Here is a 49991-nt window from a genome sequence, read left to right on the forward strand (position 1 = left end):
TGGAAAATTTCTCGCCCAAAGGGTTCGAGGCGCTGTGGCCCACCATGCCCAAAGAGGTCATGGAAATGTTGTTCGGCAACACCGTCAACAAGGACGGTCTGGATGCCAAAACCCGCCTGCTTTTGACGCTGGCAGGGCTGACCATGCAGGGCGCACAGGCCGATACTGCCGTGCGCCAGACCGTCCGCCACGCGCTGGAAGCCGGGGCCAGAAAACAAGAGATCGTGGAAACGATCGGTCAGATGTCGGTCTTTGCCGGCATCCCGGCCATGACCCGTGCGCTGGATCTGGCGCAGGAGGTCATGGGCGATAACGAGGATGAGGATCAATGACCGTCTTTGCCTTCTACCTGTTTGCCATCAGCGCCATCACCGGCGGGCTGTTCACGGTGATCAGCCGCCAGCCGGTGCACTCGGTGCTGTGGCTGATCCTGTCCTTCCTGTCGGCGGCGGGGCTGTTCGTGCTGCTGGGGGCCGAGTTTGTGGCGATGTTGCTGATCATCGTCTATGTCGGCGCGGTTGCGGTGCTGTTCCTGTTCGTGGTGATGATGCTGGATGTGGATTTTGCCGAGCTGAAGGCCGAGATGGCGCGCTATATGCCGCTGGCCCTGCTGATCGGTCTGGTCATCCTGATGCAGTTCGTCATGGCCTTTGGGGCGTGGGACAGCGCACAAGGTGCAGCGGCCAATCTGGCCCAACCGGTTCCGGCAGACCGCCACAACACCGAAGCGCTGGGTGTCATTCTTTACGATCAATATTTCCTTTTGTTCCAACTGGCGGGCCTGATCCTGCTGGTGGCCATGATCGGTGCCATCGTGCTGACCCTGCGCCACCGCAAGGACATCAAGCGTCAGGACATCGTCGGCCAGATGATGCGCGATCCGGCCAAGGCGATGGAGTTGAAGGACGTAAAACCGGGGCAGGGGTTGTGAGATTTAGAGCGGCCATATCAGTTTTGGCAATGGTGGGCTTACCCTTGTCCGCAGCTGCGTTTCCAATGTCAGAGTGCGACGGCTTCCCGTTATTGTCCCATCATTGGATTGAAACACAGCATGAGGTCGTCGGCGAAGGAGTTGTTGCTTACTACGAAATCGGCAGCTTTTGCGATGATAAGATTGGATGCACAAGCTCCACGTTTCTCAAAATTTCAGGCTGTGAAACTGGGCTAACTCTTAAAGTTGTCGCTGAACTTAATAGAGAATTCGATGCCACTCAGTTGGACCGAAGAAGCGAAGCAGCAGAAACTTTGGAAAAACTGGTCGATACTGGTGCCAGCTATTCTTGGGCTTCGGTCAAAAAGACCTTTGAGCGGAAAGCCTACAAGGTCACAGAGTACACCGTGACGAAAGAGAACTGCGCTTGTGCAGCAGCGTTCCCAGAGCTTCGCAATGGGAAAGAGAAATTCGAGGGACTATGACCCAATGATCGGACTTGAACACTATCTCACGGTCGCGGCGACGTTGTTCGTCATCGGCATCTTCGGTCTCTTCCTGAACCGCAAGAACGTCATCATCCTGCTGATGAGCATCGAGTTGATGCTGCTGGCGGTGAATATCAACCTCGTGGCGTTCTCCAGCTTTCTGGGCGATCTGGTCGGGCAGGTGTTCACGTTGTTCGTGCTGACCGTTGCGGCGGCTGAGGCGGCGATTGGTCTGGCCATTCTGGTCTGCTTCTTCCGTAACCGCGGCACCATCGCGGTTGAAGACGTCAATATGATGAAGGGGTAAGGGAACATGGAAACCACCATCCTCTTTGCCCCACTGGTGGGCGCGCTGATCTGCGGATTTGGCTGGCGATTTATCGGCGAGAAAGCCGCCATGTGGACCGCTACGGGCCTGCTGTTCCTGGCCTGTCTCCTGTCGTGGATCGTGTTCTTCACCTTCGATGGGGTGACGCAACAGGTCGAGATCATGCGCTGGATCGAGAGCGGCTCGCTGTCGACAAGCTGGGCCGTACGTCTCGACCGGCTGACTGCGATCATGCTGATTGTGGTGACGACCGTCTCGGCGCTCGTACACCTCTATTCTTTCGGGTACATGGATCACGACCCGCAGTGGCGCGAAGGCGAAAGCTATAAGCCGCGCTTCTTTGCCTATCTGTCCTTCTTCACTTTCGCCATGCTGATGCTGGTGACGGCTGATAACCTGGTGCAGATGTTCTTTGGCTGGGAAGGCGTGGGCGTCGCGTCCTATCTGCTGATCGGGTTCTACTATCGCAAGCCATCGGCCAACGCCGCTGCCATCAAGGCCTTCGTAGTAAACCGGGTCGGGGACTTTGGGTTTGCGCTTGGGATTTTCGCGCTGTTCTTCCTGACGGACAGCATTAACTTCTCAGATATCTTTGCTTCGGCGCCCGAGCTGGCGGAAACGCAGCTGCACTTCCTGTGGGGTGAGTGGACCGCAATCGAGGTGATCTGTGTGCTGCTGTTCATCGGCGCGATGGGTAAATCGGCGCAGTTGATCCTGCACACATGGTTGCCAGACGCGATGGAAGGCCCGACGCCTGTTTCGGCTCTGATCCACGCCGCGACCATGGTGACTGCGGGTGTGTTCCTAGTCTGCCGCATGTCGCCGCTGATGGAGTTCGCGCCGGGTGCGACTGGGTTCATCACCGTGCTGGGTGCCTCGACCGCTTTCTTTGCCGCGACCGTGGGTCTGGTGCAGACCGACATCAAGCGCGTCATCGCGTATTCGACCTGTTCGCAGTTGGGCTATATGTTCGTGGCCGCGGGTGTTGGCATGTACTCGGCCGCGATGTTCCACCTGTTCACGCACGCCTTCTTCAAGGCGCTGTTGTTCCTTGGGGCGGGTTCGGTGATCCACGCCATGCATCATGAGCAGGAGATGACTGAATACGGCGGGCTTCGGAAGAAGATCCCCTACACTTTCTGGGCGATGATGATTGGTACGCTGGCTATTACCGGTGTGGGCATTCCGCTAACCACTATCGGGTTTGCAGGCTTCCTGTCCAAGGATGCCATTATCGAGAGCGCCTATGCTGGCGGCTCGGCCTATGGCTTCTGGCTGCTGGTGGTCGCTGCTGCGTTCACCTCGTTCTACAGCTGGCGTCTGATCTTCCTGACCTTCTACGGCAAGCCGCGCGGCGATCAGCATACGCATGATCACGCACATGAAAGCCCGATGGTCATGCTGGTGCCTTTGGGCGTGCTGTCGCTGGGCGCGGTGTTTGCAGGCATGATCTGGTACGGCAACTTCTTTGGTCACGCGGATAAGGTCGGCAAGTTCTACGGCATTCCTGTCGCCGAAGCGTCGGAGCATGCTGAGGCCGGTGATCACGGTACGGCGGACGCCCATGCGGATGACACCCATGCGGACGATGGCCACGGCGACACGCATGCCGATGAAGCCCATGCAGATGAGGGCCATGATGGGCACGGAGACAAAGACGCGCATGGTGGCGATCATCACTATGCCTTCGTAGGCGAGCCGGGCGAGGGTGCCCTGTATATCGCACCGGACAACCACATTCTGGATGACGCGCATGCGGCTCCGAAATGGGTCAAGGTATCCCCGTTTGTTGCGATGCTGCTGGGCTTTGTTGTGGCCTACTGGTTCTACATCGTGAACCCGTCTCTGCCGGGACGTCTGGCGCAGAACCAGCGACCACTTTACCTGTTCTTGCTGAACAAGTGGTACTTTGACGAGATCTATGACGCGATTTTCGTCAAACCCACCGTGGCGCTTGGCCGGTTCCTTTGGAAACGCGGTGACGGCAACACCATCGACGGCTTCCTGAACGGTGTTGCAATGGGCGTTGTTCCCTTCTTCACCCGCCTCGCAGGCAAGGCGCAGACGGGTTACATCTTTACTTACGCCTTCTGGATGGTTCTGGGCATCGCGGCCCTTGTCACCTGGATGTCGATCGGCGGAGGCGCACACTAATGGATAATATCCTCTCCATCGTCACCTTCATCCCCGCTGTGGCGGCAGGCATTTTGGCCCTGTTCCTGCATGGCGAGGACGCGGCGGCCCAGCGAAATGCGAAATGGGTTGCGCTGGTGGCGACCACGGTGACCTTCCTGGTCTCGATCGGCATCTATACAGGCTTTGATCCCTCGAACACTGGCTTCCAAATGGTCGAAGAGGGCGAGTGGCTGCTGGGCCTGAAATACAAGATGGGTGTGGACGGGATCAGCGTTCTGTTCGTGCTGCTGACCACTTTCATCATGCCGCTGACCATTCTGGCCAGTTGGCAGGTCACCGACCGCGTCAAGGAATACATGATCGCCTTCCTGCTGCTGGAAACGCTGATGCTGGGCGTGTTCATGGCGCTGGATTTGGTGCTGTTCTACCTGTTCTTTGAGGCAGGCCTTATCCCGATGTTCCTGATCATCGGTATCTGGGGCGGTAAGGATCGCATCTACGCAAGCTTCAAGTTCTTCCTCTACACCTTCCTCGGCTCGGTGCTGATGCTGGTGGCGATGGTTGCGATGTACGCGGATGCGGGTACCACGGATATCGAGGCGCTGATGAGCCATCAGTTCTCGTCCGAAGGGTTCAGCGTGCTGGGCATTTATGTCGTCGGCGGGATGCAGACGCTGATGTTTCTGGCGTTCTTCGCCTCGTTTGCGGTGAAGATGCCGATGTGGCCGGTCCATACTTGGTTGCCGGATGCGCACGTGCAGGCCCCGACTGCGGGTTCGGTCGTGCTGGCGGCGATCCTGCTGAAGATGGGCGGCTATGGCTTCCTGCGGTTCAGCCTGCCGATGTTCCCTGTGGGCTCGGCGGTGATGACCGATCTGGTGCTGTGGATGTCGGCGATTGCGGTCGTCTACACCTCGCTCGTGGCGCTGGTTCAGGAAGATATGAAAAAGCTGATCGCTTATTCCTCGGTCGCGCATATGGGCTTTGTGACCATGGGCATCTTTGCGGCGAACCAGCAGGGTATCGACGGCGCGATCTTCCAGATGCTGAGCCACGGGTTCATCTCGGCCGCGCTGTTCCTGTGTGTGGGCGTGATCTATGACCGGATGCACACGCGTGAAATCGACGCCTATGGCGGTTTGGTCATTCGTATGCCCGCCTATGCGCTGGTCTTCATGCTGTTCACCATGGCCAACGTGGGCTTGCCGGGTACGTCTGGTTTCATCGGAGAGTTCCTGACTCTGATGGGCGCATTCCAGGTCAACACTTGGGTGACGGCAGTGGCTGCGACCGGCGTGATCTTTTCGGCGGCCTATGCGCTGTGGCTGTACCGCCGTGTTGTCTTTGGCGACCTGATCAAAGAAAGCCTGAAGGCGATGACCGATATGAGCTCGCGCGAGCGTCTGATTTTCGCACCGCTGATCATCATGACCATCCTGTTGGGCGTCTACCCGTCGCTGGTGACCGATGTGATCGGCAACTCGACCGCCGCGCTGATTTCGAACTATGACACGGCTCTGGCCGCGGCTGAGGCTGCGACCCAGACGGCCGCTTCGCATTAAGGGAGCTTTGGAGACATGATCCAGGCTGATCTGACTATAATCCTGCCGGAAATTGTTCTGGCCGTGTATGCGATGGCCGCTTTGATCGGTGCTGTCTATACAACGAAAGACGCGTTGGCGCCGGTTCTGGTGTGGGCGACGGCTGGTCTGATGGCGCTGCTGGCGATTTGGATTGCCACCAATGGTGACGGTGTGAATGTCGCGTTCAACGGGATGTTTGTGGACGACGGTTTTTCGCGATTTGCCAAAGTTGCAATTTTGCTGTCCGCCGCCGCTGTGCTGGTGATGAGCCAGGAATACATGGCACGTCGCGATCTGCTCCGTTTCGAATACCCGTTGCTGGTAGCACTGGCCGCCGTGGGTATGATGATGATGGTCAGCGCGGGTGACCTGATGTCCTTGTATATGGGCTTGGAGCTTCAGTCGCTGTCGCTATATGTCGTGGCTGCCCTGCGCCGGGACAGCGCGAAATCGACCGAAGCTGGTTTGAAGTACTTCGTGCTGGGTGCGCTCAGTTCGGGTCTGCTGCTGTACGGCGCGTCTTTGGTCTATGGCTTTACCGGGACCACGCTGTTTTCAGGCATAATCCAGACAGTGCATCATGGCGACGTCTCGGTTGGCCTGCTATTCGGTCTGATCTTCCTGATCTCGGGTCTGGCTTTCAAGGTCTCGGCTGTGCCCTTCCACATGTGGACCCCCGACGTGTACGAGGGCTCGCCCACGCCAATCACCGCCTTCTTTGCCACGGCGCCGAAAGTGGCAGCTATGGCCCTATTCGCCCGTCTTCTGCATGATGCGTTTGGCGGCGTGATCAAGGACTGGCAGCAGGTGATCGTTCTGCTTTCGGTTCTGTCGATGCTGCTGGGTGCCGTCGCCGCGATCGGCCAGCGTGACATCAAGCGACTGATGGCGTTTTCGTCGATTGCCCATATGGGCTATGCATTGATTGGTCTGGCGGCGGGTACGGAAATGGGCATCAAGGCGATGCTGATGTATCTGGCAATTTACGTGACCATGAATATCGGCACTTTTGCTTTCATCCTAATGATGGAGCGCGACGGCAAGCCCGTCACCGATATCGACGCGCTGCGCCAGTATTCCAAGCGTGACCCCGGCAAGGCGCTGGCGGTTCTGATCCTGATGTTCTCGCTTGCGGGCGTGCCACCGATGCTGGGCTTTTTTGCCAAGTTCGGCGTCTGGCAGGCAGGTATTGGTGCCGGGTTGACAGGTCTGGTGATCGTTTCGGCCATCGCCTCGGTGATCGGTGCGTTCTACTATCTGCGGATCGTGTTCTACATGTATTTCGGAGCTGAAAACGAGGACCCGATCGAGACCCATTCCACTCCAGTTCTGTGGGTCGCCTTGATGGGATCTGCCGCACTGATGTTGGTCGGCGTGTTCTATCAGTTCGGCATCGAGGGCGCGGCGGCAGCTGCGGCGGCAACGCTTGTTAACTGACGTGTCTGACATTCAATCGCAGGAGGCTCGGTTGGCAGACCGGGCCTTTTTGCCATGACCGACTGGCCCCAGGGATATGGTCTGCACATTGTGCAGGAGGTTGACAGCACCTTGAACGAGGCCGCGCGCCTTGCTCCGACTGCGCCGGGTCCGGTTTGGATCATGGCGCATCACCAGACAGCTGCTCGAGGACGGCGGGGACGTACCTGGGCCAACCCCAAGGGCAATCTGGCCGCGACATTGTTGATGCGGCCACAGGGCAATCCGGAACAGGCCGCCCTGCGCAGCTTCGTGGCGGCATTGGCACTGTTCGATGCCTGCGTCGCGGTGACTGGACGTGCGGCTGGGCTATCGCTGAAATGGCCGAATGACGTGCTGCTGAACGGAGGCAAGTTGGCGGGCATCCTTTTGGAAAGCACCGGACAGGGGCAGGGGCTGTCTCACTTGGCTATTGGTATCGGAGTAAACCTGTCCGAAGCGCCACCTACCTATGCAGTTGAGCAAAGCGCAGTGCGGCCGGTCTCGTTGCTGTCGGAGACCGGCTCTGCTGTCCTGCCCGAAGATTTTTTGACCGAGCTGGCCGCTTCCTATGCGCGATATGAGACCCAGTTTGTGACCTATGGGTTCGAACCGATCCGAACGGCTTGGCTGGCCCGTGCGGCAAGGTTGGGCGAGGTTATTACCGCCCGAACCTCAACGTCCGAAACTGTGGGAACATTTGAAACAGTGGACGCAAATGGCAACCTTGTCCTAAAGACTTCCAAGGGCCGCGTCAGCATTCCCGCGGCCGATGTGTATTTCTGAAGGAGGCTCAGATGCTTCTGGCTATCGACTGCGGCAACACCAACACCGTTTTCTCGATTTGGGATGGTGAGCAGTTTCTGTGCACCTTGCGAACCTCGACCCACCATTCCCGTACTGCGGACGCGTATTTCACATGGTATTCGACTCTGGTGAAACATTACGGGATCGAGGCGGATATCACTGATGTTGTGATCGCTTCGACCGTGCCGCGCGTCGTGTTCAATCTGCGCATCTTTGCTGACCGGTTCTTTGGATGTCGTCCACTGGTGGTTGGCAAACCGGAATGCCTCTTGCCCGTGGCGCCGCGTGTCGACGAAGGCACCGTTCCCGGTCCCGATCGCCTGGCAAACGCGGTGGGCGCGTTTGACCGTCACGGCGGAGACGTTGTTGTCGTTGATTTCGGGACAGCCACGAATTTCGACGTGGTGGCCTCGGACGGGGCATATGTCGGCGGCATCATTGCACCCGGCGTGAACCTGAGCCTTGAGGCGTTGCATCAGGGGGCGGCAGCTTTGCCGCATATCGACATCACCCGACCGGAAAAAGTGATTGGCACAAATACGGTTGGCTGCATTCAATCCGGCGTGTATTGGGGCTATTCCGGCTTGATCGAGGGGCTGATTGCCCGGATCAAATCGGAATACGGAATGCCGATGAAAGTCGTTGGAACCGGTGGGCTCGCACCCTTGTTCGATCAGGCCGACGTGGGGTTCGATGCAATCGAAGACGATCTGACGATGCACGGCCTGACCGTGATCCATCGCTATAACAAGGATAATGGCTCAACATGAGCAGTGAACGACTGATCTATCTGCCGCTGGGTGGTGCCGGCGAAATTGGGATGAACGCATATGTCTATGGCTACGGAAAACCGGGGCAGGAGCGTCTGATCCTTGTCGATCTGGGTGTGACCTTTCCAGATATGGACACAACGCCCGGCGTTGATTTGATCCATGCCGATATTTCTTGGTTGCAAGAGCGGGCTGACCGTTTGGACGCCATCTTCGTAACCCACGCCCATGAAGACCACGTGGGTGCCGTGGCGCATTGTTTTGAAGCGCTGGGTGCGCCGATCTACGCGCGGGCCTTCACCGCCAATATCGCGCGCCGCAAGATGGAAGAGCATGGGCACCCCGAGGACGCAGTTCGAACGGTTTCAGCCTGGCCCGAGCAGGTCCAGGTTGGTCCCTTCGCGATTGGGTTTCTACCGGTCTCGCACTCAATCCCGGAAAGCGCAGGGCTGGTGATTGATACGCCCGCGGGACGTACCGTACACACCGGCGATTTTAAACTCGACGCTGACCCCATAGTGGGGGAACCCTTTGATCCCGATCTGTGGGCTGAGGTTGCCAAACCCGGCGTCAAGGCTTTGGTCTGTGACAGCACCAACGTGTTTTCACCCCATGCCGGTCGTTCGGAATCAGAGCTGGGGCCCGAAATCACTAAGCTGGTCCAAAATGCCCAAGGCATGGTCGTGGCGACCACCTTTGCGTCAAATGTGGCACGGGTGAAGACGCTGGCCGAAGCCGGCCAACGTGCTGGGCGCTCGGTCGTGCTGTTGGGACGTGCCATGCGGCGGATGATCGAGGCCGCGACCGAAACGGGTATTCTCGCGGAATTTCCCAAAGTCATCAGCGCAGAAGAGGCTGTGGACCTGCCGCGCCAGAACCTGATGCTGATCGTGACTGGCAGTCAGGGCGAGCGCCGCGCCGCCAGTGCGCAACTCGCGCGAGGTAAGTATCGCGGGATCGAACTGAAAGAGGGCGATCTGTTCCTGTTTTCCTCAAAAACCATCCCCGGAAATGAGCGTGGCGTGATTTTCATCATGAACCAGCTCAGCGAAAAGGGCGTGGATGTGGTGGACGACAGTTCGGGCCTGTACCATGTGTCCGGGCATGCCAACCGCCCTGATCTTGAGAAAGTACATGCCCTGATCAACCCTCAGTCGATCGTTCCGATGCATGGTGAACACCGGCACTTGCGGGAACACGTCAAACTGGCCGAGGCAGGTGGGCGTACAGGTATTCTGGCAGTTAACGGTACGATGCTGGACCTGACGGGTGATACGCCGCAGGTCGTGGATTACATCGAAACCGGCCGTACTTATCTTGACGGCACCGTCAAGGTTGGTGCCCTGGACGGAATTGTGCGCGACCGCATTCGCATGGCGCTGAATGGGCACGTGACGGTCACGGTGATTCTGGACGAAAAAGACGAGCCGTTGGGTGAGCCGTGGTGTGATACGATGGGCTTGCCCGAGATCGGAACCTCAAAGGCGGCGCTGGTTGAGGTGTTGGAAGAGGACCTGAACCAGTTCCTGATGCGGGCCGAGGCCAAGACCCTGCGCGACGATGACAAGCTTGAAGAAGCCATGCGCCGCATCGTACGTCAGACGGCTAAGGCCGAGATCGGCAAAAAACCTGAGGTGACCACGGTAATCAGCCGGATGAAGTGAGGCCTAGTCCGCGTCAGGCATCGGATACCCCTTGATTTGCAGGAACAGGCTTTGCTCCTCAGTATGCAGGTAGAGGGGTACATTCTCAGGCGGTTCAGGATCAGATACCCGGGCCGCCACTTCGGCCAGAACGACTTCTGTGATGAATGGCAGGTCCAACTCTCGGGCGCGGTCCAGCGGCACCCATTGCAAGTGGGACAACTCATCCGATGCGCGGCTGAAATCGTCCAGATCACCTGCTATCGCGCTGGCATCGACCAGAAAAAACCTCGCATCAAACCGTCGCGGGCGACCTGGTGGTGTCACTGCGCGGAACACGAACTGCAGCGCATTTGCAGCAGGACGGAAGCCTGAATTTGCGTAGTCTTGCCAATCCTCTGGGATTTCTCCGCTCCAGCGGCCCGGTTCGCCCAGTATCAGCCCAGTCTCTTCCCACAGCTCTCGGATCGCAGCTGCGGCCAGCGCGTTTTGCAAGCCCGGTTCGGACTTTTCGTTCAGTCGGGTGCTGCATAATTCGGGCAGAGACGACGCAAGAGGTATCGCACTGTCCCCCGAGTCCACAGCGCCTCCGGGAAACACAAATTTGTTGGGCATGAAAACGGCTTTTGCGCCCCGCTGACCCATTAGGATCGACGGCTCGGTCAACCGGTTCCGTAGAACGATGACCGTCGCCGCATCCCGAATTGCCGTTTTGTCTTCGCTCATGTGCGATGTGATCCCTTGACCCGGATCACTGCGCTTTTTCAAACCCGTGCATTCGACGCGCCCATTGATAGGCGACAACAGCCCCTTTCAGACGAGGCAGCAAGAACAGCGACAGCGCCGTGCAGCCGATTGCAAAGATCAGGAACATGGTCAGCGGCTCGGGCCGGAACTCCACATAGGTTACGTGCAGGGCAGGGGCCAAAAGGTGGCCGACGAGCAGGATGGTCAGGTAGGCCGGGCCGTCATCTGCCCGATGGTGAAACAACTCTTGCCCACAACTGTCACAGCTGTCTTTGACCTTCAGATAGCCCTGCAGAACCTTGCCCTCGCCACATTTTGGGCAGCGGCAACGGAAGCCTTTGACCAAAGCGGGCCACGTTGGGCGGTCATTCTCGGACGTTGTGTCGATCGTCTGATCTGTCATTTTGAAACTCGCGCGTTCGTTTGGACGGGATAATGCGCTTGTTTGACCGTCCAGAAAAGGGGGGTGCGTCTCTTTGTGGCGACGGATGTTAGTTAGGGGCGCAAAACTTTTTTGCAATATTTGCGACGGAACCCGCGCGGCCTTTCGTTTGAACCAATGTGAGCAGCGGCGATGAGGCCGCAAAACAAAGGGAAAACGATATGAAAAGCGCCAAATTCATTCCGGTCATTCTTGTTTCGGCCGTTGCAATCACGGGAACGTCTGTTCTGGCAGCCGGGCCAAAAGATCGCGAACCAGTGAGCTTTCAGGAACTGGACGCCAACGGCGACGGTCAGTTGACCCAGGAAGAAATGGAGGCCCATCGCGCACAGCGATTCTTGAAGGCCGACACCGATGGCGACGGAAAGTTGAGCGTTGAGGAAATGCAGGCCGCCGCGCAGCAAAAGGCCAATGACCGCATCACCAAGATGTTCGACAAGCACGACGCAAATCAGGACGGCTATCTAAGCGACGACGAGTTGCCCAAGCCGCGCCGCGCTGGCAAGATGTTTAACCGTATCGACGCGGACAACAGCGGGACGATCTCGGAGCAGGAATATAGCGATGCGAAAGAGCGGATGGGCCGGAAGCATAAAAGGCACGGTAAGGCGGACTCTGACGACAGCTGATGAAGGATGGAGGATCTGACCTCCCCATTACAGGACGTTCGCGGCGCAGATTGTGCCGCGAGCGAGTCGGATGACGCGTTGTTGCGCAAGTTCGCGGCAGGTGACGCTTCGGCGGCGCGTGTTCTGACAGATCGGTTGGGTCCACGGTGCTTCTCGGTCGCTTTGCGGATGCTGGGAAACCGGGCCGAAGCCGAGGACGTGACCCAGGACGCCATGATGCGGCTGTGGCAGATGGCGCCGAAATGGGTGCCGGGGCAGGCCAAAGTGTCCACTTGGCTGTATCGCGTTACGTTGAACCTGTGCGTGGATGTGCAGCGCAAAAAGCGGCCCGACCGTCTGGATGATGTGCCTGAGCCTGAGGACGGAGACCTCAGCGCGGCAGATCGGCTGCAGGAGGCTGCGCGCCAGGACGCCTTACAGGTGGCGTTGTCGCAATTGCCAGATCGCCAGAGGCAGGCGGTTGTCTTGCGGCATGTCGAGGAATTGCCCAACCCCGAGATTGCCGGGATCATGGGCGTTTCAACAGAAGCGGTGGAAAGCCTAACGGCGCGCGGTAAACGCGCCTTGGCGGCGATATTGGCCGGTCGGAAAGAGGAACTGGGGTACGATGATGTCTGAAGATGATAAGGAACTGGATCAGTTGTTTGCGCAAGCCCGGCAAACCCGACCTGTGCTGCCCGATGATCTGGCCGTGCGTATTCTGACGGATGCCGAGACCGTGCGCCTTGAAGGTTTGCAACCTTCGGCGCCGAAGCGGTCCATCTGGGGGCGCGTATTGGAGGGCATTGGAGGGTGGCAGAGCATGGGCGGGTTGGTCGCAGCCAGCGCCGCAGGTGTTTGGATCGGGTTTGCGGCCCCTGACTTTCTGCCTGACCCGGCGACGATACTTTATCCGCAGGACACCAGCTTTGCAGTTGCTGACCTTGGCCTGGACACGACATTTCTGGAGGACACTGAATGAGCGATAATGCCAAGCCCAAAAGACGTTGGGTGACGGTGCTTCTGGCCGTCTCACTCGGGCTGAACCTGCTAGTCGCCGGGGTCGCCTTGGGCACGGTCTACCGGGTCAAAGGTGGGGATCATGGCAAGGCACCGCCGGGATTCGGGCCGGCGTTGTATCGCGCCCTGCCTAAAGAAGATCGCAAAGCTCTGCGCGGGGAACTGTCCGAACGGCATGTCAGGGGGGCTAAATTGCGGTCTCGGGACTTTGCGGACCTAGAGGCAGCCTTGCGCGCCGACCCTTTTGATCCGGTCGCTGTTCAGGTTTTGTTGCAGCAACAGGCGCAGTCGATGGCCGAACTGCAGAGCGCGCTGCAGGAAAGATGGCTCGCGCGGATTTCCGCGATGACAGATGCTGAGCGCCACACCTATGCCGACCGGCTACAAGAGGTAGTAAAACGCAAGTCACATGGGCGCAAACACAAAGAATAGTTCATTCAGGCCGCGCTTTGATGGACCTGATCCCGCCCGGCAGTTTTTGCGGCATACAGTGCAGTGTCGGCCGATTTGATCAGCCTTTCGATGTGCGCGGGCTGAATTAATTGCGATTGCTCTTCGGGTTGGGTGGCTATCAACCCGATGCTGACGGTGACTGCGATCGAATCTAAAGTGTCTGGAAAGTTGAACGGGTTTTTTCGGATACAGTCGCACAGACCCCGGGCCAGTTTCATTGCTTTGGCTTGGGTCGTGTTGGAAAGCCCGATCATGAATTCCTCGCCCCCGATCCGAGCGACAAAGCCAGCCGAACCTACAATTTGCGCCATACGCCTAGCAGCTTCGATCAGCACACAATCCCCGGCCGAGTGGCCAAACGTGTCATTGATCGATTTGAAGTGGTCTAGGTCCGCCAGCATCACGGCCATTCCTTGCCCTGACTGTGCTGATTGGTGAGCCATTTGATCCATGGCCCTCATCGCATAACGACGATTGTGCAGCCCAGTCAGCGGGTCGACGCAGGAATCGACCACCCCGCGCCGCAGTGAGGCACGCATTTGGTCCTTCCGGGTCTTGTGTGCAATTTGGTTTTCCAAGCGGAGAAGCGTTTCTTCGGGACAAAATCCTTCCATACAAACTGCGTCCGCGCCACGATCCAGTGCTTCTGACGCCAATTTGGGATCGCCGTTCTCCAGAACTCCGATCAACACCGTGTGCCGCGTAATCCCGCGTGATTTCAGATCCGCCAACAGATTCAGCGCTGACGGACAAGAGCCGATCTCAAACAGGATGGCATCCGGCGCCGGTCCTGACAGTATCCCCTGTAGGTTCGACGGAGTATGTGTCGACAGGTTGTGCCGGGTGCGTTTCGATAAAGCGGCTTGCCACAAAGCCCCGGTGCGAGGCGATTGCGTCAGAATGGCTATGCAGGCGGGCTTGAGTGGTCTTATCAGCGCGACCGCTGGTTCTGCAAAGCCCATGGGATGGGATGCACTGCCAACTTGCAGGTCCTGCGTCTCGACCCGTGCGCGCAACAGGCTTCGTACCCGAGCCAGTAGGAAAGTATCCTTGAACGGGTATGTCAGAACATCATCCAGCCCTTCGGACAACGCCTTTAATCGTGCCGCCTTGTCGTTTTGCGCAGCGATGGCAACAACGGGAACGTCGACTAGGTCCGGGTCGGCCATGACCAATCGTTTAACATCCGCTGCAGTGCCATCTGGCAAAGTCTGAGAGGTCAGTACCAGATCAGGTTTACTGCGTCGCAAAAGCCCGGCTAAACCCTGAAGCCGTTCGCCTTGTACGACGTGATACCACGCCGCGGTCAGTTGAACCTTCAGCATGATGCGATTGGTTGAGGTCCCGTCGAGGACAAGGATGGTTCCTTGCGCGGACATATCATTCACCATTGATTGCATGCGTTGCCAAAGTGTTTATGAGTCTGGTTAACAAACCCTTTCCAAGATCTGATCCGGGGTCACTTTATGTCAATCTCTGCCCAATCTGCCGAAACACTGGCATTGAATGTTCTGGGTTGGCTGGTCGGCAACGAGGAGTTGCTACCAGTTTTTCTTGGCTCTACCGGCGCGTCGGCGCAGGATCTGCGGGACCGGGCGGCCGAGCCTGAATTCCTTGGCTCTGTGTTGGAATTTCTGATGCTTGACGATTCGTGGGTGATGGCATTCTGCGACGCGAGTTCTGTGCCCTATGATCTTCCCGCTCAGGCCCGTGCGATGTTGTCCGGCGGCGCTGACGTTCACTGGACCTGAATAGAAACCTTGCAGGAGCATACAATGCCCATCGACGCGATCCTTTTTGACAAGGACGGAACCCTGTTTGACTTCGCAAACACCTGGGGCGCTTTCGGGCGCAACATGGTGCTGCGGCTTGCCGATGGCGATCATGCTCGCGCGGCTGAGTTGGGCCGGATTATCGGGTTTGACCTTAAATCGGCCACATATTCCGAGGACAGCATCGTCGTTGCGGCAACGGTCGAGGAAATAGCCGAACTGCTTGCCCGGCACATTGCCGATATGACGAAAGAAGAGCTGGTCGAAGTTCTGAATGCAGAAGCGGCCGCAGCGCCGCAGGCTCAGGCCATTCCGTTGGTGCCATTTCTTGAAGGGTTGCGGCAGGCGGGGTTCAAGCTGGGTGTGGCAACCAATGACAGCGAGGCACCGGCGCTGCAACACCTTGCTTCGGTCGGCATTCACGAACATTTCGATTTTGTCGCCGGGTATGACAGTGGTCACGGGTTTAAACCAGGGCCCGGTCAGTTGCTGGCATTTGCCACTCATGTCGGGGTTGCGCCAGAGAACGTGGCTATGGTCGGGGACAGCCTGCACGATCTGCAGGCCGGGCGCGCCGCCGGGATGACCACCATTGGCGTCCTTACGGGGATCGCCGGGGCCGAAGCACTTGCACCGATGGCGGATGTTGTGCTGCCGGATATCGGACACATACCCGGCTGGTTGGCAAAAAACTGATCCAGCCCGGACCAATTTCGGCGCTTCGGGATAAAAAACCGACAAAACCTGTCGCAGACAGAGCGGCCAGACATCCACCTTCGGGGCTTGCTTAGATTAAAGCAAGCTCTGGAGGATCACATGGCTGACACAAAAACGCGCAGACGTCGTGGGGGTGGACGGGCTGGGGCCGCCGAACGCCGAGGCACCGCGGTGATCGACCAGATGCCCTTTAACCCTCCGATCAACATCGACCGCCCGACCGAGCCACTGGATCAGGAGGGGATTGAGGCAATCCACGAAGGGGCTATGCGCATCCTCGAAGAGATCGGGATCGAATTCTACAATGAAGAAGCCAAGGGCATTCTGCGCGAAGCAGGATGCACAGTCGACGGCGACAACGTCCGCATGGGCCGGGACTTTGTCATGGAGATGATCGGCAAGGCACCGTCCAAATTTACCATCACGCCGCGAAATCCTGACCACACAATTGAGATCGGCGGCAAAACCTTGGTTTTCGGCAACGTGTCTTCTCCGCCGAATTATTGGGATATGGAGATCGGTACCAAGGTTCCGGGAAACCGGGACATGTGCCGCAACCTGTTGAAACTGACGCAGTATTTCAACTGCATCCACTTCGCAGGAGGCTATCCTGTCGAGCCGGTGGACATCCATGCCAGCGTCCGACATCTGGATGTGCTCTATGACAAGCTGACCCTGACGGACAAAGCGATGCACGCGTATTGCCTCGGCAAGGAGCGGGTTGAAGATGTGATGGAGATGGTTCGTATCGCCGGCGGTCTGACTCATGAAGAATTTGAGGCTACGCCGCGGATGTATTCCAACATCAACTCGACCTCACCGTTGAAACACGACCACCCGATGATTGACGGGTGTTTGCGTCTGGCGCGACGGGGGCAGGCGATCGTGGTAACACCGTTCACGTTGGCCGGTGCAATGGCGCCCGTGACGATGGCCGGGGCAGTCGCGCAATCTCTGGCCGAGGCTTTGTGTGCCATTGCCCTGTTCCAATACGTGCGTCCGGGGATTCCTTGTGTGATCGGCACGTTCACTTCGAATGTGGACATGAAATCCGGGGCACCTGCTTTTGGGACACCAGAGTATATGCGTTCAACGCAGATGACCGGACAGATGGCGCGGTTTTACAACCTGCCCATGCGCTCTTCTGGTGTGTGCGCCGCGAATGTGCCCGATGGGCAATCGGTTTGGGAGACATCAAACTCGCTCTGGGCAGCCGTCCAGTCGGGGACTAACATGGTCTATCACGCGGCTGGCTGGCTGGAAGGCGGCCTGATCGCAAGCCCCGAAAAGTTCATTATGGACTGTGAGATATTGCAGCAAATTCAGCGCTATATGCAGCCCGAGATTACGGCGACCGGTCCCGATGAAATCGCGTTGGATGCAATCCGCGCGGTGGGCAACGATGGCCATTTCTTTGGCATTCAGCACACGCAGGACCGATATACGACAGCGTTTTATCAACCCTTCCTCAGTGACTGGAAGAATTTTGAAGGTTGGAATGTGGCAGGTGGCATTTGGACAGCGGAACGTGCGCACCACATGTTCAAAGAGATCATCACCAGCTTTGAGGCCCCATCGATGGATGAAGGAATTCGGGAAGAACTGGCCGACTTTGTCGCCCGTCGTAAGGCCGAAGGTGGGGCGCCAACGGATTTTTAGTTTGTCGCCAAGGGTTTCCAATCTGAAACTTGTTCGGATTGACCGCATATCACAGGATATCTTGGGGTTTTGTTAAGGAATCTCAGGGCAGATTGAGGATAAATCAATCTGGGGTATCTGATGCATGGTCTGATCAATCGGGCGGTACAGTCATTTGTATGCGCGACTTACGGGCAGGCATGCTGGATGCGTGTGACCGAGGCGGCAGAACTCGGCTTTGCCGAGTTTGAAGCGATGCTTGTCTACGACGACGACATGACAACGCGGGTATTGGATGCGCTGTGCGTCGACCTTGAGCGTCCGCGCGCAGAAATTCTTGAAGATTTGGGAACATATCTGGTCTCACACCCCAATATGGAAGACTTACGCCGATTGTTGCGGTTCGGTGGCGTAACTTATGTGGAGTTTCTGCATTCCTTGGATGACTTGTCCGACAGGGTAAGGCTGGCCGTTTCTGATCTATGTTTGCCGACCTTGGAACTTATCGAGGTTACCCCAACTGAGTATCAGTTGATTTGCCATCCGGGTCTGCCCGGTTATTCCAGCGTGATGGTCGGAGTATTGCGTGCCATGGCCGATGATTATGGTGCGTTGGCAATGCTTTCCCATGACGGGCAGGACGGCGAGGCCGAAGTGATTTCTGTGACGCTCGTAGAAAGCGCCTTTGCCGAAGGGCGTCATTTCGATCTTGGGGCACGGAAATCATGATGGATACCTGTGATCTGGCGCGACTGCTGGAAACGCTTTGCCCGATGTACGTTTTGGTGGATGAAGCTGGCCGAATAATGCGTGTGGGCCCGACCTTGCAGAAACTGCGTCCTGATCAACCGATGGCAGGCAAAGAATTTCTGGAGGTGTTTGATCTGGTCCGTCCACGCGCTGTTACGACCCTGTCGGCGCTGATGTCATTGGCCGGAGCCAAATTGCATCTGAAGCTGCGGGACACACCGCGCACAGCGCTTAAGGGGCTGATTGCTCCGCTGCCGCAGGGAAAAGGGGCGGTCATCAACCTGTCATTTGGCATCTCGATTCTGGATGCGGTGCGTGACTATGCTTTGACTAGCGCGGATTTCTCGGGCACCGATCTGGCTATTGAATTGTTATATCTGGTCGAGGCCAAGTCCGCAGCGATGGAAGCATCGCGGTCGCTGAACCTGCGGCTGCAAGGTGCGATGCTTGCGGCTGAGAAGCAAGCCTTTACCGATATGCTCACCGGGTTGAAAAACCGGCGGGCGATGGACGTACTTCTGGGGCACTTGATTGCGGGAAGTTCGCCCTTTGCGCTGATGCACCTGGACTTGGATTTCTTTAAGTCGGTCAATGATCAATACGGGCACGCGGCCGGGGATTTCGTGTTGCAACAGGCCGCCAATATTATGGTTGAGGAGACTCGAAATGACGACACGGTGGCACGCATTGGCGGGGATGAGTTCGTAATTATTTTCAAAGGCCTTTCGGATGAAGGCGTTCTGACGGCAATTGCTGAACGCCTCATTGAGCGGCTGCAGCAGCCGATGGATTTCGAAGGCAACACCTGCCAGATTTCGGCCAGTATCGGAACCGCATTGTCCACACAGTTTACGTCTCCAAAAGCCGCCGAAATACTGAATGCCGCTGATCTGGCGCTGTATGAGGCGAAAAGGAAGGGCCGATCTCGGCACTTTTTTTATTCGACGCTTGCGGGCCTTGGCCAGGGTGGTGCGGCTTCCGGTGTGACTTTGGATTAGCTCTGCGCCAAAGTCTCGACAGCGCAGTCAAAACGTACTGGCCAGGATCGCAGCTATATGTTGTTTGATCCGGGGCAACTCTCCGACAACAGGCATGACCTGCCCCTTGAAGGCAGCCGCACCCAGCTCTTGTGGAACGTCCTCCAATACATGACCGCCCGTGCAGGCAAAGTAGGGAAGACACAGCGCCTGAGGCGACACACCCGACGCGGCCTCGGCGATGGAGGGAGGTTCTTCGACAAAGCCGGGGCGGATAGATTGGAAAGTGATCTGTTGTTCCAATTCAGCGGCAAAGGCCCGTGCAACCGCAGACGGATTGCGACTGCGGCCAGAGCCGTGTGCGGCCAAAACCAGATCCGTCTCTTCCGGAGCCCATTGGTTTTCGCGCAACCTGTCGCGCAGCGCTTTGGCGACTAAAACGGGCAATTCAGGGTCAACGCCCAGCGGATCGAGAATTCGTAGGTCTCGTCCGGCAAGACGTTTGGGTAGGGCACTGGTTACAAACCACCCCTTGGCCATGAAAAGCGGGTAAATTACGTCAGAATCCGACAGCTGGGATATACGCTGTTCGAACATACCCGGCGCCGCAAGCGTAGCCGATAGTACTGTCACGCCATCGCACAACGCGTCCACCTGCGCGGCATAAGCGGTGAGGGTCTGTTCGGCTGGCTCAGGATCCGACGGTTGACCATGGGCAACGATGAGGGCGTGGGGCATTTGAATAGTCCTGTCTGGCTCTCCGATAGGTGTTTCCCACAGCGTTAATGTCAATCCACACTGTACTGATTTCAGCCCAAAAGATTCAGCCAGAACCAGACCGATAGAATCGAAGCTGCTGTGCCAATCAGAACTGATGATGCTGCGACGCGTTTGGCACGGCCATATATGCTGGCAAAGATATAAGCGTTGAAACCGGGTGCCATCGCGGCTGTCAGTACGCCCGAGCGGAGCAAATCCTGCGGTAGCCCTGCCGATGAGCCGAACAACCACATGAGGCCGGGGTGTAGCAACAATGAGATGCTGCAAACATAGGTAATTGCGCGCAGGTCGCCCTCGGGTTTGTATTTGAGCAATACGCCGCCCAGGGCGAATAAAGCGCCGGGAAGGGCGGCCTGGGTTATTAATCCAAGTGCGTCGTCCACGACCATCGGCACCCTGATGCCAGACAAATTGACGATAAACCCAAGTGCGATGCCAAGGATCAGCGCGTTGCGGAACATTGCGGTCAGTACCGCGCGGGCCATATGCCTGCCGCCATTGCTGCGGTGCCGTACCACCTCCATCACGGTGATACCGATGCAATAGCAAAACGGGGCGTGGAAAGCGATGATCGCGTAATTGCCGGCTAGGTTCGCGGGGCCATACGCTCGTTCGGTAATCGGCAAGCCCAGCAGAACCGAGTTTGAAAACAGGCAACAAAATCCAATGGCTATACAATCTTCCCACTCGCGTCGAAAGATTAAGCGGGCACCGAAAAGACCGGCTGTAAAACACAACGACGCGGCGCCGTAAAAGCTGAACAGCAGTCGGGGGTCGAAGCTGGTGGTCAGGTCCAGATGGGCAATGGCCAGAAACAGCAGGCAAGGGATTGCAAAGCCTTGGGTGAACTTCATCAATCCGTCGATGTGGATTTCCTTGAAATACCCAAAATATGTGGCGGCGTAACCAGCTCCGATCACGAGGAAAACAGGCAGGATGACGTCGATCAGGCTTTGCAGCATCTTGCCACCCGCGGTGATCGCGCAGCTCGCATCACCCGCGCCCTAAAGAGCTTGATGGATCACCATACCATCGTAGGCAGGTGTGATATGATCAGCGGTCTCGGCCTCGACCGTGGCATAGTCGAGGTCAATATGCATGTTGGTCAGCACCGCGCGTTTAGGCTTTAGTTGATCGATCCAGCCCAGCGTTTTTTCCAAGTGCGCGTGGGTAGGGTGCGGGGACCGCCGCAGCGCGTCGATGACCAGACAGTCCAGCCCTTCCATCATCTTCCAGGCGTCGTCGTAGAATTCTGCCACATCTGGAAGGTAGACCAAATTGCCCATCCGGAATCCAAGAGAGTCGATCGAGCCGTGATTGACCTTAAAGGGGTGCAGCGGGATCGGTCCACCAGGGCCGTTGACCTCAAACGGGCCATCGATGGACTTCAGGTCCAAAATCGGCGGGTAGGGCGAACCTTCGGGCTGGATAAAGGCATAACCGAACCGACCAAGCAGCGCGTTCTGGGTATCGCCGTCGGCCCAAACCGGTACGCGCTCTTTCATGTTGAACACGATCATGCGCAGGTCGTCGATGCCATGGACATGGTCGGCGTGCGAATGGGTATAGACGACGCCATCCAGCCGTCCGGTTCCGGTGCTCAGCAGTTGGCTTCGCATATCCGGGGTGGTGTCGATCAAGACAGAGGTGGTGCCTTCGGGTCCGTCACGCTCAATCAGCATCGAGCAACGACGGCGGATGTTGCGCGGGTTTTGCGGATCGCAGTCGCCCCAATGTCCGCCCAACCGGGGGACGCCGCCGGACGAGCCGCAGCCAAGGATGGTGCAGCGCAATTCAGTCATGCAGCCGCCTTATAAATCGCCGCCTTGGTGAACAGCCGATCGAAATTGGCCTGTGTCTGGGCTGCGAAATCAGCGTACTCCATGCCGAAAACCTCGGCCCCTTTGCGGGCGGTGTGGGCGGTATAAGCCGGTTCGTTACGTTTGCCGCGATAGGGCGGTGGGGCAAGGTACGGCGCGTCAGTTTCCACCAGAACGCGATCAACTGGCGCGGCAGCGAAGATATCACGCAATTCCTGGCTTTTGGGGAAAGCGGCGATGCCGGACATGGACAGGTAGAACCCCAGCTCCAGCGCCGCTTTGGCCAGTTTCGCTGAGGACGAAAAGCAGTGCATGACACAGGAATAGGGCGCGTTGCGATGTTCCTCGGACAGAACACGGGCCATATCTTCATCCGCGGCGCGGGCGTGGATGATCAGCGGCAGGCCAGTGCGTTGCGCGGCCTCGATGTGGATGCGCAGCGATTGCTTCTGCACGTCGGCGCTGTTGGCGGTGTAGTGATAGTCCAGACCGCTTTCGCCAATACCTACGAACTTGGGGTGCTGCGCCAGCTTGACCAGCTCGTCGACGCTTGCCATCGGTTCATCTGCCGCGCTCATCGGATGCGTGCCTGCGGCGTAGAAGACGGGCGCGTGAGCTTCGGCAATGGCGCGAACGCTGGGTTCGTTGCGCAGCCGCGTACAGATCGTGACCATGCGGGTCACGCCAGCCTCGGCGGCGTTGGCGATGATCTGGTCCAGCTGCCCTTCAAAATCGGGGAAGTCCAGATGGCAATGGCTGTCGGTGATCTGGGGGGTGTTGCTCATCTGCTCTGACCGGCGGTTTCCTGTATCTTGAACACCGTATCTAGGACCAGAGCGGCAGGGTCAAGGTTCACGGCCTGACCATGACGCGCCCGCGCCGTGATTGTCGCAGCGATCTCAGCCCATTGGCGCGCCTGTTGTGGTGACGCGGACAAGCGGGCTAGCGTTTCCGCCTCATTCGGGGCGGCCTCGGGAATAGGTGACGCGCCCGTCGCGCCAGTTAGCGCAAGGCGGGATAGGGCGACGTCAATCAAAGTGAGCAGCAATTCGAACCGCTCGGCTGCTCCGCGCTGTGCGGCGGCCTCGGCCAGAGCAAGTGCGCGTTGCCGATCCATTCGAGGCAGGGTGCCCAGAATAGCGATCAGTTCGGCATAAATCTCTAACCCGCCGAGATTTATCAGCCGCACCGCGTCGCCAACGGACCCGGCGGCCAGTGCGGCAAGGTGGTCGGTCTGCGCGGGCAATTCCGCGCCCGTTTGCGTCAGAGCCGCCTGCATATCCTTGGCCCCCAAGGGCGACAGGCGCAGGGTCCGGCAGCGGGACCGTATCGTCGGCAAAAGCCGTGAAGGTTGGTGCGAGACCAGCAGTAGCGTTGTGCGCGCAGGCGGTTCCTCGAGCATTTTTAGCAGGGCATTGGCCGCGCTGACATTCATTTCATCAGCCGAGTCCACGATCACAACTCGCCGCCCGCCATCGGCCGAGGACAGGCCGAAGAATTTCCCAAGCTTGCGGATGTCGTCGACCACGATTTCGTTGCGCAACCGTCCCTGATCGTTCACGGATCTTGTGATTGCGGCAAGGCCGGGTTCCGCACCCGCCAGAATACGGTGGGCGACGGGATGGTCGGGGTCGATCTCTAACGCCTCAGGCGGTGGAGGTGCGCCGAACAGCCCATCCTCCTCGACCGGAGGAGTTGCCAACAGAAACCGCGCGATCCGCCACGCCAGCGTTGCTTTGCCCACCCCACGCGGGCCGGTCAAAAGCCAGCCGTGATGCAGTCGGTCCGAGGTGTAGGCGCTTAGGAACGCCTGCTCGGCCTCTGCCTGCCCAAACAGGTTCTGGGTTTCGCGCGGGTGTGGCGCTCCGGAGGCCTGATCCGGGGATGGGGTGTCGTCGGTCATCAATCGCCTGTCACAAGGTTTGCAGAACGATTTCTGTCACATCCTGTGCAACACTGTCCATGTCCCGGTTGCCGTCAATCACACGGAACCGGTCCGAGAATTCATCAGCCAATGCCAGAAACCCGGCCCGCATCTTTTGCTGCAGGTCGATGCCGAAATCTTCAAAGCGTTCCTCGGTGCCTTGCCGCCCCTTGGCGCGGGTCAGTCCGGTTTGAGGGTCCATGTCTATCAGCAGGGTCAGGTCCGGCTCGCGCCCGATCATGAGCGTGTGCAACTGATCGACCACACCGCGAAGGTTGCCGCGCGACAGACCTTGATACATGCGCGTGCTGTCGGCGAAGCGGTCGCAGATCACCACTTTGCCTGCGGCTAGGGCCGGTTCGATGGTGCGTTCCAGATGATCCCGGCGCGCGGCGGTGAAGAGTAACAGTTCTGTCTCAGCCGACCAGCGATCGGGGTCGCCTTCCAGAACCAGACGGCGGATTTCCTCGGCCCCGGGAGAACCGCCAGGTTCGCGGGTCAGAACGACATCATGCCCAAGTCTGCGCAAATGACCCGCCAGCATGCGTGCTTGCGAAGATTTGCCCGATCCGTCAATGCCTTCGAAGGTCAGAAACAACCCAGTTTTCGTCACAGTGCATCCAATGGGTTGCCGATTACATCGGTGAGAATAATACCACCCACGGTCATCATCCGCACCACGAAGCCGCCGGCAGCAACGCTTTCAGCTGCCACTAGTGGGCGCCGGATTTCCGGTAGTCCCTCGGGCTTGATCACCAGTTCAGCCAATTGCTGGCCTTTTTCGATAGGTGCATTGATGGGGCCGTCATAAACCACCTCGGCTTCGATATTCTTGTCTCCCAATACCGGGAACAACAGCGACAGATCCTCTTCCGGCACCAGACCTACGGTTTTTTGGGCACCCATCCAAACCTTGGCATCGGCTATCGGCGTTTCCGCCTTGGCAACTGTCCTCTCGACAAAATTTCGAAACGACCAGTTAACCACGGACTCAGCCTCCTCTGCCCGTGTGCCTGTGCTATCGAGGCCGGTGAGCACAAATATCACGCGGCGGTCGCCCTGTTTGGCCGAGCCGACAAGGCCATAGCCAGCCTCTTGCGTGTGCCCGGTCTTTAGGCCATCAGCGCCGATCCCGAGCTTGAGCAAGGGGTTGCGGTTGCGTTTGTTAGAGGGCGCGCGACCGTCGAATTCAAACTCTTCCTCGGCGAACAGCGGGTAATACTCCGGGAAATCCGAGATCAACCGGTTCGCCAAGACAGCAAGATCGTGGACAGACATCATGTGCCCGGCCGCAGGCCAGCCGTTCGAATTGGCAAAGTTTGAGTTATCCATACCCATCTGCTTTGCGCGCTGGGTCATGTAGCGAGCAAAACCGGCCTCTGTCCCATCGGGGCTGAGCGCTTCGGCGATGACTACGCAGGCGTCGTTGCCTGACAGTACAATGATGCCCCGCAGCAAGTCTTCGACGGTGACACGATCCTGGGTGTTCAGGAACATGGTCGAACCGCCATAGCTCATCGCGTGTTCGGATACGGGCAGTGTTTCACCCAAGGTCAGACGACCATCGCGCAACGCCTCAAACGCTACATAAAGCGTCATCAATTTGGACATCGATGCGGGCGGCAGGGGCTGATCGGCCTCTTTGGACAGCAGAACCGTGCCGGTCGTCTGGTCGATTACATAAGCCGCGCGGGCGGTTGTATCGAAAGCATGAGCGGGCATTGCTAGAAATGCCAGCCCGAGGGTCAAAACAGATGATCGCAGTGAGGATAGCACTGGGGCCTCCTTTGTTTCAGTTTTTGACGGTGAACGCGTCGGTAAAGCCAAGGTCCTTTACGTCGCTCTGCATCGCGTTGCGTTCCGCGCGATTGGCTGCCGGGCCAACAAGAACGCGCCAGACCGTTTTGTCGCCGGTCTTCAGTTCGCGAACACGTGCGGGTATGCCGTTTCGTTCGATTTTCGAGGCCGCACTCTTGGCGTTTTTTTCAACTTTGAAAGTTCCAACCTGCACAAACGGCTTTTTCAAAGAGCGAGATGCCGTTTCTGCAGCGGCTGTGTTTGCACTGACCAAAGTCGGTGCCGAGGCTTCGATGGCTGCTGCGGCGCCTTCAATGGGATCCAGAGGCGTTTCCGTGATCGCGTCAGGGTCTTTCTTCTGCCACCACTTGCGTTTCTTTGGCTGTGCCTCCGGCGCTATGACCTCAGGGTCCGACAGGTTTGCTGTCGGCGTGGGCTCTGCAGTCGCTTCCACAATTTCTTCATTTGCCGAGGTCGCCTCGGTTGCGTCCTCGGCAGTCGCTGCGGTGGTGGCTTCTGCAACGCCTGCCGCCGCAACAGTTTCTTTCTTTTGCCACCACTTACGTTTCTTGGGCTGTGCCTCAGATGGTGTGACCCCGGGGTCTGAATGGTTCGCAGTTGGGGCGGCGTCAGCAGTTGCTTCGATAACTTCTTCAGCGGCGGTCGAGGTCACTTCGGTTGCGTTATCGGCGGTCGCTGCTGCAGCGGCTCCAGCTACGCCTGCCGCCGCAACGGTTTCTTTCTTTTGCCACCACTTGCGCTTGGCTGGTTTTTCCTTGTCAGCAGATGCCGTTTCGATCGCGTCGTCCTGCGTCTTGGGTTCTAGTTCCGCTGGTGCCTCGTCTGCGGTCTGGGCCGCCGGTGCCTCTTCTTTCTCAACTGGTTTACGCCGAAGGGCGATGACTTCGACTTTGGTCGGAGATCCAGCAAGAATACCTAGCTTTTCTGCCGCTGCGGATGACAATTGCAAAGTCGGCCCGGGCAGGTTTCTCTCGCGCCGGAACAGAGCGCCGTTAATGGACTTATTGTTCGTTGTGTTCTTGATGACGACACGTTCGGGCTGGGTCACATCCGGGTGGGCCACCCATATACCACCCAGAGAGGGCCGACCGTCCCACAAACCGGCCTCTGTCACTTGGAAGGCTTCCGGCGCTTCAACGGTTGGCCCAGATCCAGCCAACGCAGATGGAAACAGTTCAATAGGGTTGCCTTTCTGCGTGTCTTCAGTCGCTGCCTCGGACGATTCCCCATCTGGTGACAACGTTTCTTCACAACCGGCCAGAACTGCCAATGCTACGACCAATGCCGCCAAAGATCGCGGTTGTGCGCGTGTCTCAGTCGCTCGTTTCATTTTGTCATCCCTTGCCTGAAGGGGGCTTGCTTCCAAGACCCCGCCGCTGCTTGCCGGTTCTATTCTGCCGGTCTGTTACGGTCCTCAATGAAATCATAACGCGGGCAGGGGTTCATGGAAAGGCCGCTGCGCTTGCTTCGGCGAGATTTCCTTATTTGCTCTTGCCACCGTTTCAAGTTCGCCGTAGACCCAGCCTCACGCGGGGAGGTGGCAGAGTGGTCGAATGCGGCGGTCTTGAAAACCGTTGGGCGTGAGAGCGTCCCCAGGGTTCGAATCCCTGTCTCCCCGCCACTCATACCTGTCTCACTTCAGTTGTATTTTCTGATCCGGAATTGTTACGCAATTCCCGCGCGTTGGCGCATGCGCTTTTAATCAGAGACGAAGCAAACCGTACATTCAGAGGACAATTCAGGCGCCAGTCTCAGTGTCGCATTTTAGCGGGGTCGCTTTGGGCTGGATTTCCCTGATAACCTGCAATTTACAGGGAATTTTCGCAAACCGGGACTGACTTCCGTCATTTCTTCTATCAGAACTGTATGTTTCTCAGAGGTTTATGTTGCAAATTCCCTAAAAGGTGGAACAGGGAATTTCCTCGTGCGAACAGGGAATTGTTCCGCCGGATCAGGGAGGGCGAAGTCTGTATCAGGGACGCAGGAGCTGGAGATGTCAGAAGCCGAACAGGCGTTCCTGTTCGGACCATTCAAGTGGGTGGGTCACGCTGACCAGACGCTTGAGTGTGAGTTCGGGCGGCTGGGTCCCGTCGAGAATCGCCGTTTGAATTTTTGGTGAGAGAAAGGCGAGCTGAGCACGGGTGCGGATGAAGGCGTCAGGGACGCTTTCGCGGCGGGCAATCTCCATCAGTTGAACTCCGGCCTTCAGATCACGGGCCCAGCCATGTGCGCGGATCAGCATGGACCGGAGGTGGGGATCAGGTTGGGGTGCCACGTCCCCGGCAATGACCTTAGCCTCGACGCCGCGGCGGCGCAGATCGAAAGATGCGGTGACGTGGGTGAGATCCGGGTGCAGATGATCGGCGGCGATGCCAAGTGCGCTTGCCAGAGTTTTGGGGTTAAATTCGAGGTCGATCTGTCCTCGTGCAAGTTTGCCTTTGGCCAGAAGAGCAGCGCCGATCTGACAGCCATGGCCTAGAAGCCGGGTTACTAAATCCGCAACTGAAGTCTGAACTGCCTCGGCTGACCCGGCCTCCGGCTGCGCCAGTACTTGGTGCGCCGCGGCGGCGTCTTGCAAATGTCTGACGATGACATCAATGACCGCGTTTTCCAGCGCAGGGCCGGGCAGTCGCCAGCCAGAGATATCCTTGCCGCCTGAGATCAGTCGATTGGAGATATAGTAGCGCAACCGTCGGCCTTTGCGCGTGGTGTGGGTCGGCGTCAACCGATCACCAGTTTCGTCATACAGCAGACCGGTGAGCCAGGCCCCGGGGTCAGTGGAGTGTTGGCGCGCATCGGAGTCGCCGCGTGCCCGCGAGCGGTTGGAGGCCTGTCGCATTTTTTCCTGCACCCGGTCCCAGATGTCCTGATCGATGATCGCCGGATGTTGTCCGTCCCAGATCTTATCCTTGTGGCGGATTTTTCCGAGATAGACCGGATTGCGCAGCAGGTAATAGATTTGACCCCGTGACAGCGGACAATCCCCCTTCACACTGCCATCTGTCCGAACAACCCGTTTTGACCGCAGGTCTTCTGCCTTTGCCCGTTCTTCTACTTTGCGCAGGCAACCAAGCTCGTCATAAAGCCCAAAGAGATGCCGGACCGTTCTGGCCTCCTCTTCATTCACCACCAGCGTTCTTGCCTTCGGATCGGGGTGGCGATCATAGCCCAGAGGCAGGTTGCCACCCATCCAAAGCCCCTTCTTCTTCGACGCTGCAATCTTGTCGCGAATACGTTCGGCGGTGACTTCCCGTTCAAACTGAGCAAAGGACAACAGCACATTCAGCGTTAACCGGCCCATGGAAGATGAGGTATTGAAGGCCTGCGTGACGGACACAAAAGAACAGTTTGCCTGTTCCAGCCGGTCGACCAGCTTAGAGAAGTCGGCAAGCGACCGGGTCAGCCGGTCAATCTTGTAGACCACCACCATGTCAATACGCCCGGCATCGATCTCTTCAAGAAGGCGCTGAAGGGCGGGTCGCTCTAGGGTGCCGCCCGACAGGCCACCGTCATCGTAGCGCCCGGACAACAGGGTCCAGCCTTCATGTCGCTGGCTTGCGACATAGGCCGCGCAGGCCTCATATTGCGCATCCAGCGAATTGAAGTCCTGATCCAGACCATCTTCTGAGGACTTGCGCGTGTAGATGGCGCATCGGATTTTACGGCGCGGGCTCATTTGGCCGCCTTGCCGGTGAGCCCAAAGAAACGCGGCCCTGACCAATGCGCGCCGGTAATCTCTCGGGCGATGGCCGAGAGTGAGCGATAGGACCGACCGTTCCAAGTGAAGCCGTCTTCTGTAACGTCGACTACATGGGTCACACTATTCCACTCGCGTAGCAGGCGCCCGCCGGGTTTTAGGGCAGGGCATGTAGGCCGGGGTTTCTTCCCAGAGCCCTTTTCCAGCGTGGCTTTGACCTGCCGGGGTAGCCCGCCGTGACGGCGGGACTGCATCTCAAAGGCGATAAAGCGGCGCAGAAAGGGTTGGCTGAGCATGGCGGGGGCGGGTTGATCAAACAGTTGCTGCCAAAGCGTGACCAGATCCGATCGTCCCATGACGGCCAGATCGGCAACATCGCTAGTCTTGGTCATGACTCTTCTCCTGTTCCCACCGTCAGGTGATAGGTGGAAGAACCATCTGGTTTGTCGGATGTCCGCCTTTCAATTGTGACGCCTTTTTTCCGCAGGCCGCTTAGAGCCGCTCGGACCGAATGAAGCTGCCACCCCGTTGCTTTGCAGAGCGCCTCAAGGCTGGCGCCGCTCGGGCGACGCAACAAAGCTTGAACCTTGTCAATTTTGGTTTGCTTCCGTTTGGACATGAACTGTCTCCTCTGATCTTGGGTCAGCGAGATGCCGAACCCCGGTACCGAGGAGCGCCCGAATGGCTCGGGCGTAGGTTCAGTGATGCGTGGTTTACGGCAACAGTCCAGCTCTTTCTGAAACGATTACTGGAGGCGTGTGTTTTGAAGTGCGACGCTGCCGTACCCCCGATTATTCGTCAACAATCTTAATTGGTTACTTTTAGTTTGGGGGGTTGCGTCTCGTATTGATGGCACCTACATTCGACCTAATCGCCCGGACTATCGGGGCGGGAAACTGCTCCCGCAGGCAGCACTCATTGGAAACACAGGTTTCCGCAGAGAGCATTCAAAGGAGCAACGTCTCGGATCGATTGGTCCGGGGAGTTGCGATTTGTGCTCTCTCCGATTTTCCAACGCGATCCCTCCATCTCGACGTCCGCGCGGCGTCACGCAAAAGGAGGCGGTTATGCCTGCTAAAAACACACACAGCGACGTCCAGGCGTCCAATACGCCTATCTGGATGGCCGAAAAAGTTATCCAATCCCAGATCAGCCAGATCAAGCCCTACGCCAACAACAACCGCGTGCACGCGGCCAAGAATGTCGACAAACTGAAGGCATCGGTGGCCCAGTTTGGCTTTGTCACTCCGATCCTGTTGGATGGTTCGGGCACAATCATCGCGGGTCATGGCCGCTATGAAGCCGCCAAGGCCCTGGGGTTGAATTCCGTACCGACTGTTGTCGCGGATCACTTGTCAGAAGCGGAAGTGCGCGCTCTGCGCATTGCGGACAACAAGCTGGCGGAATTGTCCGACTGGAACGAAGCTGCTCTGCAGATTGAGTTTGCCGAGCTGATGGATCTCAGCCTTGATGGCGAGCTGGATTTTGATCTGGAAATCATGGGGTTCGAGGCACCGGAGATCGACATCATCATCGATAGTGCGGGCGAGGCCACGGAGACGGAAGCGGAAAGTGTAGAGGCCCCGGACCCTGCGGCACCCGTAATCACGGAGCCGGGCGACCTCTGGGTTCTCGGAGATCATCGCATCTTCTGCGGGGATGCCCTTCAAGCCCAGAGCTACGACACCTTGCTGGAAGGCGAGCGCCCGCAGATGGTCTTCACCGATCCTCCTTATAACGTGCCGGTCAATGGGCATGTGCGGTCCGGCAATAGCGCCGAACACCGCGAGTTTGCCATGGCGTCGGGGGAAATGTCGGATAGCGAGTTCCGCGGCTTTCTTTCAGGCGTGATCACCCAGTTGTTTGGCCGTCTGCCAGACGGGCGTATTGCAATGATCTGCATGGACTGGCGTCATATCGAAGAACTGATTGCGGCGGGCAAGGCAGGTGGCTTTGATCTCATCAATCTCTGCGTCTGGAACAAGACCAACGGGGGAATGGGCAGCCTTTATCGCTCCAAGCATGAGTTGATTTGCATTTTCAAGAAGCCTGGTGCGCCGCACATCAACAACGTCGAGCTGGGCAAACACGGGCGCAACCGGACCAACGTCTGGGATTACGCCGGTGTGACCAGCTTTGGGGCGGGGCGCGAAGCTGACCTCTCAGATCATCCCACGGTGAAACCGACAGCTTTGGTGGCGGATGGCATCATGGATGTGAGCCATCGCGGCGATGTTGTTTTAGACGCCTTTGGCGGGTCCGGGGCGACCTTGCTGGCAGCAGAGAAAACCGGGCGGCGGGCGCGGCTCATTGAGCTCGACCCGGCCTATGTCGATGTCGCCATCCGCCGTTGGCAGGAGATGACTGGTGAGAACGCCGTGCACGCGGTGACCGGCCAGACGTTCGATGCGCATTCTGCGGCAACCGATGCCACTTCAGAGCTGGAGGCGGATCATGTCTGACGATACGAAAGACTACGAGGTGGGTTTCGGCAAGCCGCCCAAAGCGACCCGGTTCAAGAAAGGCCGCTCTGGCAATCCGAAAGGGCGGCCGAAAGGTGCCAAAGGGGTGAATGCCAGCTTGAAACGCGAATTGGAAACCAAGATTACGGTTCGCGAAGGCAGCCACGAAATCCGGATTTCCAAGGCTGAGGCAATTGCCAAGCGGTTCACAGCAGGCGCGTTGAAGGGCGACACGAAATTGTTGATGGCGCTGCTTAAGCTGGACACAGATCTGTTCAACGCAAGTGAATTGGACGCGCAAGAAAGCGTCCGTGCGGTTGAGCCGGACGCTGTCGACTACGACATCCTCCGGGATTTCTTTTCCAGCCAACTGGACGGTGACGGTGATCTGGAAAACGAGGAGGCGGAAGATGACGACTCCTGATCCAAAAATCGTCGTGCAAGCCGCTCGCGAGGTTTGCCGGGACAATTTCTTTCCCTTCGTGTGGCGTGTGTTTGGCACGCTGCATCAGGGGACAGACCGCAGCTTTGATCCGGCCTGGCATGTGCGTGCTATGTGCCATGAGTTGGACAACGTACGCATCGGCGAGAACAAGCGGTTGATCATCAACATTCCGCCCCGGTGCCTGAAATCGGTCACCGTGGCTGTTGCATATGTCGCTTATCTTCTCGGTCATAACCCCAGCGCCAAGATCATCGTTGCCAGCTATGGGTTGGATCTGGCGCGCAAACATTCCGAAGATTGTCGTCGGATCATGTCTGCGCGCTGGTACCGGGAAATGTTCCCTGAAACGGTCTTGGCTAGAAAGGGCAATACCTCAGAAGAAATCCGCACCACAAAGGGAGGCAGCCGTAAGGCTGTCTCCATTGGAAGTTTTGTCACCGGTCATGGCGCCGACTACATCATCATCGATGACCTGCTGAAAGCCGGAGATGCCGGCTCCGAAGCCGAGCTGATCAAGGCACAGGAGTTCATTGAGGGGACCTTGTTGTCGCGCTTCGACAATCCGGCCGAAGGGCGCGTGGTTATGGTTGCGCAACGGTTGCACGAGATGGATCCGCCGGGCTATCTGCTCGAACGCGGGACCTATCGGCATCTGAATCTGCCTGCCATCGCCGAAGACCATGAAGGGGTTCCTCTTGGGCGTGGAAGGGTCATTCACCGCAAACCGGGTGATCTCCTGTGCCCGTCCCGTTTGGATCAGCAAACGCTGGATACCAAGCGTCGCGAAATGGGCGCGGCCGTGTTCAATTGCCAGTATCAGCAGAACCCCATTGCTCCCGACGGGTCGCCCTTGCGCTGGGAGTGGTTTGGCACCTACGAGACCATCGAAGATCGCCGCTGGTTCCAACTGGTGGTTCAGAGCTGGGATACGGGCATGTCGGCAGACCCCCGGTCTGATTTCTCTGTCTGTACAACCTGGGGGTTCCGCGAAAATGCGTGGTATCTTATCGACGTCTGGCGCGGGCAGGTAGACTACCCAGACCTGAAAGCCAAGGCACTGCAACTGGTCGGCCGTTGGGATCCCGATCGTGTCCTGATCGAAGATGCGGCCTCCGGCAAACCTCTTTTGGACGAATTGTTTCGTGATGACCGTCGGCGCTACGAACGCATTAAACCCGACAAGGACAAGGAAACCCGGTTCCAGTCCGCTTGCGGTCCTGTCGAAGAGGGCAAGGTTTATCTGCCTGCAGATGCATCCTGGCTGCCGGTATTCAAACGGGAGCTTCAGTCCTTTCCACGCGGACGCAACGACGATCAGGTCGACAGCTTTGCCCACTTTCTGAACTGGTCCAAGGGACCGGGCTTCTACCGGGCATTGGGCCGCGACCACCGGATCAACATCGAACGTCGGGAGCGTAATCGAGAGAGGGTCAGGCGACGGTAGGATCTCGGAGTTGAGCTTGAAAACTCGTTGAATAGTACTGGGAGGGCCGATGTCGGACCAATCCTGAGAGCGGCCCCAATGACCGCTCGCAGCCACAAACCGGTCTAATCGCTAATGCCGTCGGATGACGGCTTTGAGCCCAAGGGAGACACCCTGCTTCTGTCAAGTTCGCAACTGCGGCATCCCGCAGTGTCTCTTGGCCAGCCGCAGGGCAGCATTAGAACCGGACGTTCGTTTGGTCCGCAGCGAAGACTGAAGGGGCCGTGTCTGCAACGCGGACGTTTCTGCCGGTCGCTGATGCAGCGAAATCACCTTGATTGCTCAGCAGGATTGCCGGGTCAGAGATCGAAACCGCCAGCATCAAAGCCGCCGTCAAACCCTCCGAAATTGCCGCCACCAAAATCGGGTTCCGGGAGCGGAACCGCAATTGGCGGGCTGGGTTCGATCGGCAAGCCGGGCTCAGGTGGCAAGACATCGGGCGGCAGAACGCCGGGCGGGCGCGGATAGTAACCACCCCAGCGCCACCAGGGGCCACGACCATAGCCGACATGGACGGAAACGCCGGTCCGCACGTTGGGCTGGCCAGTGGTAGGCCCGCAGGCGGTCAGTGCGAAGGTCGCAGCGACAAGAGCCACGGGCAAGGTCAGGCGCAGTATGGGCACCATCATGCCGCACCTCCGATCAGCGACACCCCAACCGCCGCGCCGGTGGGATCGAGCAGCACGGCTGCATCTTCGGCGACGGTCAGCGGGCCTCCGCCCAGTTCCTGAGACCGGGCAATGGCCCGACCGATATCCGAGACACCAACGTAGGGCAGCCATGTCGGTTCCGCTTTGCGTCGGGATATCCGCACCAACCCGCCACGGACGGCGCCACCGCTGGAAAAGACGGTTTGACCATTCTTCTGCGCGGTCTCCCATCCGGCGAGCGCGTGATAGAAAGACCGGGCCCGACTGGGGTTGTCAGTCAGAAGATCGGCCCAGTACCATGTGTTCTCCCGCAGTGAACCGTTCAGCGGGAACCCGCCCGGCCCGTCATACAGCACCAGCAACGCCCCGCTTGCGTCGCGAATGGTAGAGAACGTCCCGGCAGATGTGGCGAAGGGAGACCTGACCTGCTTGCCACCCCTGCCCAGGGCAATCTTCGTTGCCGCGATGGTATCGACGACGGTCAGCACGGGGACCCATTGCGACGGAAACTCGACATCAGAGCCCGCATCGTCAGAAGCAATCACACCGCCTAGCGCCTCTCCACCTCCGCTGACAGGAATATACCCGTCACTGGCCGGGGATCCGAATTGCCAGCCGAACATGCCGCCATAAAAGGACTTCGCCGCATCAGGGTCGCTGGTGATCAGATCAAACCAAGCAAAACTGCCGGGCACGATACTTTGACGCGTAGCGACGCATCCGGCGATTAGCAGTGCCGACGCAGCCAGGGAAGTTCCCAGCATCATTCTGCGGTTCATCATCAAATCAAATCCCAACAATTCACTTTGGTCGAACTCGGTGAGTTAATCAGGCCGGCTCCGCCAAATCAACCGTCACTTGACGGTCAGTCGGTGTTCGGTTTTCAAGGAAATCTACCCGAGCGGCATTTCAGCAAACGGCGATTACGGCCGCATGTGAAACATCCGACGGCCGTGCAGTGAATGGCGGGATTGGTTTTGGACCTTTTACACGATTCGAATGTCCGGTTTTTAGAAATGATGCCGCGCCGCCGCTGACAACACAGTGAATCGGTCGAGCAATCAAGGTGCTTTTCGCTGCGGACGCATCAGGCAGCTCCGTCCGCACAGCGGTCGCTCGCGACATTTCGGCGAATGACCGCACCGAGCCCAATGTGCAAAATTCTGCGCGATGAATGAACGTCTGCAACTCTGTGCTTCACGCCGGTTGTGCGATCCGGGCAATTCGTTGGAACTTCTTACGGTAAGCAGCGGGTGTCATGCCAGTACCGCGCTTGAAGACTCGTCGAAAGGACGCCGGATCGTCATAGCCGATGGCGGCGCCCACTTCGTCATTGCTGATCTGATCCGTCTCCAGCATCTGCTTGGCTTCTTCAACCCGCAGCGCCTGCACGTATTCGATTGGGGCAAAGCCCGTGGCCGTTCGGAACCGGCGTGAAAAGGTACGCGGATTGAGGCCGGATCGCTCAACCATCTTCTCCACCGGGTTGGCGGTGGCATAATGCTCGGCAATCCATTCCTGACTGTCGGTGATCGGGCCGTCGTTAGACTCCATAGGCCGGGTCATAACCGCATAGGGCGACTGGCCCTCGGCATGCCCCCCGATCAGAAATACCTTGGCGGTTTCAATCGCAACCTGATAGCCACAGAAGCGTGCAATCAGGTAGACCACCAAATCATGCCAGGCACTGACGCCCCCGGCGGTAACGATCCGATCTTCCTCTGCGGCCAGACACAGCACCGAGTCCGTCTGGAACGAGATATTGGGGAAATGTCGCTGGAACATGTCACGATAGGCCCAATGCGCCGTGGCACGATGGCCATCCAGCAAGCCCCCCTCGGCCAAGAGCAGCGATCCCGAGCAGACCGACGACACCAGCGCCCCGCCAGCGTGCATCCCCTTTAGCCAGGCAATCTCGCGCGGGTAGCGTCCGTGCGGCACATCGTAGATCGTAGTGTACATGTCACAGACAATCACCGCATCGGGGTTCGCGACATCGCCAATGGCGGCGTGTGGCTCTACCGGGATATTGCCGATACAACGGAATGGCTTTCCGTTGGCGCTGACAATCTTCACGTCCAGTAATTCATCCCCCGGCTTGCCAATCACCATATCCAGATAAACAGCCCCCGCCGACATCAACACATCATAAAGCCCATATAGCACTGAGGCTGAGGTCTCTGGCGCGGCCAGCAACAGAATCTGCGGCCTCTTCGCCATGGTCGAAATCCCCCTTCTTTCAAAGAATGTCCAAAACGGCCCGGTTATGACCGGTCTGCCATAATCGCTTGTCCAGTATGCCGCAAAACTGGCAAAATCGCCACTGAGCGCGCCAAACCCGATGCGTTACCCTTTCTGTAAATGGAGGAAAGGATTTGATCATGAGCGCCCCAGACACAAATATTTCCGGCTTTCAAGGTGAGCTTCTAACAGCAGGGGTAGACGGCTACGACACGGCACGGGGCGTCTGGAACGCAATGATCGACAGGCGGCCTGCACTGATTGCGCGGTGTCGGAATACGCAAGACGTGATGGCCGCTGTGCGCCATGCCGAAGCCCATGATCTGGGTATTTCAATCCGAGCGGGTGGCCATAACGTGGCAGGTCATGCGGTCTGCGATGGCGGGCTGATGATTGATCTGACACAGATGCGAGGTGTCAGCGTTGAAGCCGAACGACGCATCGCTTCGGTTGAGGGCGGCGCACTCTGGGGTGACGTGGACAAGGCTACGCAGGCCCATGGGCTGGCCACACCCGGCGGTCTGATCTCGGATACAGGCGTGGCTGGCTTGACGCTCTCGGGTGGCATCGGTTGGCTTCGGGCCAAGCACGGGCTGTCGATTGACAACCTCGTAGCGGCGGATGTGGTGACGGCCGATGGCACGCTTGTACACACCAGCGCCGATGAAAACCCGGAGTTGTTCTGGGCGCTCAGGGGCGGTGGCGGCAACTTCGGTGTGGTGACCCGGTTCGAATTCTCCCTGCACCCGGCCGGGCCCGAAGTCATGTTCGCCGCCCCGATTTACGCAGTAGAAGACGGCCCCGGCCCGATCCGCGCTTGGCGGGATTTCATGCTTGAGCATGACGGGCTCATCGGTTCATTGTGCGAGTTTTCAACCGCGGGTGGCGAAGATTTCCCCAAGGAAAGCTGGGGGAAGCGCGTTTTTACTCTGGCCTGCGTGTACAACGGGGACGCTGCCGAAGGCGAAGTGCTGATGCAGCCCCTGCGAGAGCTGGGGAACATGGTCACCGATTTCTCGGGCCGGATGAGCTATTGCGAGGTTCAGATGCTGTTTGACACGCTCATGCCCGCCGGTGACTTCCGGTGCTATTGGAAGGCACGCTATCTGACTGATCTTTCTGACGAGATGATTGACCTTGCTATGGCCAATGCAGAGGCCGCGCCCTCGGAAAACTCGATCTCGTCACTCTGGAACTTCGGCGGGGCCACCGCGCAGGTGCCTGCGGATGCCACCGCCTTTGGCGACCGCTCTTTCGGATGGATGTATTCGCTCGATGGCGTCTGGCCGGATGCGGCAGACGACGCTGCAAATATTGCCTGGGCACGCGATGGCTGGGAAAGTGCCGCACGCTTCGGGCACGAGGGCCGCGCTTATCTCAATTTTCCCGGCCATGGCGAAGACAATGATGCGCTGACCCGTGCGACCTTCGGGGCAAACTATCAACGGCTGGTCGAAATCAAGAGGAAATTTGATCCGCGAAACCGCTTCCGGTTCAACCAGAACATCAAGCCGGAGGCGTAAGGCATGACCCAGACTAACCCGACCCCGGCCACTGGCACAGGCGCAATTTTCTTGACCGAAGGTGGCATGGAAACCGAGATCATGTTTCGCCACGGGTTCGAATTGCCCGAGTTCGCCATGTTCCCGCTGCTTGAAAACCCCGAGGCCGTAGGCGCCATGCGACAAGTCCTGTCAAATATGCTGGACGTCGCCGCCGAATTTGGCCTGTCGTTCATGCTGACGGGGTTGGACTATCGTGCCAGCCCCGATTGGGGGGCGAAGCTGGGCTATTCTCCTTCTGGTCTGGCCGAAGCCAATATCGCCAGCATCGAGTTCTTGCGTGAAATCGCAAAGCCCTATGTTGGCCAGATCCCGCAACTTCTGATCGGTGGCTGTATTGGGCCGCGTGGTGATGCTTATGGATTGAACACCGAAATTTCCGCCGAAAGCGCTGAAGACTATCATTCGGTGCAACTGGAAACGCTGAAAGCAGCAAACGTGGACTTCGCCTGCGCGGCAACTTTCAACAACATTCCAGAGGCTGTCGGCGTATCCCGCGCTGCAGCGAGGATAGGCGTTCCGCTGACCGTTTCACTCACGCTGGACAGTTCTCATCGGCTGCGCTCCGGACCGACACTGGCGGAAGCCATCCCCGCGATTGACCATCAAGCCGGGGACGCCGCGCCGGATTATTACCTGCTCAACTGCTCGCACCCGTTGGAATACGAACCGGCATTGACCGAGGGCAACTGGTTAAACCGCCTGCGCGGCGTGCGGCCCAATGCTTCGAAGATGGAGAAAATCGCATTGTGCAAACTGGGCCATATCGAAGATGGTAACCCTGTGGAACTTGGCCAGCAACTGGCCGACCTACGGGCGCGCTATCCGCACATGGACATCTTCGGCGGCTGCTGCGGCACCGGCCACACCCACCTGCGCGAGATTGCTCGAGCGCTTACTAAGACAGTCGAGAAGGCGGCAGCATCGAACCAACCTGCCGTTCGAGCTATAGATACTTTTGGCCAGATCGTCCCGCTAAGCAGCCAGTAGATCGTCCGCACCTTTACCACTTCTCGCCGAATGGCCGAATATCGAGTTCGAACGTCCAAGCAGATTTGTCTTGATGCGCAAGCATCAACGCCGTTTCCGCAATGCGCTGGGGTTGGATAAAAAACTCGTCGGGCTCGTTTGGAGCGAAGTTCGTTCGGGTGTCTTCCGTGTCGATCACGCCATCGATGACCAAGTACGCAACGTGTACGCCTTTAGGACCCAGTTGCTTGGCAAGCGCGTTCGCCAGTGTGCGCTGTGCCGATTTCGAAGGGGCAAATGCCGTTGTCCAGACGTTCCCCCGGAGCGCTGCAGTGGCACCAGATACGATGATTGCGCCGGAACCACGTTCGGACATTTGAGGTGGTCTTGTCAGAAGAACTTTGCTTGAGCGGGGTAGGGGTGTTGCATAGCTTTTGCTCATGACCAGACCTGCCTCTTTCAAGTACTTCAAAACCAGTCCCGAGATCATCCGCCTTGCCGTGATGCTGTACATCCGTTTCCCGCTCTCGCTTCGGAATGTCGAAGGGTATTGTCAGAAGAACTTGGGTTGAGGCGAGTAGGGGGGCGTTCTGCTTACACAATGCGACCACAGAATGTAGTGGTGATCCAAATGCCCGCGCCGTCATGATCTGGGATGACAGACAGCGCGGGCCATAGTCTGGCCATGGGACCGCCCAGACTATCTGGAATGCGTATTTGGGCAAGCGAGGTTAACCAGATTGGTGTGGCTGCTGTTTCACGACAATGTTGTCTCAATTGGTATCCAACGACTTGCACAGTTCGCCCCATCCTCAGACACGGGACTGCAAGATCAATACTCAATCAAGTATAACGCGCGCGAGAAATATTTACTTTCTGCGCGTAAAAATACTTGATTTGTTGCATCTTGGATTCAAGTATGCGAGTGCGTGGCAAATTTGTATTACCTCTGTTGCTTACGCATTTGCCAGATTTGTCTGGTAACCTCCTGGAGACGTAAGTGAGTGGCGTCGCCAGGAGGTCTGTTTTGCTTGAATGGTGATGGCTAAAATGGCCCGAACCTAGGCTTGCAAGGTAAACCTTTCCATCTGAGCAGATTTCAGTGTCCGTACACAAAGTAGATACTCGCTGCTAATTAGCGAATGACCGCACGCGACCTGAAGTAGACATGCGAAAAAAAGCAATGGCCGTCTGCTATAAGCCCACTCCGGTACTTTCATTTTTAAAGCTGGTTGGCACGAATAAGAAGCTGTTCGTCCCCCGTCTTGTTTGGGTCATCGCGCATGGATCTGAGTGGTCCTGGTGCACGGGATTTGGAGAAGTCTGCTCTTACAGGGTAAGTTAGTGCCTTAGTCCTCTCGACCGAAGGGAGGCCAAAAAGAGGTCAATCATAATGAACGACGCCCTAGAAGACGCCGCCCCACCTTCAGGGCCACCATGGATAGTTCCGGAAATTCAACAAAAGATCGCTTGGAGGGACGGTGATGTGGTGATTTCTGTTCCAATTAAAAGCGGGACAACCTGGACAATGAACATCGTTCATCAGTTATTAGCAGGCGGAACCGATGATTTTCGAGACGTTTACGAAGAGGTGCATTGGATTGAGTTTTTGGCCTTCCCCGGGCAACCCCAGAAAGTCGTGGTGGAACGTGTAGCAGCCATGCCAGCCAACACGCGCCGCGCTTTCAAGACGCATTCGCCGCCACCTGCGGTGCCGTTTCAGAGCGCCGGGTCGGGCACTGACGTCAATTATGTCGTAATCATGCGAAATCCGGAGGAGGCCCTCGTTTCATTCAGGCCATTCCTGAACAAGCACTCGGACGCATGGTATGAACTTTGGGGCGTGCCAAGAGAAGCCCTTTGTCGACCCGACTTTCCATCCTTCTATTTTGATGTGATTGACGCCAACGGTATGCAAGGCGCGATCTTTGGCTTTCTCGCAGCGTGGTGGCCGCTCCGGAATGAACCAAACGTTTTGTTCCTGCACTTCTCTGACATGAAGAGTGATCACCAAGGATCAATCCGAAAGATTGCCGAATTCATTGGTGAAGAGCTGAACGAAGAACAATGGGCTAATGTACTGGAGTTTACATCCTTCCCATGGATGAAAGCGAATGAGGGAAAGTTTGAAGGGCGTACGGCCTCAGAAATCCCGATCCTTAATTCCGGAGCCATGATCCGCAAGGGCGCCGTTGGCGAGGCAAGAATGGATGGAATGACGGAGGAGATTTCCCGGCACCTACGCGAAGTGGGCAGCCAGATTTGCCCGGATTCCGCCGCCATCAAATGGGTTTACGAGGGAGGCACTTTACCCAATTAAGTCGCGCATGTGCGACAGAGCAAATACGGAAGAACTGGCATGATCAAGGACCAATGGGCAGGTCTCTGACAGCGTGCCCTGTCCGCCAAGCGGCCGTTAAGTGAGACCAAACGTGCTGCAATGCAGCCAACGGCGACTTTGTCCGTAACGTAGACGCGTGTCGTGAGCGGGTTATGACTGCTTCGAGCTGAGAGTAGACTTTCGACTAGCTTGATGCATTCAAAATTGTTTTCCACTCTGAGCCGGTATTGATCCCCAAGAAGCGGAAAAAACGTCAAGATTAACGAACAACCGGCTGGCATGGTAGGCACTTAGTCGGGACTAGATATTAAATGAAGTTAGCGGTACGAGTTTCCGAACTTATTCAAAGTACTCAGGATGGCGTTCGTGAATAAACGCAATAGTGTCGTCGAGGCGGGATAAGTGTTTTCTGACTGCAGTTTGCGCTTTTGACAGATCCCGCGAGGCGAGTCCATTTGCGATCTCATAGTGGTCTTCCAAAATGGAATTCGCCTCGCGGTCTTTCTCAAGACCAAGCATACAGAGACGATCCACTTTTTGCTTGCATTCCAGCATAACTTCGAACGCTAACGGGTTGCCGCCCAGAACGTAAATTAGTTTGTGAAAATCATAATCGAGCGCGTGAAAGGCAGATAGATCCCCTTGCGTCAGAGCATTCTCCTGAAGGGCTAAGTTTTCGCTTAGCTTCGCATCCCGATCTGAATCCCAAGTCTCAACCGCCATGTAAACTATTTCAAGTTCGACGGCCCTTCGTACCAAACGAGCAAGCTCTAGGCGATCCATTGAAAAGCCTCGAACCTCGGTTGCTTTTTGCGGTCGGATAAGTAGCAAATCCTCATTTCCAAGCCTGGTGAAGGCGTTGCGAACAGGTTGGCGAGAGACGCCAAATCGGCGTGCGACTTCCGTCTCGGACAATTTTGTACCGGGAAGAATTTCGAGCGAAACGATCTGATCGTGCAGTGTTTCGTAGACGGCATCAGTGGTTGTTCGGGTTCTAATTCCGTCCACGATTTTTTCTTCTATCCTCTGATTCATAATCCTGTCGCCACAGTTTGAGTGGTGATTAAGATATTGTTATTGCGCGTGAAAAACCAGAATTCGCACGTATTTAGGCTAGGCTTTTTCGGTTAACATCAAAGAGCCTGTTACCTTTGAAGTCAAGGCCGTCACATGTTTCAAACGAGTCGTTGACACAACTTGGATACTAGTGTCCTTATGGGGTCAGCAGTGATTCCGGCTCTGGGAGGAAGCAGGAAGTTTTGCGACTTTCATCCTCCAGACGACACGTTTTGGCCTGTTGCTGCCCAGAAAAAACGGGAGGAGACCCATGACTTCTACGAAATCGCTTTTTGCAGCAGTATCCGTTGCACTGATCGCCTCATCAGCATCGGCTGAAAGCTGGCGCGCTTGGAACATTCACAATGACGGCCACCCCAATACGGCGGCGATGGACAAGTTCGCTGAGCTTGTAGACACAGCCACAGATGGTGAAGTCACGGTAGATGTGTTCCACGGCGGCGTTCTTGGCTCGCAACCCGATGCGCTGGAGCAAGTGCGTATTGGAGCCATCGAGGTCGGCAACTTCAACCTTGGTCCGATTGGTCCGATGGTCAAAGAGGCAAACCTTGTATCGCTTCCGTTCATCTTCAAAAGTGTGCCGCACATGTTCCGCGTAATGGAAGGTGAAGCTGGCGCGGTCGTTGCCGAAGCGATGGGTGAGGCAGGAGTCCTTCCCCTTGCATATTTTGATGCTGGAGCCCGGTCATTCTACAGCCAGAAACCAATCAACTCTCCAGCCGATGTGGAAGGCTTGAAGATCCGAGTTATGAACAACGATCTCTACACTTCGATGATTTCGGCGATGGGTGGAAATCCGTCTCCCATGGCTTTTTCGGAAGTACAACAGGCACTGAAAACAGGCGTTGTTGATGGGGCGGAGAACAACTTCCCGTCGTTCAAAAACGTCGGCCATTACGAAGTGACGTCGCACTATTCCCTGTCTGAGCATTTGATAATCCCCGAGTGCATCTGTGTGAATACAGCCAAGTTCAACGCGCTTAGCCCCGAACTACAAGAAGCTGTACGTAGTGCGGCACAAGAAGCGGCTCTGTATCAGCGCGAACTGTGGGCTGTTGGATCTGAGCAAGCACGATCTGACGTTGAAGCGGCTGGCATCACAGTCAACGAAATCGCAGACAAGAGCCCCTTCCAGTCAGCGATGAACGTAGTCTATGCCGACTACCTCGCTGCCAACCCAGATATGAAAGCGTTGGTCGAGATGGCCCAGGCCACTGAGTGATTTGCCAAAGCGAATACAAATAAGCGTGTCCGGTTTCCTTCAAAGAAGCCGGACTCGTAAAGCCAAAAAAGGGGGCGGCATGCAAGTTTCAGGCAAGACATCAGAGTTTCTAAGGAGGATGGATTTCTTCCTCGACCTGCTCGCCCGCCTTTGTACCGTGTTGGCCGGCGTCGCCATCGTGACTATGACCGCCATCTTTGCGTGGCTGGTCTTTGGCCGGTACGTCCTCAATGACACGCCCACCTGGGTTGAACAGGTATCGCTTTTACTTGTCATGGTCATTGCCTTCCTCGGCGCAGCAGCCGGAGTGCACAACCATACCCACCTCTCAGTTGTTCTTTTTCGGGGCATGGTGCCGCCGAAAGTACGAACAGTCTTTGTCTGCATCACAGATATGCTGCTAGCCGGATTTGGCGCGATGATGTTCTGGTATGGGCTTGAATTGACCGAATTCAAATGGGGCACGTTGATCCCGCTTATTCAATGGCCCGAGGGCCTGAGATCCCTGCCTATGACCATTAGTGGAGCATTGGTCCTTCTGTTTTCCATCGGTCATCTGATCCGCCTGTTTCTGGGCGAGGATGCGCGTCAAGACAGTATAGATCAGGGATAATCATGGGACTTGCAGTTCTTCTCGGGGTCTTTGCCCTTTCCGTCATCATTGGCACTCCGGTCGCTTACGCACTCGGGATTTCTGCCTTGGCTGCGTTTTGGTATGAAGGCTTGCCTTTGTTCGTCGGCTTTCAACGAATAGTCGCAGGAATCAACGTTTTTTCGCTTATGGCTATCCCGTTTTTCATTTTCGCTGGCGAGCTGATGTTCCACGGTGGCATAGCCGTCAGATTGGTAAAGTTCGCGCAAGCCGCTGTCGGTGCCGTGCGCGGCGGGCTTGGCATTGTGAACGTGTTTTCCTCTATGCTTTTTGGTGGGATCTCAGGTTCGGCGATCGCGGACATCTCCGCGCTGGGCTCAATTCTCATCCCCGTTATGAAGGACAAGGGATACGATGCTGACTATGCGGTGAATGTCACGGTGACATCTTCCATCGCCGGAATCATCATTCCACCCAGTCACAATATGATCATCTTTGCTCTTGCTACGGGCGGTGCGGTATCAATTTCCAAGCTGTTCTTGGCGGGTGTGATCCCCGGCATCCTGATGTGCTGTTGCTTGGCAATTGCTGCGTATGTGGTCGCAGTAAAGCGCGGCTATCAGGCTGAACGGTTTCCAGGATGGACGGCGCTGGCATACGCGTTTGTCGGCTCCATCCCCGGCCTGCTGACTGCCGTCATTATCGTCGGAGGTGTCCTATCAGGCATCTTTACTGTAACAGAGTCCGGTGCGTTCGGGGCCATGTATGCCTTTGTCGTCACGCTGATCGTCTACCGAAGCCTGTCATGGGATGCTTTCAAGACCGCTGTAATTTCGTCTGTGCGCACAACGTCGATGGTCATGATCCTGATCGCCTGCGCCGGTGCCTTCGCCTACATGCTGACCTACAACCGCGTACCAACCAAAACGGTCGAGTTCCTTTTGGGGATAACCGAGAACCCAATCCTGATTTTGCTGATGATCAATGCCGTTCTTTTGCTGCTTGGCATGATTATGGATATGGCAGCCTTAATCCTCATCTGCACGCCGATCTTCTTACCGGTGATGAATATGCTGGGGATCGATCCGCTGCAATTCGGCATGATCCTTCTGGTGAACCTTGGACTGGGGCTTTGCACGCCTCCGGTCGGGACCTGTCTGTTTGTAGGCTGTGCGGTTGGCCAGTTGCCGATGGAAAAAGCCATTAGAACGATCTGGCCTTTCTACCTTGCGATCTTCGCAGCGCTGATGCTGATCACCTTCGTTCCTGCCATCTCGCTCACACTTCCCACTCTCCTAATCGGCCCATAAAGCCCAAAGGACGCCGCTATGCTGAATATCAAACGATTGGACATTGAAGAAGCGCGACGGCTGATCGCGGTTGCTAGGCTCAAAGCCGAAGATATCGGGGTGCCAATGTGCATCGCTGTTACCGACGAGAGCGGTATCCTCATCGCATTTGAGCGAATGGATGGCGCCAAGATTACCAGCGTCAATCTGGCGATCGACAAGGCTTATACCGCATGCGGCATCAAAAAGAGCACGCAAGCATTGGGTGAAGTCAGTCAACCCGGAATGCCAGCGCATGGCATCGCCTCGGCCTTAGGCGGACGTATGGTGACCGTTGCTGGCGGTCTTCCTGTGCTTGCTGGTTCTGATGTCGTCGGCGGCATTGGTGTTAGCTCAGGCTCGCCTGCGCAAGATCATGACGTCGCCCAAGCTGGTGCCGATGTCTTTTCCAAAATGAAAAACCCAAACGCTTAGGAGGCGCATATGACGAATCCAAAAATCGGTTTCATTGGTCTAGGCCAAATGGGCAGCAAGATGGTTGAATGCCTCCAAAACAATGGTTTTGATCTTGTGGTCATGGGCCGCAACAAAGCGGCGGTTGCCCAAACCGTTGCGCGCGGCGCGGTCGAGGTCAGCACCCCTAAGGAACTCGCCGAGGCCAGTGATATCGTCATGCTCTGCGTGACAACATCTGACGTGGTCGAAAGCCTGATTTACGGCAAGAATGGTATTCTCGCCGGGATCAAAGAAGGCGCGGTGGTCATAGATTTCGGCACGTCCATTCCAGCGTCAACAAAGAAAATTGGCGCGGACCTTGCGACAAAAGGGGCCGGGATGCTCGACGCACCGTTGGGGCGTTCACCTATGCACGCCAAGGGCGGTTTGCTGAACATCATGGCAGCGGGCGATATCGAAACGTTTGAAAAGGTCAAACCTGTGCTCGACGTGCAGGGCGAGAACGTATTCCATCTTGGCACACTCGGCGCGGGCCATACGACTAAGCTGATCAACAACTTCATGGGTATGACAACAGCGTGTACCATGAGCCAGGCATTTGCAGTTGCAAAACAAGCGGGCATCGATGGCCAGCAGCTTTTTGAGATCATGTCTGCGGGCCCGTCCAATTCTCCATTCATGCAATTTTGCAAGAATTACGCCGTCGATGGTGTAAGTGATCTTGGGTTTTCGATCAGCAACGCCAACAAGGACATCGCCTACTTCGTTCAGATGATCACTGACATTGGAACACGCTCCGAAATCGCTGAAGGCACTTCCGCAAATCTTCAAACGGCGCTTGATGCAGGGATGGGCGAAGGCAATGTCCCCGAAATCTACGACATGTTCGTCAAACGTGGTGCAGCTTAAGCGACCCACAATAGCACATGACAACTTTCAAAGCTGAGCAAAGATGAGGGATGCCCATGAAACTCGCCGGAAAATCGGTAATTGTAACTGGAGCCGGCCGTGATATCGGCGCAGCAGTCGCTCTCAAGCTAGCCTCCGAGGGAGCAGACGTCGCAATAAACTATTTTGCCAGCAGCACAGGCGCTGAGGACGTTGTGGCCAAGATCAAAGCAAATGGCGGGACCGCATTTGCGCTTCAGGGAGACCTAACGCAGAAAAGAGACGTTGACGCATTGGTGGCGCGATCTCTCGCGGAGTTCGGCTGCATTGACGTTTTGGTCAATAATGCGGGCGGCTTGGTTGCCCGCAAAACAGTCGCAGAATCCTCACTTGAACATTGGCAATATGTGATAGATTTGAACCTGACCAGTAATTTCATGATGACGAACGCCTGTTTGGCTCATATGAAAAGCGGTGCAATCGTCAACTTGGCAAGCCAAGCCGCTCGCGATGGCGGTGGTCCCGGCTCAGTTCCCTATGCGACCTCAAAGGGCGCGATCATGACGCTGACGCGGGGTTTGGCCAAAGAGCTGGGCCCGGATATCAGGGTCAATGGGCTGTGCCCTGGCATGATTGATACTGATTTTCATAACATCCACACACCGGACGCAGGACGTCGCGGCTTTGAAGCCGCTGCGCCAATGAAACGTCAGGGCACCATTGAGGATGTCGCAAACCTTGTCCTATTCCTAGCCTGCGACGACAGTGCCTTCATTACAGGAGCTAATGTCGATCTGAATGGTGGAATGCTTTTCTCATAGTGTAGAGGAGGTACACCTTGCCTGAATTTCCAGTTGTCTCGACAGGAGAGAATGTCACACGGCAAGTTCTCTCTGATCATCCCAATCTCATGGTTGTTGCCTTTCGGTTCAGCAAAGCAGGTGCGATAGGCGCGTTGCACAGCCATCCGCATGTCCAGTCAACATATGTCGAAAGTGGCCGGTTCCGATTCACTTTGGGCGAAATTGAGCAAGAGTTCGGGCCAGGAGACAGTTTTGTTGTTCCCTCGGATCTGACCCACGGATGTGTTTGTCTGGAACCTGGAACTCTCGTGGACAGCTTCACTCCGCGGCGTGACGATTTTTTGTAGAACCCATGCGTATTTTGGCAATCGGTGAGTGCATGGCGGAACTTGCTCCCTTGGGCGATCCAGGGGAATTCAAGATTGGGTATTCGTTCTCATTTGATAGCAATCTTTTTGCCAACGAGAAGCCGATCACAGTGAGTAGCACTCGAAAGTGCGAGCTCTTCGGTTCAAGTATCCCCGAATATTTAGTGGGTAGCGGAAAAAACCAAGTGCGCTTGAACGAGGTTGAAATCAAAAAATTGGCGGTCGCAGCAACAGTTTTTCCTATGATAAACGCGAAATTTAGCTTTGTCTTTGTTGTCGGTAACGTCCGCAAGGCAGACATCAAACGGAATTCATCGAATGCCCGCTCCGAGCCAAAGCAGAAGCTCCATGCGATTACGCAAAAAAATTTGCTCGCACCAAAAATCAGTGGTCAACAATCTTACTCAATTTCCGAGGATCGCGCCCATAGATTGATTTCCTCTTCCGAGCTGACCTCGTCAATCTTAGCGAGTTCCGCTTCGGTAAATTCCAAATTCCGGACCGCACCTACGCAATCCACGATCTGCTCAGGTCGCGAAGCGCCAATAAGGGCTGTCGTAATCCGATCACCTCTCAGCACCCAAGCAAGCGCCATCTGAGCTAATGATTGACCGCGTGACGCCGCTATGTCGTTTAGAGCCCTGACACTCGTCAATGAACGTTCGTTGATCATGCCGTCCAATAGAGACTTGCCTTGGGTTGCACGACTATCTGCGGGAATGCCGTTCAGATACTTCGATGTCAAAATACCCTGGGCGAGTGGCGTGAACGCAATCGATCCCACGTTCAATTCGTCAAGCGTATCCAACAGCCCGTCCCGCTCAACCCAACGGTTGAGTAGGTTATACGACGGCTGATGAATCAGGCACGGCGTGCCAAGGTCTTTCAAGATGGCCAGCGCTTCGCGCGTTCGTTGCGAGTTGTAGCTTGAAATTCCGACATATAGTGCGCGCCCAGAGCGCACTATATGGTCTAGTGCTCCCATAGTTTCTTCCAGAGGGGTATCTGGATCATAGCGGTGGGAATAAAAGATATCTGCGTATTCTAGCCCCATCCGCTTGAGCGACTGGTCACAAGAGGCCACAAGATATTTTCGTGATCCCCACTCCCCATAGGGGCCCGGCCACATATCATACCCTGCCTTAGTAGATATGATGAGTTCGTCCCGATAGCCTGCGAAATCAGTTTTTAAAATTTCACCGAATGCTTCTTCCGCCGATCCCGGCGGCGGGCCATAGTTATTTGCTAAATCAAAGTGCGTTATACCCAAGTCAAAAGCAGTGCGGCAGAGATCGCGCTTTGTCTGGTGCGGGGTGTCCCCACCAAAGTTGTGCCATAGCCCAAGGCTTATCGCGGGTAGCTTTATGCCAGACTGCCCACAACGGCGATAGACCATTTGCTCGTAGCGGTCCGGATCGGGAAGAAATGGGCGCGGCCGAGGCTTCGGGGGGCGTTGTAATTTGCTCATCTGTCCATAGTCCGAGATCATCACCCCGTGTCAATTCAACGAGATAGTAATCGGCAATCAGCGAAGCCTGCCGTATAGACGGAACATGCCTCAGGCATTGTCAGCGCAGATTGTCAAACTGCAAACTAGTCCTCGAATAATGCGCGAACCTTCGACATGTCATACGCATGTTCCGTCAGGTTTTCAGGATCCCATTCGCTTCGCTCAGCTTCAAAAAAATCCCCGCCGTATACGTGGATTGCTCCGGTAAACTTGGGGATAGGGTTTGTAACCGAGTGAATGAGAACGGCGGTGAGAAAGTCGACCACGGTAGCGGCGGGATAACCCTGCTGCGGGCGGCGTAAAAGTCGTCCATCTTTGCCCTTCTTTTC

Annotated in this window: 52 protein-coding genes, 1 tRNA gene and 2 pseudogenes (1 of these 55 cut by a window edge); 34 read left to right on the forward strand and 21 right to left on the reverse strand. The window is 56.8% G+C overall.

Annotation, left to right across the window (positions count from 1 at the left end; all coding sequences use genetic code 11):
* The 10 genes in view from ACR0LN_RS08380 to ACR0LN_RS08425 are tightly spaced (at most 54 nt apart) and all read left to right on the forward strand, a layout consistent with a single transcriptional unit that may run on beyond the window.
* Positions 1-332, forward strand: partial view of a carboxymuconolactone decarboxylase family protein gene (locus ACR0LN_RS08380; protein ID WP_480429015.1) — the 3' portion only. 79 nt of this gene lie to the left of the window's left edge; only the last 332 of its 411 coding nucleotides appear in the window; its start codon lies beyond the left edge, outside the window; its stop codon occupies positions 330-332.
* Entirely contained in the window at positions 329-931 is a 603-nt protein-coding gene (locus ACR0LN_RS08385) for an NADH-quinone oxidoreductase subunit J (protein WP_421599410.1), read from the forward strand. Before ACR0LN_RS08380 ends, ACR0LN_RS08385 begins: the two co-directional genes overlap by 4 nt.
* 44 nt (positions 932-975) lie before the next feature.
* Complete coding sequence (locus ACR0LN_RS08390) at positions 976-1416, forward strand: hypothetical protein (RefSeq protein ID WP_480429016.1); 441 nt, start codon at positions 976-978, stop codon at positions 1414-1416.
* Between the two features lie 4 nt (positions 1417-1420).
* Entirely contained in the window at positions 1421-1726 is a 306-nt protein-coding gene (nuoK, locus tag ACR0LN_RS08395; RefSeq protein ID WP_005984024.1) for an NADH-quinone oxidoreductase subunit NuoK, read from the forward strand.
* A gap of 6 nt (positions 1727-1732) precedes the next feature.
* Positions 1733-3901, forward strand: a complete 2169-nt coding sequence (gene nuoL / locus ACR0LN_RS08400) for an NADH-quinone oxidoreductase subunit L (RefSeq protein ID WP_480429017.1) — start codon at positions 1733-1735, stop codon at positions 3899-3901.
* The gene (locus ACR0LN_RS08405; RefSeq protein ID WP_480429018.1) at positions 3901-5445 is read left to right on the forward strand and encodes an NADH-quinone oxidoreductase subunit M; all 1545 of its coding nucleotides are present in this window, start codon (positions 3901-3903) and stop codon (positions 5443-5445) included. Before nuoL ends, ACR0LN_RS08405 begins: the two co-directional genes overlap by 1 nt.
* A 15-nt stretch (positions 5446-5460) precedes the next feature.
* Positions 5461-6903, forward strand: a complete 1443-nt coding sequence (gene nuoN / locus ACR0LN_RS08410; RefSeq protein WP_480429019.1) for an NADH-quinone oxidoreductase subunit NuoN — start codon at positions 5461-5463, stop codon at positions 6901-6903.
* A gap of 54 nt (positions 6904-6957) precedes the next feature.
* Positions 6958-7707 (forward strand): biotin--[acetyl-CoA-carboxylase] ligase, encoded by a 750-nt coding sequence (locus tag ACR0LN_RS08415; RefSeq protein ID WP_480429020.1) that lies wholly within the window; start codon positions 6958-6960, stop codon positions 7705-7707.
* Between the two features lie 11 nt (positions 7708-7718).
* Positions 7719-8498 (forward strand): type III pantothenate kinase, encoded by a 780-nt coding sequence (locus ACR0LN_RS08420; protein WP_480429021.1) that lies wholly within the window; start codon positions 7719-7721, stop codon positions 8496-8498.
* The gene (locus ACR0LN_RS08425; protein WP_480429022.1) at positions 8495-10162 is read left to right on the forward strand and encodes a ribonuclease J; all 1668 of its coding nucleotides are present in this window, start codon (positions 8495-8497) and stop codon (positions 10160-10162) included. The genes ACR0LN_RS08420 and ACR0LN_RS08425 overlap by 4 nt, the downstream gene beginning before the upstream one ends.
* A 3-nt stretch (positions 10163-10165) precedes the next feature.
* Here ACR0LN_RS08425 and ACR0LN_RS08430 read toward each other — a convergent pair whose 3' ends face one another.
* Together ACR0LN_RS08430 and ACR0LN_RS08435 are read right to left on the reverse strand one after the other, a co-directional pair.
* Entirely contained in the window at positions 10166-10867 is a 702-nt protein-coding gene (locus tag ACR0LN_RS08430) for an NUDIX hydrolase (RefSeq protein WP_480429023.1), read from the reverse strand.
* Positions 10868-10892: 25 nt separating this feature from the next.
* A complete protein-coding gene (locus ACR0LN_RS08435; RefSeq protein WP_480429024.1) occupies positions 10893-11291 on the reverse strand; it encodes a DUF983 domain-containing protein in 399 nt (132 codons plus the stop codon).
* 200 nt (positions 11292-11491) lie between these two features.
* Here ACR0LN_RS08435 and ACR0LN_RS08440 point away from each other — a divergent pair, with 200 nt between their 5' ends.
* From ACR0LN_RS08440 to ACR0LN_RS08455, 4 genes are read left to right on the forward strand one after another with little or no spacing between them, the layout of a single operon-like run.
* Positions 11492-11959 carry an EF-hand domain-containing protein gene (locus ACR0LN_RS08440; RefSeq protein WP_480429026.1) on the forward strand — a complete coding sequence of 156 codons (468 nt, stop codon included), beginning with the start codon at positions 11492-11494 and terminating at the stop codon, positions 11957-11959.
* Between the two features lie 6 nt (positions 11960-11965).
* Positions 11966-12577 (forward strand): RNA polymerase sigma factor, encoded by a 612-nt coding sequence (locus tag ACR0LN_RS08445; RefSeq protein ID WP_480429027.1) that lies wholly within the window; start codon positions 11966-11968, stop codon positions 12575-12577.
* A complete protein-coding gene (locus ACR0LN_RS08450; RefSeq protein ID WP_480429028.1) occupies positions 12570-12920 on the forward strand; it encodes a hypothetical protein in 351 nt (116 codons plus the stop codon). The genes ACR0LN_RS08445 and ACR0LN_RS08450 overlap by 8 nt, the downstream gene beginning before the upstream one ends.
* Positions 12917-13390, forward strand: a complete 474-nt coding sequence (locus ACR0LN_RS08455) for a periplasmic heavy metal sensor (RefSeq protein WP_480429029.1) — start codon at positions 12917-12919, stop codon at positions 13388-13390. Before ACR0LN_RS08450 ends, ACR0LN_RS08455 begins: the two co-directional genes overlap by 4 nt.
* 5 nt (positions 13391-13395) lie before the next feature.
* On the opposite strand, the gene ACR0LN_RS08460 is transcribed toward ACR0LN_RS08455, so the two are convergent.
* Complete coding sequence (locus ACR0LN_RS08460; protein ID WP_480429030.1) at positions 13396-14790, reverse strand: diguanylate cyclase; 1395 nt, start codon at positions 14788-14790, stop codon at positions 13396-13398.
* A gap of 87 nt (positions 14791-14877) precedes the next feature.
* Here ACR0LN_RS08460 and ACR0LN_RS08465 point away from each other — a divergent pair, with 87 nt between their 5' ends.
* The 5 genes from ACR0LN_RS08465 (at position 14878) to ACR0LN_RS08485 (ending at position 19286) form a co-directional block, all read left to right on the forward strand.
* Positions 14878-15162: a DUF3572 domain-containing protein gene (locus tag ACR0LN_RS08465; protein ID WP_480429031.1), complete on the forward strand. Its 285-nt coding sequence runs from the start codon at positions 14878-14880 to the stop codon at positions 15160-15162.
* 24 nt (positions 15163-15186) lie between these two features.
* The gene (locus tag ACR0LN_RS08470; protein WP_480429032.1) at positions 15187-15879 is read left to right on the forward strand and encodes an HAD family hydrolase; all 693 of its coding nucleotides are present in this window, start codon (positions 15187-15189) and stop codon (positions 15877-15879) included.
* A 120-nt stretch (positions 15880-15999) separates the two neighbouring features.
* Positions 16000-17559 carry a trimethylamine methyltransferase family protein gene (locus ACR0LN_RS08475; protein WP_480429033.1) on the forward strand — a complete coding sequence of 520 codons (1560 nt, stop codon included), beginning with the start codon at positions 16000-16002 and terminating at the stop codon, positions 17557-17559.
* A 120-nt stretch (positions 17560-17679) separates the two neighbouring features.
* Positions 17680-18267 carry a heme NO-binding domain-containing protein gene (locus ACR0LN_RS08480; protein ID WP_480429034.1) on the forward strand — a complete coding sequence of 196 codons (588 nt, stop codon included), beginning with the start codon at positions 17680-17682 and terminating at the stop codon, positions 18265-18267.
* On the forward strand, positions 18264-19286 hold the full coding sequence (locus ACR0LN_RS08485) for a GGDEF domain-containing protein (RefSeq protein WP_480429035.1): 1023 nt from the start codon (positions 18264-18266) through the stop codon (positions 19284-19286). The genes ACR0LN_RS08480 and ACR0LN_RS08485 overlap by 4 nt, the downstream gene beginning before the upstream one ends.
* Positions 19287-19313: 27 nt before the next feature.
* Here the strand turns inward: ACR0LN_RS08485 and ACR0LN_RS08490 are convergent, their stop codons facing one another.
* The 8 genes from ACR0LN_RS08490 to ACR0LN_RS08525 form a co-directional block, all read right to left on the reverse strand.
* Positions 19314-20003: a CbiX/SirB N-terminal domain-containing protein gene (locus ACR0LN_RS08490; RefSeq protein WP_480429036.1), complete on the reverse strand. Its 690-nt coding sequence runs from the start codon at positions 20001-20003 to the stop codon at positions 19314-19316.
* Positions 20004-20074: 71 nt separating this feature from the next.
* Complete coding sequence (locus ACR0LN_RS08495) at positions 20075-21007, reverse strand: AEC family transporter (protein ID WP_480429037.1); 933 nt, start codon at positions 21005-21007, stop codon at positions 20075-20077.
* A gap of 42 nt (positions 21008-21049) precedes the next feature.
* On the reverse strand, positions 21050-21847 hold the full coding sequence (locus tag ACR0LN_RS08500) for an MBL fold metallo-hydrolase (RefSeq protein ID WP_480429038.1): 798 nt from the start codon (positions 21845-21847) through the stop codon (positions 21050-21052).
* The gene (locus ACR0LN_RS08505; protein WP_480429039.1) at positions 21844-22650 is read right to left on the reverse strand and encodes a TatD family hydrolase; all 807 of its coding nucleotides are present in this window, start codon (positions 22648-22650) and stop codon (positions 21844-21846) included. Before ACR0LN_RS08505 ends, ACR0LN_RS08500 begins: the two co-directional genes overlap by 4 nt.
* The gene (locus ACR0LN_RS08510) at positions 22647-23768 is read right to left on the reverse strand and encodes a DNA polymerase III subunit delta' (protein ID WP_480429040.1); all 1122 of its coding nucleotides are present in this window, start codon (positions 23766-23768) and stop codon (positions 22647-22649) included. The genes ACR0LN_RS08505 and ACR0LN_RS08510 overlap by 4 nt, the downstream gene beginning before the upstream one ends.
* Positions 23769-23778: 10 nt before the next feature.
* Positions 23779-24402: a dTMP kinase gene (gene tmk, locus ACR0LN_RS08515; RefSeq protein WP_480429041.1), complete on the reverse strand. Its 624-nt coding sequence runs from the start codon at positions 24400-24402 to the stop codon at positions 23779-23781.
* Positions 24399-25511 carry a D-alanyl-D-alanine carboxypeptidase family protein gene (locus tag ACR0LN_RS08520; RefSeq protein WP_480429072.1) on the reverse strand — a complete coding sequence of 371 codons (1113 nt, stop codon included), beginning with the start codon at positions 25509-25511 and terminating at the stop codon, positions 24399-24401. The genes tmk and ACR0LN_RS08520 overlap by 4 nt, the downstream gene beginning before the upstream one ends.
* Positions 25512-25581: 70 nt before the next feature.
* On the reverse strand, positions 25582-26937 hold the full coding sequence (locus ACR0LN_RS08525; protein ID WP_480429042.1) for an SPOR domain-containing protein: 1356 nt from the start codon (positions 26935-26937) through the stop codon (positions 25582-25584).
* A gap of 201 nt (positions 26938-27138) precedes the next feature.
* On the opposite strand from ACR0LN_RS08525, the gene ACR0LN_RS08530 reads away from it, so the two are divergent.
* Positions 27139-27228, forward strand: a tRNA-Ser gene (locus ACR0LN_RS08530).
* 375 nt (positions 27229-27603) lie between these two features.
* Here ACR0LN_RS08530 and ACR0LN_RS08535 read toward each other — a convergent pair.
* Genes ACR0LN_RS08535 through ACR0LN_RS08545 form a run of 3 tightly spaced genes read right to left on the reverse strand, consistent with a single transcriptional unit; the run spans position 27604 to position 29923 of the window.
* Complete coding sequence (locus ACR0LN_RS08535; protein WP_480429043.1) at positions 27604-29283, reverse strand: recombinase family protein; 1680 nt, start codon at positions 29281-29283, stop codon at positions 27604-27606.
* Positions 29280-29696, reverse strand: a complete 417-nt coding sequence (locus tag ACR0LN_RS08540; protein ID WP_170464512.1) for a DUF2924 domain-containing protein — start codon at positions 29694-29696, stop codon at positions 29280-29282. Before ACR0LN_RS08540 ends, ACR0LN_RS08535 begins: the two co-directional genes overlap by 4 nt.
* Positions 29693-29923 carry a DUF3489 domain-containing protein gene (locus ACR0LN_RS08545; RefSeq protein WP_170554399.1) on the reverse strand — a complete coding sequence of 77 codons (231 nt, stop codon included), beginning with the start codon at positions 29921-29923 and terminating at the stop codon, positions 29693-29695. Before ACR0LN_RS08545 ends, ACR0LN_RS08540 begins: the two co-directional genes overlap by 4 nt.
* 448 nt (positions 29924-30371) lie before the next feature.
* On the opposite strand from ACR0LN_RS08545, the gene ACR0LN_RS08550 reads away from it, so the two are divergent.
* From ACR0LN_RS08550 to terL, 3 genes are read left to right on the forward strand one after another with little or no spacing between them, the layout of a single operon-like run.
* Positions 30372-31766, forward strand: a complete 1395-nt coding sequence (locus tag ACR0LN_RS08550; protein WP_254439165.1) for a site-specific DNA-methyltransferase — start codon at positions 30372-30374, stop codon at positions 31764-31766.
* Entirely contained in the window at positions 31759-32190 is a 432-nt protein-coding gene (locus tag ACR0LN_RS08555) for a DUF5681 domain-containing protein (RefSeq protein WP_170463294.1), read from the forward strand. Before ACR0LN_RS08550 ends, ACR0LN_RS08555 begins: the two co-directional genes overlap by 8 nt.
* Positions 32177-33655: a phage terminase large subunit gene (terL, locus tag ACR0LN_RS08560; protein WP_480429044.1), complete on the forward strand. Its 1479-nt coding sequence runs from the start codon at positions 32177-32179 to the stop codon at positions 33653-33655. The genes ACR0LN_RS08555 and terL overlap by 14 nt, the downstream gene beginning before the upstream one ends.
* 338 nt (positions 33656-33993) lie before the next feature.
* On the opposite strand, the gene ACR0LN_RS08565 is transcribed toward terL, so the two are convergent.
* The 3 genes from ACR0LN_RS08565 to ACR0LN_RS08575 form a co-directional block, all read right to left on the reverse strand.
* A complete protein-coding gene (locus tag ACR0LN_RS08565) occupies positions 33994-34323 on the reverse strand; it encodes a hypothetical protein (RefSeq protein ID WP_170384192.1) in 330 nt (109 codons plus the stop codon).
* Positions 34320-35126: a VOC family protein gene (locus ACR0LN_RS08570; RefSeq protein ID WP_170464508.1), complete on the reverse strand. Its 807-nt coding sequence runs from the start codon at positions 35124-35126 to the stop codon at positions 34320-34322. Before ACR0LN_RS08570 ends, ACR0LN_RS08565 begins: the two co-directional genes overlap by 4 nt.
* Positions 35127-35541: 415 nt before the next feature.
* The gene (locus ACR0LN_RS08575; RefSeq protein ID WP_480429045.1) at positions 35542-36564 is read right to left on the reverse strand and encodes a GlxA family transcriptional regulator; all 1023 of its coding nucleotides are present in this window, start codon (positions 36562-36564) and stop codon (positions 35542-35544) included.
* Between the two features lie 161 nt (positions 36565-36725).
* Between ACR0LN_RS08575 and ACR0LN_RS08580 the strand changes: the two genes are divergently transcribed.
* On the forward strand, positions 36726-38108 hold the full coding sequence (locus ACR0LN_RS08580) for an FAD-binding oxidoreductase (RefSeq protein WP_480429046.1): 1383 nt from the start codon (positions 36726-36728) through the stop codon (positions 38106-38108).
* Between the two features lie 3 nt (positions 38109-38111).
* Positions 38112-39137 carry a homocysteine S-methyltransferase family protein gene (locus ACR0LN_RS08585; RefSeq protein ID WP_480429047.1) on the forward strand — a complete coding sequence of 342 codons (1026 nt, stop codon included), beginning with the start codon at positions 38112-38114 and terminating at the stop codon, positions 39135-39137.
* Between the two features lie 13 nt (positions 39138-39150).
* Here ACR0LN_RS08585 and ACR0LN_RS08590 read toward each other — a convergent pair whose 3' ends face one another.
* Positions 39151-39606 carry an SDR family NAD(P)-dependent oxidoreductase gene (locus tag ACR0LN_RS08590; RefSeq protein ID WP_480429048.1) on the reverse strand — a complete coding sequence of 152 codons (456 nt, stop codon included), beginning with the start codon at positions 39604-39606 and terminating at the stop codon, positions 39151-39153.
* Between ACR0LN_RS08590 and ACR0LN_RS08595 the strand changes: the two are divergent.
* Together ACR0LN_RS08595 and ACR0LN_RS08600 are read left to right on the forward strand one after the other, a co-directional pair.
* Positions 39557-39661: pseudogene (locus ACR0LN_RS08595) on the forward strand (IS6 family transposase); the annotation flags it as partial. The gene ACR0LN_RS08590 and the pseudogene ACR0LN_RS08595 sit on opposite strands and share 50 nt — an antisense overlap.
* A gap of 848 nt (positions 39662-40509) precedes the next feature.
* Positions 40510-41436 (forward strand): sulfotransferase domain-containing protein, encoded by a 927-nt coding sequence (locus ACR0LN_RS08600; protein ID WP_480429051.1) that lies wholly within the window; start codon positions 40510-40512, stop codon positions 41434-41436.
* Positions 41437-41796: 360 nt separating this feature from the next.
* Here the strand turns inward: ACR0LN_RS08600 and ACR0LN_RS08605 are convergent, their stop codons facing one another.
* Positions 41797-42492, reverse strand: coding sequence for a GntR family transcriptional regulator (locus tag ACR0LN_RS08605; protein ID WP_480429052.1), 696 nt, complete (start codon positions 42490-42492; stop codon positions 41797-41799).
* 292 nt (positions 42493-42784) lie between these two features.
* Here ACR0LN_RS08605 and ACR0LN_RS08610 point away from each other — a divergent pair, with 292 nt between their 5' ends.
* The 7 genes from ACR0LN_RS08610 (at position 42785) to ACR0LN_RS08640 (ending at position 48131) form a co-directional block, all read left to right on the forward strand.
* Entirely contained in the window at positions 42785-43756 is a 972-nt protein-coding gene (locus ACR0LN_RS08610) for a TRAP transporter substrate-binding protein (RefSeq protein ID WP_480429054.1), read from the forward strand.
* A 79-nt stretch (positions 43757-43835) separates the two neighbouring features.
* Positions 43836-44369: a TRAP transporter small permease gene (locus ACR0LN_RS08615; RefSeq protein WP_170375922.1), complete on the forward strand. Its 534-nt coding sequence runs from the start codon at positions 43836-43838 to the stop codon at positions 44367-44369.
* A gap of 2 nt (positions 44370-44371) precedes the next feature.
* A complete protein-coding gene (locus tag ACR0LN_RS08620) occupies positions 44372-45658 on the forward strand; it encodes a TRAP transporter large permease (protein WP_480429055.1) in 1287 nt (428 codons plus the stop codon).
* Positions 45659-45676: 18 nt separating this feature from the next.
* Complete coding sequence (locus ACR0LN_RS08625) at positions 45677-46111, forward strand: GlcG/HbpS family heme-binding protein (protein WP_170646569.1); 435 nt, start codon at positions 45677-45679, stop codon at positions 46109-46111.
* A gap of 9 nt (positions 46112-46120) precedes the next feature.
* Positions 46121-47002: an NAD(P)-dependent oxidoreductase gene (locus tag ACR0LN_RS08630; protein ID WP_480429057.1), complete on the forward strand. Its 882-nt coding sequence runs from the start codon at positions 46121-46123 to the stop codon at positions 47000-47002.
* 56 nt (positions 47003-47058) lie between these two features.
* The gene (locus ACR0LN_RS08635; RefSeq protein ID WP_480429058.1) at positions 47059-47802 is read left to right on the forward strand and encodes an SDR family NAD(P)-dependent oxidoreductase; all 744 of its coding nucleotides are present in this window, start codon (positions 47059-47061) and stop codon (positions 47800-47802) included.
* A 17-nt stretch (positions 47803-47819) separates the two neighbouring features.
* Positions 47820-48131: a cupin domain-containing protein gene (locus ACR0LN_RS08640; RefSeq protein ID WP_480429060.1), complete on the forward strand. Its 312-nt coding sequence runs from the start codon at positions 47820-47822 to the stop codon at positions 48129-48131.
* A 421-nt stretch (positions 48132-48552) separates the two neighbouring features.
* Here ACR0LN_RS08640 and mgrA read toward each other — a convergent pair whose 3' ends face one another.
* The gene (gene mgrA / locus ACR0LN_RS08645; RefSeq protein WP_480429061.1) at positions 48553-49620 is read right to left on the reverse strand and encodes an L-glyceraldehyde 3-phosphate reductase; all 1068 of its coding nucleotides are present in this window, start codon (positions 49618-49620) and stop codon (positions 48553-48555) included.
* Positions 49621-49745: 125 nt separating this feature from the next.
* A pseudogene (locus ACR0LN_RS08650) lies at positions 49746-49991 on the reverse strand (hypothetical protein); the annotation flags it as partial.

Source organism: Ruegeria sp. AA6, from assembly GCF_056542865.1.

What these genes read in the sequence shown, in the direction of transcription:
- ACR0LN_RS08385 (WP_421599410.1), top strand. Translation starts at nt 329, where the DNA reads ATGACCGTCTTTGCCTTCTACCTGTTTGCCATCAGCGCCATCACCGGC.
- nuoK (WP_005984024.1), top strand. Translation starts at nt 1,421, where the DNA reads ATGATCGGACTTGAACACTATCTCACGGTCGCGGCGACGTTGTTCGTC.
- nuoL (WP_480429017.1), top strand. Translation starts at nt 1,733, where the DNA reads ATGGAAACCACCATCCTCTTTGCCCCACTGGTGGGCGCGCTGATCTGC.
- ACR0LN_RS08405 (WP_480429018.1), top strand. Translation starts at nt 3,901, where the DNA reads ATGGATAATATCCTCTCCATCGTCACCTTCATCCCCGCTGTGGCGGCA.
- nuoN (WP_480429019.1), top strand. Translation starts at nt 5,461, where the DNA reads ATGATCCAGGCTGATCTGACTATAATCCTGCCGGAAATTGTTCTGGCC.
- ACR0LN_RS08415 (WP_480429020.1), top strand. Translation starts at nt 6,958, where the DNA reads ATGACCGACTGGCCCCAGGGATATGGTCTGCACATTGTGCAGGAGGTT.
- ACR0LN_RS08420 (WP_480429021.1), top strand. Translation starts at nt 7,719, where the DNA reads ATGCTTCTGGCTATCGACTGCGGCAACACCAACACCGTTTTCTCGATT.
- ACR0LN_RS08425 (WP_480429022.1), top strand. Translation starts at nt 8,495, where the DNA reads ATGAGCAGTGAACGACTGATCTATCTGCCGCTGGGTGGTGCCGGCGAA.
- ACR0LN_RS08430 (WP_480429023.1), bottom strand. Translation starts at nt 10,867, where the DNA reads ATGAGCGAAGACAAAACGGCAATTCGGGATGCGGCGACGGTCATCGTT.
- ACR0LN_RS08435 (WP_480429024.1), bottom strand. Translation starts at nt 11,291, where the DNA reads ATGACAGATCAGACGATCGACACAACGTCCGAGAATGACCGCCCAACG.
- ACR0LN_RS08440 (WP_480429026.1), top strand. Translation starts at nt 11,492, where the DNA reads ATGAAAAGCGCCAAATTCATTCCGGTCATTCTTGTTTCGGCCGTTGCA.
- ACR0LN_RS08445 (WP_480429027.1), top strand. Translation starts at nt 11,966, where the DNA reads ATGGAGGATCTGACCTCCCCATTACAGGACGTTCGCGGCGCAGATTGT.
- ACR0LN_RS08450 (WP_480429028.1), top strand. Translation starts at nt 12,570, where the DNA reads ATGTCTGAAGATGATAAGGAACTGGATCAGTTGTTTGCGCAAGCCCGG.
- ACR0LN_RS08455 (WP_480429029.1), top strand. Translation starts at nt 12,917, where the DNA reads ATGAGCGATAATGCCAAGCCCAAAAGACGTTGGGTGACGGTGCTTCTG.
- ACR0LN_RS08460 (WP_480429030.1), bottom strand. Translation starts at nt 14,790, where the DNA reads ATGTCCGCGCAAGGAACCATCCTTGTCCTCGACGGGACCTCAACCAAT.
- ACR0LN_RS08465 (WP_480429031.1), top strand. Translation starts at nt 14,878, where the DNA reads ATGTCAATCTCTGCCCAATCTGCCGAAACACTGGCATTGAATGTTCTG.
- ACR0LN_RS08470 (WP_480429032.1), top strand. Translation starts at nt 15,187, where the DNA reads ATGCCCATCGACGCGATCCTTTTTGACAAGGACGGAACCCTGTTTGAC.
- ACR0LN_RS08475 (WP_480429033.1), top strand. Translation starts at nt 16,000, where the DNA reads ATGGCTGACACAAAAACGCGCAGACGTCGTGGGGGTGGACGGGCTGGG.
- ACR0LN_RS08480 (WP_480429034.1), top strand. Translation starts at nt 17,680, where the DNA reads ATGCATGGTCTGATCAATCGGGCGGTACAGTCATTTGTATGCGCGACT.
- ACR0LN_RS08485 (WP_480429035.1), top strand. Translation starts at nt 18,264, where the DNA reads ATGATGGATACCTGTGATCTGGCGCGACTGCTGGAAACGCTTTGCCCG.
- ACR0LN_RS08490 (WP_480429036.1), bottom strand. Translation starts at nt 20,003, where the DNA reads ATGCCCCACGCCCTCATCGTTGCCCATGGTCAACCGTCGGATCCTGAG.
- ACR0LN_RS08495 (WP_480429037.1), bottom strand. Translation starts at nt 21,007, where the DNA reads ATGCTGCAAAGCCTGATCGACGTCATCCTGCCTGTTTTCCTCGTGATC.
- ACR0LN_RS08500 (WP_480429038.1), bottom strand. Translation starts at nt 21,847, where the DNA reads ATGACTGAATTGCGCTGCACCATCCTTGGCTGCGGCTCGTCCGGCGGC.
- ACR0LN_RS08505 (WP_480429039.1), bottom strand. Translation starts at nt 22,650, where the DNA reads ATGAGCAACACCCCCCAGATCACCGACAGCCATTGCCATCTGGACTTC.
- ACR0LN_RS08510 (WP_480429040.1), bottom strand. Translation starts at nt 23,768, where the DNA reads ATGACCGACGACACCCCATCCCCGGATCAGGCCTCCGGAGCGCCACAC.
- ACR0LN_RS08520 (WP_480429072.1), bottom strand. Translation starts at nt 25,511, where the DNA reads ATGCCCGCTCATGCTTTCGATACAACCGCCCGCGCGGCTTATGTAATC.
- ACR0LN_RS08525 (WP_480429042.1), bottom strand. Translation starts at nt 26,937, where the DNA reads ATGAAACGAGCGACTGAGACACGCGCACAACCGCGATCTTTGGCGGCA.
- ACR0LN_RS08535 (WP_480429043.1), bottom strand. Translation starts at nt 29,283, where the DNA reads ATGAGCCCGCGCCGTAAAATCCGATGCGCCATCTACACGCGCAAGTCC.
- ACR0LN_RS08540 (WP_170464512.1), bottom strand. Translation starts at nt 29,696, where the DNA reads ATGACCAAGACTAGCGATGTTGCCGATCTGGCCGTCATGGGACGATCG.
- ACR0LN_RS08545 (WP_170554399.1), bottom strand. Translation starts at nt 29,923, where the DNA reads ATGTCCAAACGGAAGCAAACCAAAATTGACAAGGTTCAAGCTTTGTTG.
- ACR0LN_RS08550 (WP_254439165.1), top strand. Translation starts at nt 30,372, where the DNA reads ATGCCTGCTAAAAACACACACAGCGACGTCCAGGCGTCCAATACGCCT.
- ACR0LN_RS08555 (WP_170463294.1), top strand. Translation starts at nt 31,759, where the DNA reads ATGTCTGACGATACGAAAGACTACGAGGTGGGTTTCGGCAAGCCGCCC.
- terL (WP_480429044.1), top strand. Translation starts at nt 32,177, where the DNA reads ATGACGACTCCTGATCCAAAAATCGTCGTGCAAGCCGCTCGCGAGGTT.
- ACR0LN_RS08565 (WP_170384192.1), bottom strand. Translation starts at nt 34,323, where the DNA reads ATGATGGTGCCCATACTGCGCCTGACCTTGCCCGTGGCTCTTGTCGCT.
- ACR0LN_RS08570 (WP_170464508.1), bottom strand. Translation starts at nt 35,126, where the DNA reads ATGATGAACCGCAGAATGATGCTGGGAACTTCCCTGGCTGCGTCGGCA.
- ACR0LN_RS08575 (WP_480429045.1), bottom strand. Translation starts at nt 36,564, where the DNA reads ATGGCGAAGAGGCCGCAGATTCTGTTGCTGGCCGCGCCAGAGACCTCA.
- ACR0LN_RS08580 (WP_480429046.1), top strand. Translation starts at nt 36,726, where the DNA reads ATGAGCGCCCCAGACACAAATATTTCCGGCTTTCAAGGTGAGCTTCTA.
- ACR0LN_RS08585 (WP_480429047.1), top strand. Translation starts at nt 38,112, where the DNA reads ATGACCCAGACTAACCCGACCCCGGCCACTGGCACAGGCGCAATTTTC.
- ACR0LN_RS08590 (WP_480429048.1), bottom strand. Translation starts at nt 39,606, where the DNA reads ATGATCTCGGGACTGGTTTTGAAGTACTTGAAAGAGGCAGGTCTGGTC.
- ACR0LN_RS08600 (WP_480429051.1), top strand. Translation starts at nt 40,510, where the DNA reads ATGAACGACGCCCTAGAAGACGCCGCCCCACCTTCAGGGCCACCATGG.
- ACR0LN_RS08605 (WP_480429052.1), bottom strand. Translation starts at nt 42,492, where the DNA reads ATGAATCAGAGGATAGAAGAAAAAATCGTGGACGGAATTAGAACCCGA.
- ACR0LN_RS08610 (WP_480429054.1), top strand. Translation starts at nt 42,785, where the DNA reads ATGACTTCTACGAAATCGCTTTTTGCAGCAGTATCCGTTGCACTGATC.
- ACR0LN_RS08615 (WP_170375922.1), top strand. Translation starts at nt 43,836, where the DNA reads ATGCAAGTTTCAGGCAAGACATCAGAGTTTCTAAGGAGGATGGATTTC.
- ACR0LN_RS08620 (WP_480429055.1), top strand. Translation starts at nt 44,372, where the DNA reads ATGGGACTTGCAGTTCTTCTCGGGGTCTTTGCCCTTTCCGTCATCATT.
- ACR0LN_RS08625 (WP_170646569.1), top strand. Translation starts at nt 45,677, where the DNA reads ATGCTGAATATCAAACGATTGGACATTGAAGAAGCGCGACGGCTGATC.
- ACR0LN_RS08630 (WP_480429057.1), top strand. Translation starts at nt 46,121, where the DNA reads ATGACGAATCCAAAAATCGGTTTCATTGGTCTAGGCCAAATGGGCAGC.
- ACR0LN_RS08635 (WP_480429058.1), top strand. Translation starts at nt 47,059, where the DNA reads ATGAAACTCGCCGGAAAATCGGTAATTGTAACTGGAGCCGGCCGTGAT.
- mgrA (WP_480429061.1), bottom strand. Translation starts at nt 49,620, where the DNA reads ATGAGCAAATTACAACGCCCCCCGAAGCCTCGGCCGCGCCCATTTCTT.